This is a genomic window from Rhizobacter koreensis (assembly GCF_013366375.1).
Classification (GTDB): Bacteria; Pseudomonadota; Gammaproteobacteria; order Burkholderiales; family Burkholderiaceae_C; genus Schlegelella_A; species Schlegelella_A koreensis.
The window spans coordinates 681,600-737,025 of record NZ_JABWMJ010000001.1 but is presented as its reverse complement, the minus strand read 5'-3'; the positions used below and the strand labels follow the sequence as shown (position 1 = coordinate 737,025).

Here is a 55,426-nt window from a genome sequence, read left to right as displayed (position 1 = left end):
CGCGCGCTCCCGGCCGTCGAGGGTCGACGTCTGCAGCTCGAACGCCTCCTGCCAGTGGTCGCGCTCGCCGGCCTCGGGGCTCGCCGCGTGCATCTCGAAGCGCTGCCACACCGCCTGCGCGAAGTCGCCGAGGCCGGCGATCTCGTCGAGACGCTTGCCGACGTACGCCGACAGCGGCAGCTGCATGATCCGCGTCGCGCCGGGGTTCACGGTGTCGATGCGGCCGTCGCGGTCGAACACGATCACGCCGGCGGTCAGGTTGTCGAGGATGGTCTGCAGGTTGGCGCGCGCGCCCTCGAGCTGCGAGACGCTGCGCTCGACAAGGTCGCGCGCCTCCGAGAGCTGCGCCGTCATCTCGGCGAACGAGCGCGTCAGGCCGCCGAGCTCGTCGCGCGACGCGAACACGGCCTTCGAGCTGAGGTCACCGCGCGCCACCTGGCGCACGCCCTCGGCGAGCAGCAGCAGCGGCCGCACGATCTGGTTGCTGAGCGCCACCGAGAGCAGCAGCGCGCCGAACACCGCCAGCACCAGCGCGAGCGTCAGGGTGCCGATGTACATCTTCCGGAGGCCCGAGCGCGCGAGAGCCCGCTGCTGGTAGTCGCGGTACGCGCTCTGCACCGCCAGCGCGTTGGCCGCGAGCGCCGGCGCGATGGCCTGCGTCACCACCAGGTAGCGCTCCTGGTCGCCGAGCGCGAAGGTGGTGCTGGGGATGCTCGCGATGGCGCGCACGCGCGCCGCAACGCCGGTCGCCGCCGCGTCCTCGTCGAGCCCTTCCAGCTGGCTCACCACGCGCGCGTTGCGCACCTGGCGCAGCAGGGTCGGCGACGGACGCTCGGGCATCCAGGTGTCGGCGGTGGTGCTGCCGGTGGTGAGCAGCGTCTGCCCGGCGGCGCCGAGGATGGCGACGTCCTGCGCCGAGAGCTGCTCGCGGATGCGTTCGAGCGCGAGCGGTTCCGAGCCGCCCGCTTCACCCAGGCGCTCGGCCGCCAGCCGCGTCTTGGTCGCGAGGTCGGACACCAGCGCGTCGAGGGTGCCCCGGCCGAGCTTGAGGCCCGACTCGAGCGCGCCCTCGACGCGCTCGTCGAACCAGCTCTCGATGGTGCGCGAGACGAACTGGTAGCTCACCGTATAGATCAGCACGCCCGGCACCACGCCCACCAGCGCCAGGATCGCCGCCAGCTTGAGCAGCAGCTTGCTGCCGAACTTGCCGCGCGACACCCGCACCAGCAGGCGCACGCCGGCGATCGTGATGACGATGAGCAGCGCGGTCGCGACCGCGACGTTCACCCAGAACAGCCACACGTAGTGGCGCTCGTAGAGCGCCGGGTTGGTCGCGACCGAAAGCAGGAACGCGAGCACCAGCCCGGCGCCGGTCATCGCGAAGCTCGCGACGATCCAGGTCCAGCGTGCCTGCTTGGTCATGCCGGACCTGCCGGCTCGCGCAGCGTGCCGCCCGCCGCCGGCACGGCGAGTTCGCAGCTCGCGCGCGGGGCGCCCATGGTCGTCAAAAGCGCTGGGTCCGCTTGACCACCAGCGTCCAGTCGGGTTGGCCGCCGATGCCGATCTGCATCGGGCGCGGCATCAGCGAGGTGTCGAGGCGATAGCTGAACTCGACGTAGTGGCCGCCCCCGTCGCCGACCTGGTTGGCATCGGCGATCTTCCAGCGCGCGCTGCGGCTCACGGCGGCCAGCGCCTCGGTGCGCGACGCGTAGGTCTGGCTGAGGCCGCCGTAGGTGACGCGGTAGCTCGACGTGAGCGGCTGGTAGACGATGCGCCAGGTGCGCGTGGCCTGCGAGACGCGGTGATCGCTCCAGTACCAGCGGTCGCGCAGCACGTCGGCCTCGGCCACGAAGAAGAGCGGCACGCCCTTGGCGAGCGCGTCCTCGACGCTCTTCGAGAGTTCGAACTCGACGGCGTAGTGCAGGTAGACGCCGTCCTCCTCGCGCGTCACGCCGAAGCTCGTGAGCTCGGGCTCGGCGGCGCGGGCCGGCACGGCCGCGAGCAGCGCCAGCAAGGTCGCCAGCAACAGCAGCGTGCCGGCGAGCGCGCCCTGCGCACGGCGCAAGGCCCGTGTCGCGTACGACCGCGAAGGCCGATGCACCAGGGCTCGGGTCATGAGATGCGTTCGGGAACCTCAGGTTTTCTCGACCAGCGCGATGAAGAAGCCATCGCCTGCGAAGGCCGCACTGGCTGCCGGACCGACCGCGCGATTGTCGGCCAGCGGCAGAAGGTGACCGGGAGCCGCGGGCTCCGCAACGGTGCGGGCGTCGGCGTGGCGTTGCAAAAAAGCGTCGAGCTGGTGCTCGCCCTCGTCCTTGAACAGCGAGCAGGTGCAGTAGAGCAGACGCCCGCCCGGCCGCAGCAACGGCCACAGCGCGTCGAGCAGGCGGCGCTGCGTCGCCACCAGGGCGGCGACGTCGTCGGGGCGGCGCAGCCAGCGCACGTCGGGGTGGCGCCGCACGATGCCCGACGCGGTGCACGGCGCATCGAGCAGGATCGCGTCGAACGGCCGCCCGTCCCACCAGGCCGCAGGCTCGCCGGCGTCGGCGGCGAGCGTGCGCGCCGCGAGGCCGAGCCGCGCGAGCGTCTCGTCGACGCGCTCCAGGCGCGCCGGGCTGGCGTCGATCGCGAGCAGGTCGAGGTCGGCCAGCTCGAGCAGCTGCGCGGTCTTGCCGCCGGGCGCGGCGCAGGCGTCGAGCACGCGCGAGCCGGGGGCGAGCCAAGCGCGGCTCGGAGCCGGCGGGCGCTCGACGTCGGAGCGCGGCTCGGGCCCCTCGTCGGGCGAAGCGACCGACGGATCGCCGCCGACCAGCAGTCGCGCCGGCCACTGCGCGGCGGCGTCCTGCACCGACACGTCCCCGGCAGCGAAGCCCGGCAGACGCGTCACGGGCAGCGGGCGCTCCAGCGTCACGGCGTGCCCGGCGCCCGCATGGCCGACGATGCCGTGCTGCGCCAGGCGCTCGACGTACGCGGCGGCGCTGGACCGCCGCGCGTTGACGCGCAGCGTCATCGGCGGGTGCTGCTGGTTGGCCTGGAGCAGCGCCTCCCACCGGTCCGGCCAGTCGGCACGCAGGCGCTCGACCCACCACGCCGGGTGATTGGTGCGCGCCAGCGGGTCGGCGAGCGCCGCCGCGACGAGGGCGTCGCGCTCGCGCAGGAAGCGGCGCAGCACCGCGTTGACGAACCCTGCGGCGCGCGCGGCCCGCGTGCGCGTCGCCTCGACCGCCTGGTCGACCAGCGTGTGATCGGGGTACGGCGGCGTGCTCGGCGGCCACAGCAGCGCGAGCGCGGTCAGCAGCAGCGCGTCGACCGCCGTGGGCGGCGCCTTCGGCGCGAGCGTGCGACGCAGCACCTCGGCCGAGCCCAGCCAGCGCATCGCGTGGAAGGCGAGCGCCTGCACTGCCGGCCGCACCGCGCCCGGAACGCCGCCGAGCGCGTCGGTCAGCGAGCGGCCGGCGCGCACCGCCTGCACGAGGTCGGCGGTGTGGTTCAGCAGGCGCGCGAGCGGCGCCGTGTCGGCGCCTGGGGTGGGGGTGCCGCCGGCGGGCGGTTGCTGCTTCGGCCCCGGGCCGGAGCGGGTTCGGCGCTTCGGCGCGGGGGCGGCATTCACGGGGGGAGTCTACGGTCGGCTTCGGCTTCGACCGGCACCGTCACAGTGGCGTGACAGTTCTCGAGGTCCATGCACGTCCATGGCGCGCCAGGAACCTGGGTTAACCCGGAGGCATGCACAGATTGCGTGAACGTTGTAACCAAAGCCGTCGTTCGTTCGCCCCGGCGGCCTTCGGCGGTTAGAAAGGCCGCGGACCCTCCGCACGAGCCTGCCGCGGCTTGCCGGACGGTTCCCGATCCCGCGACGGCAACCGAGGAGACACGTCCATGGCGTTCCTATCGAGAGTTCACGCGGCGCTCGCCGCTCCGCTGCTGCTGCTCGGCGCGTGCGGCGGCGGTGGCGGCGACGACGACGGCCCCGGGGTCAGCGTCCCCGGGGTCAGCCAGTCGGTCGAGATCGTCCGCGACACCACCGGCGTCTCGCACATCTACGCCCAGAACCAGCGCGACCTCTTCTTCGCCCAGGGCTACAGCGCAGCGCGCGACCGCCTCTGGCAGCTCGACCAGTGGCGCCGGCGCGGCGAAGGGAAGATGGCCGAGCAGTTCGGGCCGCGCTTCGTGGCCGCCGACGCCGCCGCGCGCAAGTTCCTGTTCCGCGGCGACCTCGAAGCCGAGTACGCGAGCTATCACCCGGACGGCAAGGCGATCCTGACGGCGTTCGCCGACGGCATCAACGCCTACGTCGACGAGGTGCAGGCCGACCCGACCAAGCTGCCGGTCGAGTTCCAGCTCACCGGCACGTCGCCCGGGCGCTGGTCGGTGACCTCGTCGCTGATCCGCATCTACGGCATCACGCGCAACGTGAGCGACGAAGTGACGATGGCGCGGCGGGTCGCCGGCCTCGGCGTCGCGACCACCGAGCAATGGTCCGACCGCATTCCGGAAAAGCCGATCCAGGTGCCGGCCGGCAGCGACCCGTCGGTGATCACGACGGCGATCCTGGCCGAGTACAACCTGGCGCGCAACGGCATGGCGTTCCAGGCCAGCGACTTCCCGCGCAGCCCGCTCGGCGCGGTCGACCGCGAGCGGCTCGCCGACGCGCTGTCGGCGGCGAACCGGACGATCGAGCGCAGCCCCGAGGAGATCGAGGCGCTGCGCCACGAGAGCAACAACTGGACGATCTCGGGGTCGCGCACCGCGACCGGCAAGCCGATCCTCGCCAACGACCCGCACCGCAACATCGACATGCCGTCGTTGCGCTACATGGTCCACCTGAACGCGCCGGGCTGGAACGTGATCGGCGCCGGCGAGCCGGCGCTGCCCGGCGTCTCGATCGGGCACAACGAACGTGTCGCGTTCGGCCTGACGATCTTCGCGTTCGGCGACGAGGAAGACCTCTACGTCTACGACACCAACCCGGCCGACCCGAACCAGTACCGCTACCAGGGCGGCTGGGAATCGATGCGCGTCGTCAACGAGTCGATCCCGGTGCGCGGCCAGGCCGCGCAGACGGCGCCGCTGAAGTTCACCCGCCACGGCCCGGTGGTGTTCGAGGACACGGCGAATCGCCGTGCCTTCGCGGTGCGCGCCGCGTACCTCGAGTTCCCCGGCACCGCCGCGTACCTCGCCAGCCTGCGCCTCAACCAGGCGCGCAACTGGAGCGAGTTCAGCGAAGGCATGGCGCGCCACCTGACGCCGGGCGAGAACATGGTCTACGCCGACGTCGACGGCAACATCGCGTGGTTCGGCGGCGCGCTCGCGCCGATCCGGCCGAACGCCGACTGGAGCGGGCTGCTGCCGGTGCCGGGCGACGGTCGCTACGAATGGGCCGGCTACCTGAGCGGCAACCTGCTGCCGCGCATCCTCAACCCGGCGCCGGGGTTCTACTCGTCGGCCAACGAGTACAACGTGCCCGACAACTACGCGTACAAAGGTCTGACCAACACGCGCGGCTGGGCCGACCCGTACCGCCAGCAGCGCATCCAGGAGGTGCTCGCGGCGAACAACCGGCAGACCGTCGCGGACTCCGCGAAGCTGCAGTTCGACGAGCTGTCGATCCCGGCGCGCACGCTGGTGCCGATGCTGACCGGCCTCACCTCGACCGATCCCGACGTGACCGACGCGCTGAACCGCCTGCGCGCCTGGAACTACGTCGAGAGCGTCGATTCGGTCGCCGCGACGATCTTCGAGCTGTGGCTGCCGCGCGTGCTGACGCGCGTGTCGCAGACGGTGGTGCCGCAGAGCGCCCGCGCGCTCATCGGCACGCTGTCGCGGCCGGTCGTGTTCCGCTACCTGGCGACGCCGAACTCGACGTTCGGGTCCGATCCGATCGCCGGCCGCAACGCCGCGCTGCTCGAGACGCTGAAAGCGACCATGACCGACCTGCGCACGCGTCAGGGCAACGACCCGGCGAACTGGCAGTGGGGCAAGCTCCATCACATCCAGTTCGAGCACGAATTGAGCAGCTTCCTCGCCCCGGCGACCGCGGCGTCGTTCGCGACCGAGCGCTTCCCGGTCGGCGGCTCGGGCGACACGGTGCACCGCGCGTCGTACCGCACGTCGGACTTCCGCGTCACCAGCGGCGCGTCGTACCGGCAAGTGGTCGACCTCTCCGACTGGGACAAGTCGATCTGGATCAACGTGCCGGGGCAGTCCAGCGACCCCAAGAGCCCGTACTACAAGAACCTGCTAGAGGCCTGGTCGAAGGGCGAGTACTTCCCGATGGTGTTCAGCCGCGCGGCGGTCGAATCGAAGCGCGGCGACACCCTGACGCTGCGCCCGGCGCGTTGATGGCGAGGGCACCAGCACGGCGCCGCGGCCTGCTCGTCGGCGCCGGCGCCCTGCTGCTCGTCATGGTGCTGGCGCTCGTCGCCGCGCGCCGCGTCACGCTGCTGGTGCTCGACGTGCCCGAGAAGCGCGCCACCCTGCTGGTCAAGCGCAGCCCGGCACTCGGCATGCGGTTCGTCGAGAGCGAGGCGTCGCTCTGCGATCGCCAGAAGCCGGGCTCGCCGCTGCATTCGATCGCGCTGCCGGCGTCGTTCTGCCCGCTCGCACTGGCCACCGGGCCGGTGACGAGCGAGCGCAACGTGCTGCTGCGACTGCCGTTCGTCGCGGCGCTGCACCGGCTCGCGGGCTGACGCCTGGCGGGGCGCGCCGGCGGCTTCTCGCCGTCGCGCCAGCGTCGCGGCCGCGGGCTTTGCCGCCTGCGGTACGCTCGCGTTCCCATGCCGACCACGACCTGCGATGGCCGCTGAGCAACCCACGCGAATGTTCCGCACCGCGGCCGACCTGGCCCGGCTGCCGGCGTCCGAGCGCATCCGCTACCGGCTCGTCAACGCCGGCTGCCGCTACCACGCCAACGACAACATCGCCGAGCATATCGAGCCCGGCGAGCTCGACGAGCTGCGCGCCGAGGTCGAGGCGAAGATGCAGGAGGTGCTGCGCTCGCTCGTCATCGACACCGAGAGCGACCACAACACCAACGACACCGCGCGCCGCGTCGCCAAGATGTTCGTCAACGAGGTGTTCAAGGGCCGCTACGTCGGCATGCCGTCGGTCACCGAGTTCCCGAACGCGTCGCGCCTCAACGAGCTGATGATCGTCGGCCCGGTGAAGGTGCGCAGTGCCTGCTCGCACCACCTCTGCCCGATCCTCGGCAAGGTGTGGATCGGCGTGCTGCCGAACGAGCACTCGAACCTGATCGGCCTGTCGAAGTACGCGCGCATCTGCGACTGGATCATGAGCCGGCCGCAGATCCAGGAGGAGGCGGTCACCATGCTCGCCAACGAGCTGCAGGCGCGCGTGAAACCCGACGGTCTCGCGATCGTCATGGAGGCCGACCACTTCTGCATGCACTGGCGCGGCGTCAAGGACGACGAGTCGATGATGACCAACAGCGTGATGCGCGGCTCGTTCCTGAAGGACCCGAACCTGCGCCGCGAATTCCTGTCGCTGCTGTCGAAGAAGATCTGAACGTCTGAACGCCCCGAGGAGCCGAGCATGCTGGTCCGACTGCTGTATGCGAGCCGCGCCGCCGACGAGGTGGGCAACGACGCGGTCGGCGCCATCCTGAACGTCTCGCGCCAGCACAACCAGGCCGCCGGCGTGACCGGCGTGCTCTGCTTCTGCTCGAACGCGCGGGTCTTCCTTCAAGTGCTCGAAGGCGGCCGCCAGCCGGTCAGCACCATCTACAACCGCATCGTCAACGATGCCCGCCATCGCGATGTCGTGCTGCTGAGCTACGAGGAGATCGCCGAGCGGAGCTTCTCGGGCTGGTCGATGGGGCAGGTCAACATGAGCCGCCTCAACCCGTCGCTGCTGCTGAAGTATTCGGACTCGGCGATCCTCGATCCGTACGCAGTGGCGGGCAAGGCATCGCTCGCGCTGCTGAACGAGCTCGTGGCGACGGCGTCCGTCAGCAGCAAGGTCTGACGCGGGTACATCCTCGGGCGCGGCGCGGCGCCGCGTCTCGTATCGTCGGGCCTTTCCCACTCGGAGCAGGCCCATGGCAGACACCCGCAGCAGCACCTCGTATCCCGCCACCGCCAGCGGCTTTCGTCCGGAGCGATGGGCTCCGGAGGCGCAAGCGCTGCTTCGCATCGTGAGTGCCTACCTGTTCCTGCAGCACGGCACCGCCAAGCTGCTGCACGTGCCGCACGTCGCGATGTTCGACAACGTGCAGCTGATGTCGCTGACCGGCATCGCCGGCCTCATCGAGATCGTGTTCGGCGTGCTGCTGCTGATCGGCCTCTTCACGCGCTTTTCGGCGTTCATCCTGTCGGGCGAGATGGCGGTCGCCTACTTCATGGCGCACGCGTCCAAGGGCAGCGTGCTGGTGCCGATGCTGAACGGCGGCGAGCTCGCCGCGCTCTATTGCTTCGTGTTCCTGTTCTTCGCCGCGGCCGGCCCGGGCGCCTGGAGCGTCGACGGGGCGCGTGGACGCACGCTCGCCTGACGACGGCCGGCCGCGCGACGCGCGGTCGGGCGGCCGCGGCAAGCCTTGCGTCTGCACGGGGCAGGCGTCTCGCGGCATCATGCTGGTTTTGCTCCGGAGCCTCGCATGACCGCGTCCCGCTACCCCGATACCCGCCTCCTGATCGACAACGAGTGGTGCGACGCCGCGAGCGGCAAGACGCTCGACGTGCACAACCCGGCCACCGGCGAGCCGATCGGCAAGGTTGCGCACGCCGGCATTCCCGATCTCGACCGGGCGCTGGCCGCCGCGCAGCGGGGCTTCGAGACGTGGCGCAAGGTGCCCGCCAACGAGCGCGCCGCGATCATGCGCAAGGCCGCCGGCCTGGTGCGCGAGCGCGCCGCGGACATCGGCCGCGTGCTGACCCAGGAACAGGGCAAGCCGTACGCCGAGGCCCGCATCGAGGCACTCGCCGCGGCCGACATCATCGAGTGGTTCGCCGACGAGGGCCGCCGCGTCTACGGCCGCATCGTGCCGTCGCGCAACCTCGCCGCGCAGCAGCTCGTGCTGAAGGAGCCGATCGGCCCGGTCGCGGCGTTCACGCCGTGGAACTTCCCGATCAACCAGGTCGTCCGCAAGCTCGCCGCGTCGCTGGCGACCGGCTGCTCGTTTCTCGTGAAGGCGCCGGAAGAGACCCCCGCCTCGCCCGCCGCGCTGCTGCAGGCCTTCGTCGACGCTGGCATTCCGAAGGGCGTGATCGGCCTCGTGTTCGGCAACCCGGCCGAGATCTCGAGCTACCTGATTCCGCACCCGATCATCCGCAAGGTCACGTTCACCGGCTCGACTGCGGTCGGCAAGCAGCTCGCCGCGATGGCCGGCCAGCACATGAAGCGGGCCACGATGGAGCTCGGCGGCCACGCGCCGGTGATCGTCTGCGACGACGCCGACGTCGCGCTGGCGGTCAAGGCGTCGGGCGGCGCCAAGTTCCGCAACGCGGGCCAGGTGTGCATCTCGCCGACCCGTTTCCTGGTCCACAACAGCATCAAGCGCGAGTTCGCCGAGGCGCTGGTCAAGCACGCCGAGGGCCTCAAGCTCGGCGACGGCCTCGCCGAAGGCACCACGCTCGGCCCGCTCGCCAACACGCGCCGCCTGCAGGCCATGAGCAAGGTGCTCGAGAACGCGCGCGCCAAGGGCGCGACCATCGCCACCGGTGGCGACCGCGTCGGCAGCGCCGGCAACTTCTTCGCGCCCACCGTGCTGACCGACGTGCCGCTCGAGGCCGACGTCTTCAACGAGGAGCCGTTCGGCCCGATCGCGGCGATCCGCGGCTTCGACACGCTCGACGAGGCGATCGCGGAATCGAACCGCCTGCCGTATGGCCTTGCCGGCTACGCCTTCACCCGCTCGATCAAGAACGCGCACCAGCTCTCGCAGGAAGTCGAAGTGGGCATGCTCTGGATCAACCAGCCCGCCGCCCCCAGCCCCGAGATGCCGTTCGGCGGCGTCAAGGATTCCGGCTACGGCTCGGAAGGCGGCCCGGAGGCCATGGAGGCCTACGTGGTGACGAAGGCCGTGTCGATCATGGCGGTTTGAGGAACCCTTGGCCGAGCACGTGTCAGGCCGGCCATCGTAGGGGTTAGCGCCGGCGGCGCAGGGTGACCGGCTCCGCTCATGTCCTCCGGGACGCGGTTTACACCGCGTCCCTCCCCCTTTACTTCGCTACGCCGGTCACCCTCCACCACCGGAGCCGTGCCTCATGTGACGCTGGCTGTGCGCTACGCCTCGGGACGGTAGGGCGTGCTGCGCAGCGAAGTTAAGGAGGAGGTCCGGGGCGAAGCCACGGGCCGGGGGACATGAGCGGAGCAGCATGCCCTGCCGGCCCGAGCCCCCGAAGGTCTTGAAAGCGGATCAGGTGGGCGGCTCAAACCCCCAGCACCCGATGCAGCGCATCCTCGTTGCCCGCCAGCTCCGCTGACGATCCCTGCATCACGACCTTGCCCTTTTCCAGCACCACCGCCTTGTCGGTGTGGGCGAGCACGGCGCGGAAGTTGCGGTCGACCACCAGCGAGGCGATGCCGCTCGAGCGGATGAGGCCGATGGTGCGCCAGATCTCGGCGACGACCAGTGGCGCCAGGCCTTCGGTGGCCTCGTCGAGGATGACGAGGTCGGGGTTGGTCATCAGCGCGCGGCCGATCGCGAGCATCTGCTGCTCGCCGCCCGAGAGCTGCGCGCCGCAGTTGCCGATGCGCTCGGCCAGGCGCGGGAACAGCTGCAGCACCCGATCGAGGGTCCAGTCGCGCTGGCCGCGCACGCCGGGGCGCGCGGCCATGACGAGGTTCTCGCGCACCGTCAGCGTGGGGAAAATGCCGCGCCCTTCGGGGACGTAGCCGACGCCCAGGCGGGCGATACGGTCCGGCGCGTCGCGCGTGATCTCGCGGCCGTGCATGCGCACGCTGCCGCCGGTCGCGCGCATGAGGCCGAGCACGGTGCGGATCAGCGTGGTCTTGCCCATGCCGTTGCGGCCGAGAAGACCGACGCCCTCGCCCGGCTTGATGCTGAGCGATGCCCCGTGTAGTACGTGGCTCTGGCCATAGTGCGCGTGCACGCCCTGCACGTCGAGCAGCGGCACGGCACTCATGGGAGAACCCTTCGCGCGGCGCGCCGCGCGACCACGGCTTCCAGGCGGCCGGGTCCGCTCATGCCGCTTCGCCGAGGTAGGCGACCTGGACCTCGCGGTTCGCGCGCACCGCGGCCGGCTCGTCGCTCGCGATCACGCGGCCGTTCACCATCACGGTGATGCGATCGGCCACGCGGAACACCGCGTCCATGTCGTGCTCGACCAGCATCACGGCGTGGCCCGGCTTCAGCTCGGCGAGCAGCGCGAGCATGCGCTCGGTCTCCTCGGCGCCCATGCCGGCCAGCGGCTCGTCGAGCAGCAGCACCTCGGGCGCGGTCGCCAGGCACATCGCGATCTCGAGCTGGCGCTTCTGGCCGTGCGAGAGCGCTCCCGCGGTGCGCTCCGCGAGTGCGGCGAGGCCGGCCTTGTCGAGCGCGGCGAAGGCGGCCTCGCAGCTCGCCTCGCACCGCGCTGCCGACGACCACCAGTCCCATGGCCGCGGCTTGCTCGCCTGGGCGCTGAGGCGGCAGTTCTCGAACACGCTGAACGCCGGGAAGATGGTGTTGCGCTGGTAGCTGCGGCCGAGCCCCCTTCGCGCGCGCAGCGGCTGGCTCATGCGCGTGACGTCGCTGCCCATCAGCTCGACGCGACCCGACGTGACCGGGATCTCGCCCGACAGCACGTTGATCAGCGTCGACTTGCCGGCGCCGTTGGTGCCGATGACCGCGTGCACCGCGCCGCGCGTCAGCGTGAGCGAGACGTCGTCGACCGCCTTGAGGCCGCCGAAGTGGCGCGAGACGTGGCTGGCGACGAGCAGCGCCTTCGGCGCCACGTCGCCCGACGACGCCTCGGGCCGCGGCGCGAGCACCGCGCTCATGCGCCGTCCCCATCAACGCCGCCCGCCGCGCGATCGGCGGCCCGCGGGATGCGCACCAGCCCGATCAGACCGTTCGGCATCAGCGCGACGCACGCGATGATCGCGAGCCCGAGCAGCAACTGCCAGTGCTTGGCGAACGACCCGAACAGCGCCTCCGACTGGAACAGCTCCTGCAGCAGCGTGAGCGCGAGCGCGCCGAGCATGGCGCCGCGCAGATGACCGATGCCGCCGAGGATGATCATCAGGAGCACCGATCCGCTGAAGTGCCACGACAGCAGCTCGGGGTTGACGAGGCCGTCCTTCACCGCGAACAGGAAGCCGGCAATGCCGGCGAGCGCGGCCGACAGCACGAATGCCGCGAGCTTGTAGCCGTAGGTGCGAAACCCCGCCGCGCGCATGCGCTGCTCGTTCGCCTTGATGCCGGCGAGGGCGCGGCCGAAGCGGCTGCGCAGCATCACCGCGAGAAAGCCGAAGGTCGCGACCAGCAGCACGAGCGCCACGTAGTAGAGCGTCGGTCCGTGGCCGAGGTCGAGCAGCGTCGCGCCGCCGACGGCCGCGATCGGCGAACCCATCAGGTAGATGCCGTCGCTGCCGCCGCCGACGGGCGTGTCGTGGAACACGAAGTACGCCATCTGCGCGAACGCGAGCGTGATCATGATGAAGTAGATGCCTCGGGTGCGCAGCGAGAGCGCCCCCACTGCGAGCGCGTACGCCGCGCTCGCGAGCAGTGCCGCCGGCAGCACCAGCCAGAGCGACGTGATCTCGGCCTTGGTCATCAGCACGGTCACGTAGGCGGCGATGCCGAAGAACGCCGCGTGGCCGAAGCTGACGAGACCGGTCTGACCGACCAGCAGCTCGAGGCTGAGCGCGAAGATCGCGAAGATCATGATCTTGAGCACCAGCTGCGTGTAGAACGCCGAGCCCGCGAGCGGGAAGAACGCGAGCGCCGCGAACGCGACGAGCACCGGCACCAGGCGCAGCAGATCGGCCCTGCTCACGAGCCCGCCTTGAAGAGACCTTCGGGCTTCCACAGCAGCATCGCGGCCATCAGCAGGTAGACCAGCATGCCGGCGATCGCCGGGAACAGCACCTTGCCGAAGGTGTCGACGAAGCCGACGAGCAGCGCGGCAATGAAGGCCCCGCGGATCGAGCCGATGCCGCCGATCACGACGACGACGAAGCAGATGATCAGCACCTGCCCGCCCATGCCTGGATATACCGAGCTGATCGGCGCGGCGATCATGCCGGCGAGCGCGGCGAGCGCGACGCCGACCGCGAACACGATGCGGTAGAGCAGCTTGATCGGCACGCCCATCGCCTGGACCATTTCGCGGTTGGTCGCGCCGGCGCGGATGCGCATGCCGAGCCGCGTGCGGGTGATCACCGCCCACATGCCGGCCGCGACGGCGAGGCACACCACCGAGACGAAAAGCCGGTACACCGGATAGGTCATCAGGTCCGAGAGCGGCAGGCTCCCGGCGAGCCAGCCGGGGACCGGAACGCCGTGCACCTCGTCACCGAGCAGGATGCTGCGCAGCTCCTCGAAGACCAGGATCAGCGCGTAGGTCATCAGCACCTGCTGCAGGTGTTCGCGCTCGTACAGATAGCTGAAGAACAGCCACTCGAGCAGGTAGCCGAGCGCGACCGAGAGCGCAATGCCGACGCCCACCACGACGAAGAAGCCGCCCCCGATCCAGCGCTCGACCAGCGGCGCGAGCGCGTACGCCATGTACGCGCCGATCATGTAGAAGCTGCCGTGGGCGAGGTTGATCACGCCCATGATTCCGAAGATCAGCGTCAGACCCGACGCCACCAGGAACAGCAGCAGTCCGTACTGGACGGAGTTGAGGCACTGGATCAGGAAGGTGACGGCGTCCATTCAGGGCAGAAGGTGTGAAGGCATCCGGCCGAATCGGGCGGCCATTCTCGGTTCGTTCACACCCTCTCCGGCTCACATGCGGCAGCCGCGCGCCGGGTCGGCGAGCTGCTTGGCGGCAACGCCGACCAGCTTGTTGGCGTTGCCGTCGACCTTGCGCAGGTAGATGTCCTGCACCGGGTTGTGCGCCTTTGACAGCGTCCAGGTGCCGCGCGGGCTGTTGAGGCGCGCCGACTCCATGCCCTTGACGAGCGCGTCGCGCTTGCTCAGGTCGCCCTTGACGGCATTGAGGCCGGCGGCGAGCAGCTGCGCCGCGTCGTAGCCCTGCACCGCGTACACGTCGGGCTGCAGCTTGAAGGTCTTCGCGTAGGCGAGACGGAACTGGCGGTCGACCGGGTTGTTCAGCTCGTCGGCGTAGTGCAGCGTGGTCAGCATGCCGGCGGCCGAGCTGCCCTGCGCCTCGAGCGTGCCGTCGGTCAGGAAGCCGGGGCCGTAGAGCGGAATGCGCGCCTTCAGGCCCGACGCGTCGTAGTCCTTGACGAACTTGACCGCGCCGCCGCCCGCGAAGAACGCGTAAACCGCGTCCGGCCGGGTCGACGCGATCTCGGTCAGCAGCGCCTGGAACTCGACGCCGGGGAACGGCAGGTTGAGTTCCTTGACGACCTTGCCACCCTTGGCCTCGAAGCCTTCCTTGAAGCCCTTCACCGACTCCTCGCCGGCGGCGTACTTCCAGGTGATGGTGACCGCCGTCTTGTGCTTTTGCTGCTCGGCGGCGACCACGCCCATCGCGTAGGCCGGCTGCCAGTTCGAGAACGAGGTGCGGAAGATGTTCGGGCCGCACATCGGGCCGGTCACGGCATCGGCGCCGGCGTTCGGAACGATGAGCAGCGTGTTGTTGTCCTTGGCCACCTTGGCCATCGCCATCACGACGCCCGAGTGGACCGTGCCGACCAGCACGTCGACGTTGTCGCGCTTGACCAGCTTGTTGGCGTTCTCGACCGCCTTGGCCGGATCGGACTCGTCGTCGACCTTGAAGAACTCGACCGTCTTGCCGCCGAGCTTGCCGCCGTTCTCCTGCATGTAGAGGCGAAAGCCGTTCTCGATGGCGGTGCCGAGCGCCGCGTAGGTGCCGCTGTACGGCAGCATCAGGCCTACCTTGACCTTGTCGGCGGCCGGTTGCGCGAGCGCCGAACCGGCGGCGAGGGCGAGCGTCGCGGCGGCGACGAGGGTGATGCGCTTCATCGTTGTCTCCCAGTGATGGCTTGGTTCAGGAAATCTCGGGTGGCGGCAATCACCGCATCGGGTCGGTCGCGGTGCGGCGAATGGCCGCACTCGGCGAGCTTGACGAGACGCGTCGCGGGCACGGCCTCGGCGATCCGCTCGATCTGCCGCATGGTGCCGTACGGATCGCCTGTGCCCTGGATCGCGAGCACCGGACACGCGATCTGCGCCAGCAGGCTCTCGATGGTCCACGACTCGAAGGCGTGATTAAGCCAGATGTCGTTCCAGCCATAGAACGCGGAGTCGACGTCGGCGTGGTACTTCGCCAGCTTTTCCCGCAGATCGCCGTGCTCGTAGGCCTCGCGCGCGGCACGGATGCTGACGAGGCCGAACGCCTCGACGACCCAGTGCGGCGCCATCACGACGGCGGCACTCACCCGGGGCGCGAAGCGCGCGGCGTGGATCAGCGCGATCGAGCCGCCGTCGCTGTGACCGAAAAGGGCATACGGCGCGTCGACGCCGAGCGCATCGAGCAGCGCCGGCAGCACCTGTTCGGCCTCGCGATGCATGAAGTCGACGCCCCAGCGCTCGCCGGGCGCACGCGGCGTCGACCGGCCGTAGCCCGGACGCGAGTAGACGAGGCCGCGCACGCCGCAGGCGTCGCAGAGCGCGGCCGGGAAGTCCTTCCACATCGCGACCGACCCGAGGCCCTCGTGCAGGAAGACGAGGAGCGGCCGATCGGCATCGCGAGGCCCGACCCAGTCGACCTCGATCTCGAGCCGGCGTCCCGCAAGGTCGAGGGTGACGCGCTCCGGGCCGCTCATGAAGCGGCTTGCGCCTGCTCGCGCAGCCGGAAGCGCTGGATCTTGCCGGTGGCCGTCTTCGGCAACTCGGCCACGAACTCCACCAGGCGCGGGTACTTGTGCGGCGCGAGCCGGCTCTTGACGAACTGGCGCAGCTCGTCGGCGAACGCGTCGTCTGCGAGGCCGGCGTCCTTGAGCACCACGTACGCCTTGGCGCGCGTCAGCCCCTGCTCGTCGGCGACGCCGATCACCGCCGCCTCGAGCACCGACGGGTGCTGCATCAGCGTCGACTCGACCTCGAACGGCGAGACGTACTGGCCGCTCACCTTGAGCATGTCGTCGCCGCGCCCGGCGTAGATGTAGTAGCCGTCGGCGTCGCGCACGTACTTGTCGCCGCTCTTGGTCCAGCAGCCGCGGAAGGTGTCGCGGCTCTTCTCGCGGTTGCCCCAGTACATGAGCGCGGCCGACGGACCGTCGATGAAGAGGTCGCCGATCTGGTCGGCGCCGTCGATCACGCGGCCGGCCTCGTCGCGCAGCTCGACCGTGTAGCCGGGCACCGGCTTGCCGGTGGTGCCGTAGCGCACGTCCCCGGGGCGGTTCGACAGGAAGATGTGCAGCATCTCGGTCGAGCCGATGCCGTCGATGATCTCGGCGCCGAAGCGGGCGGTGAAACGATCGCCGATGTCGCGCGGCAGCGCCTCGCCCGCCGACGAGCAGAGGCGCAGCGCCACCTCGCTGCGCGCCGGCAGGTTGGGCGAGGCCAGCATGCCGGCGTAGCCGGTCGGGGCACCGAAGAACACCGTCGGCCTGAACGCGCCCGCCTGGACCGGCGTCTGCCCGGTCCAGCGCCGGAACACGGCGTCGGGCGTCGGCCGCTCGGCCATCAGGATGGTCGTCGCGCCGACCGCGAGCGGGAACGTCAGCGCGTTGCCGAGGCCGTAGGCGAAGAACAGCTTGGCCGCTGAGAAGCAGACGTCGCTCTCGCGCAGCGCGAGCACCGGCTTGGCGTAGAGCTCGGCGGTCCAGTAGAGATTGGCGTGCGAGTGCACGGTGCCCTTGGGCCGGCCGGTCGAGCCCGACGAGTAGAGCCAGAACGCCGGATCGTCGGCACAGGTCGATGCTGGCGCCACCGCCGGCGCGTGGGCGGCGAGCAGCGCGTCGAAGTCGTGCGCGTTCGCCGGCAGCGCGCCGGCATCGCCGCGCGAGACCACGAGCGCGCCGACCTCGTGCGGCGCGCTCGCCAGCGCGCTCTGCAGCGTCGGCAGCAGCGCCGCGGAGACCAGCGCGGCCTGCGCGCGCGAGTGCTGCAGCATGTAGGCGTAGTCGCTCGCCGGGAGCATGGTGTTGACGGCGACCGGGACGACCCCCGCGTACAGGCAGCCGAGGAAGGCCTGCGGCCAGTGTGCGCAGTCGTGCATCAGCAGCAGCACGCGCTCCTCGCGGCGCAGGCCGAGCGCCTGCAGCGCCGCGGCGACGCGTCGTACGCCGTCGGCGAGCGCGTCGTAGCCCAGCACGCCGACGTCGTCGACGTACGCCGGCTTGGCGCCGCGCGCGGCGTTGGCGTCGAGCAGGTGACGCGCGAAGTTGAACGACTCGGGCGGCGGTGCGACGTCGGCAGCGGAATGGGCCATCGGGTGCTTGGAAAGAAAGGCGATCAGCGGGCGGCCGCCGGCCGCGTCAGGCCGCGACGGCGGCTCGCTCGCGGGTGAAGCGGATGCTGCCTTCGGGCAGCAGGTAGAGCACCAGCGCGCGGCCGCCGGTGACGGTCGGCTGATGCATGCTGCCGGGCGGGTAGACCTTCCAGCCGGCGCCCTGGCCGTCGAAGGTCGGCGCGCCGTCCATCGGCACCACCATGTCGATCTCGCCGTTGGGGTGGACGTGGTTCGGCCCGGCGACGTCGTTCATGTCGACGACGTCGACCGAGAAGCCGCCGGTCGCCGGCGTCGCCGCGATCACGCGGCCGTAGCGGATGCCGCCGGCTTCCTGGCGGCACATCCAGCCCTCGGCGACGCCGGCGCGGCACGCCGCCGCCAGGCGCTCGAACGTGGGCGTGCCCGGGCCGTGCTCGGCGTTCAAGCGCTGCTCGAGCGCCGCATCGAGCGGCACGCCGCGCAGCTGCTGCGTGAGTTCGGCGACGAGGGTCGCGAATTCGGGTTCGAACATGGTTCAGGCGGGACCGGGTACTAAACTGCACGCGATCTTAGCCGCACCGCTCCCAAAATCAGAGCAATATAGTGCATTTCGGGGTAAGTACTGATGAGCAGCGAACTCGATCCGGATCGCGTCGGCGACTCGACGGGAGATGCGGCGGCGGCCGCGGACACGGCAGCCGACGCCGGGAGGGGCACGCCTGACGGCCCGCCGGCGGACCCGTCCGAGACCGCGCAGCCGCGCGATGCCGAGCGCAGCCCCTTCCTCGCCGCGCTCGGCGAACGCGCGCGCGCGCTGCGCCTGCGCAAGGGCATGACGCGGCGCGCGCTCGCCGCGCAGTCCGACGTCTCGGAGCGCCACCTCGCCAACCTCGAGCTCGGCGTCGGCAACGCGTCGGTGCTGGTGCTGCGCCAGATCGCGCAGGCGCTCGACTGCTCGCTCGCCGAGCTGGTGGGCGACGAGACCACCGCGTCGCCCGAGTGGCTGCTGATCCGCGACCTGCTGCGCGGGCGCGACGACGACGAGCTGCGCCGCGCGCGGCTGCTCCTCGCCGGCACGTTCGGCCCGAGCACCGCGCCCGACCAGCGCCTGCGCCGCATTGCGCTCGTGGGGCTGCGCGGGGCCGGCAAGTCGACCCTCGGCCGCGCCCTTGCCGACTCGATGCAGGTGCCGTTCGTCGAGCTCAACCAGGAGATCGAGCGCCTTGCCGGCTGCCGCGTCGACGAGATCCACTCGCTGCTCGGCCAGACCGCGTACCGCCGCTACGAGCGCCGCGCGCTCGAGGAAGCGACGCAGCTGCACCCGGAGGCGGTGATCGCGACGCCGGGCGGCATCGTGTCGGAGCCGGCGACCTTCAACCTGCTGCTGTCGCGCTGCTTCACGGTCTGGCTGCAGGCGTCCCCCGAAGAGCACATGCAGCGCGTGATCGCACAGGGCGACTTCCGCCCGATGGCCGGCAACAGCGAGGCGATGCAGGACCTCAAGCGCATCCTCGACGGTCGCGCGGCGTTCTACGGCAAGGCCGACGCGACCTTCGACACCTCGGGCAAGACGCTGCGGCAGGCGATCGACGGCCTGCGCAGTCTGCTGCCGGCGGCCGCCCAGACGAGAAGCATTAAAGTGCCCGCTTGACACGGCGATCAATTGCAGTAAAGTGCACGCGGTTGGCCAGCCCGTCAGCTCAGGAGACCGCATGAACGCACCGGACCGCACCCGCCTCGACCGCGTCGACTACCGAACGTCGCCCGCCGACTACCGTCACTGGACGCTGACGACCGAGGGCGCGGTGGCGACGCTCGCGATGAAGGTCGACGAGGACGCGGGCCTGAAGCCCGGCTACAAGCTCAAGCTCAACAGCTACGACCTCGGCGTCGACATCGAGCTGCACGACGCGCTGAACCGCGTCCGCTTCGAGCACCCGGAGGTGCGCACGGTCGTCGTGACCAGCCTGCGCGATCGCGTGTTCTGCTCCGGCGCGAACATCTTCATGCTGGGCCTGTCGAGCCACGCCTGGAAGGTGAACTTCTGCAAGTTCACCAACGAGACGCGCAACGGCATCGAGGACTCGTCGACCCACTCGGGGGTCAAGTTCATCGCCGCGGTCAATGGCGCCTGCGCCGGCGGCGGCTACGAGCTCGCCCTCGCCTGCGACGAGATCCTGCTGATCGACGACCGCTCGTCGGCGGTGAGCCTCCCGGAAGTGCCGCTGCTCGGCGTGCTGCCGGGCACCGGCGGCCTGACCCGCGTCACCGACAAGCGCAAGGTCCGCCACGACCTCGCCGACATCTTCTGCACCACCAGCGAAGGCGTGCGCGGCAAGCGCGCGCAGGAATGGCGCCTTGTCGACGAGGTGGTCAAGCCGCAGCAGTTCGCCGCCCGCGTGCAGCAGCGCGCCGAGGAGCTCGCCGCGCAGAGCGACCGCCCGGCCGACGCGCGCGGCGTCGCGCTGACGCCGCTCGAGGCCGAGTACGACGCCGACCGGCTGGTCTACGAGTTCGTGACCGTCGAGATCGACCGCGCGCGCCGTCTCGCCACGTTCACGGTGAAGGCGCCGAGCGCCGCGCAACCGACCACGCCGGCGGAGATCGAGGCCGCCGGCGCCGCCTGGTGGCCGCTCGCGATGGGTCGCCAGCTCGACGACGCCATCCTGCAGATGCGCACCAACGAGCTCGAGATCGGCACCTGGCTGCTCAAGACGGAAGGTGCGGCCGACGCGGTGCTCGCGATCGACGCGGTGCTCGCCGAGCACGCCGGCCACTGGCTGGTGCGCGAGACGATCGGCCTCCTGCGCCGCACCTTCGCGCGCCTCGACGTGTCGTCGCGCAGCCTGTTCGCGCTGGTCGAGCCGGGCTCGTGCTTCGCCGGCACGCTGCTCGAACTGGCGCTCGCCGCCGACCGCATCTACCACCTCGCCTTGCCCGACGAGCCCGAGCGCGCGCCGGCCATCGCGGTCGGCGAGGCCAACTTCGGCCTCTTCCCGATGGTCACCGGCCAGTCGCGCCTCGAGCGCCGCTTCTACGCGGAGGCGCCGGCGCTCGACGCGGTGCGCGCGACCGTCGGCACCAGGCTCGACGCCGACGCCGCGTTCGCGGTCGGCCTGGCCACCGCGGCCCCGGACGACATCGACTGGGACGACGAGATCCGCATCGCGCTCGAGGAGCGCGCCGCGATGTCGCCCGACGCGCTGACGGGCATGGAGGCGAACCTGCGCTTCAACGGCCCGGAGAACATGTTCACGCGCATCTTCGGGCGCCTCACGGCCTGGCAGAACTGGATCTTCCAGCGCCCCAACGCCGTCGGCGAGAAGGGCGCGCTCAAGGTCTACGGCAAGGGCGACAAGGCCCAGTTCGACTTCGACCGCGTCTAGCGCTCCGCCCGCCGCGCCGCCCCCACACCGAAACGGAACATCTCATGTCGACGATCAACTACAGCGAAAAGATCCCCAACAACGTCAACCTCGCCGAGGACCGCACGCTGCAGCGCGCGCTCGAGCAGTGGCAGCCCAACTTCATCAACTGGTGGGACGAGGTCGGCCCCGAGGGCTCGACCGACTTCGACGTCTACCTGCGCACCGCCGTCAGCGTCGACCCGCAGGGCTGGGCCCAGTTCGACTACGTGAAGATGCGCGACTACCGCTGGGGCATCTTCCTCAACCCCGGCAGCGAGCGCACCATCCACTTCGGCGATCACAAGGGCGAGAAGGCGTGGACCGACGTGCCCGGCGAGTACCGCGCCAACCTGCGCCGCATCATCGTCACGCAGGGTGACACCGAGCCGGCGTCGGTCGAGCAGCAGCGCCACCTCGGCCTCACCGCGCCGTCGATGTACGACCTGCGCAACCTGTTCCAGATCAACGTCGAGGAAGGCCGTCACCTCTGGGCGATGGTCTACCTGCTGCAGAAGCACTTCGGCCGCGACGGCCGCGAGGAGGCCGGCGCGCTGCTCGAGCGCCAGTCGGGCGACCAGAACAACCCGCGCATCCTCGGCGCGTTCAACGAGAAGACGCCCGACTGGCTGGCGTTCTTCATGTTCACCTACTTCACCGACCGCGACGGCAAGTTCCAGCTCGCCGCGCTTTCGGAAAGCGCGTTCGACCCGCTGGCCCGCACGACCAAGTTCATGCTGACCGAGGAAGCGCACCACATGTTCGTCGGCGAGAGCGGCGTCTCGCGCGTGCTGCAGCGCACCGCACAGCTGATGAACGAGCTCAGGACCGACGACCCGAAGACGATCCGCGAGGCCGGCGCGATCGACCTTCCGACGATCCAGCGCTACCTCAACTTCCACTACAGCGTCACGATCGACCTGTTCGGCGCCGACCAGTCGAGCAACGCCGCCACCTTCTACAGCTCGGGCCTCAAGGGCCGCTACGAGGAAGGCAAGCGCACCGACGACCACGTGCTCAAGGGTCAGACCTACAAGGTGCTCGAAGTCCAGAACGGCCAGCTGGTCGAGAAGGAAGTGCCGATGCTCAACGCCCTCAACGAGGTGCTGCGCGACGACTTCATCAAGGACTCGGTCGCCGGCGTGGCGCGCTGGAACAAGGTGCTCGAAAAGGCGGGCATCCCGACCCGTCTGACCGTGCCGCACAAGGCGTTCAACCGGCAGATCGGCGCCCTCGCGGGCATCAAGATGTCGCCTGACGGCCGGGTGGTCAGCGAGGCCGAATGGGCCGCCCGGCGCGACGAGTGGCTGCCGTCGGCCGAGGACTTCGCGTTCGTCGGCTCGCTGATGGGGCGCGTCGTCGAGCCCGGCCGGTTCGCCAACTGGATCGCGCCGCCGGCGATGGGCATCAACCGCCAGCCGATCGACTTCGAGTACGTCCGCTTTAACTGATATCGCGCGGGCCGGGCGCCCTTCGCCCGGCTCCACGACACCCACACGCATGGACATCGCCGCGACGCCGGCCGGGTTGCTCAAGCAGCACCTGATCGACCCCGAGATCTGCATCCGCTGCAACACCTGCGAGGCGACCTGCCCGGTCGGCGCGGTGACCCACGACGACCGCAACTATGTGGTCGACGCGACCAAGTGCAACTTCTGCATGGACTGCATCTCGCCGTGCCCGACCGGGTCGATCGACAACTGGCGCCTCGTGCCGCAGGTGCGCGCGTACTCGGTCGAGGAGCAGCTGGTCTGGGACGAGCTGCCCGCCGAGCTCTCGCCCGAGCAGCTCGAAGTTGAAGGCGTGCCGCACGACACCGCGCTGGCCGTCGAGCCCGAGCCGGTGCTCGCGGTCGACCCCGACGCGGCCGCGGGCGAAGCGCCGTTCAACTCGGCCGCCTGGGGCTCGACGCTGCCGCCGTGGTCGGCGGCGCGCGCGTACGTGAACGTGTGGGGCCCGAAGAACCCGATCACCGCCACCGTCACCGGCAACTTCAACTGCACCGAGGCCGGCTTCGCGAGCGAGACGCATCACGTCGTGCTCGACTTCGGCAACATGCCGTTCCCGGTGCTCGAAGGCCAGTCGATCGGCATCGTGCCGCCCGGCGTCGACGCGCGCGGCAAGCCGCACGTGGCACGCCAGTACTCGATCGCGAGCCCGCGCAACGGCGAGCGCCCCGGCTACAACAACGTCTCGCTCACGGTCAAGCGCGTGACCGAGGACCACCAGGGCCGGCCGACCGCCGGCGTGTGCTCGAACTACGTGTGCGACCTCAAGGTCGGCGACACCGTGCAGGTGATCGGCCCGTTCGGCAGCAGCTTCCTGATGCCGAACCACCCGCACTCGAACATCGTGATGATCTGCACCGGCACCGGCAGCGCGCCGATGCGCGCGATGACCGAGTGGCGCCGGCGCCTGCGCAAGTCGGGCAAGTTCGCGAGCGGCAAGCTGATGCTGTTCTTCGGCGCGCGCTCGCCGCAGGAGCTGCCCTACTTCGGGCCGCTGCAGAACCTGCCGAAGGACTTCATCGACATCAACCTCGCGTTCTCGCGCGTGCCGGGGCAGCCCAGGCGCTATGTGCAGGACCTGATGCGAGAGCGCGCGGTCGATCTCGCCGCGCTGCTGAAGGACGCCAACACGTACATCTACGTGTGCGGGCTCAAGAGCATGGAAGAAGGCGTCGTGCTCGCGTTGCGCGACGTCGCCGAGGAAGCCGGCATCGGCTGGGACGGGCTCGGCCCGGCGCTCAAGGCCGAAGGCCGGCTGCACCTCGAGACGTACTGACGCCGGCATGCGGCGCGACACCGAAAGCGGCACTGAACCGGGCGCTGACGTGACCGCGTCGGGCGATCGCCTGCCGGCGCTCGCCGCGCTGCTCGCCGAGCGCGGCAGCTGCCGCGGCTTTCGGCCCGACCCGGTGCCGCACGCGACGATCGAGCGCATCCTCGCCGCGGCCCAGCGCACGGCGTCGTGGTGCAACGCGCAGCCCTGGCGCGTGCACCTCCTGAGCGGCGCCGCTATCGAGGCCGCACGCGAGGCGTTGCCACGCCACGCCGAGGCGCACGCGCCCGACCCCGACTTCGCGTGGCCGGCCGAGTACCAGGGCATCTACCTCGAGCGGCGCCGGCGCTGCGGCTTCCAGCTCTACGAAGCGGTCGGCGTGGCGCGCGGCGACCGCGCCGGCGGCGCGCGCCAGGCGGCGGAGAACTTCCGCTTGTTCGGCGCCCCGCACGTCGCCTTGGTCACCACCGATCGCGAGCTCGGCGTCTACGGCGCGGTCGATTGCGGCGCCTGGGTCTCGACCTTCATGCTGGCCGCGCGGGCGGCCGGCGTGGCGTCGATCGCGCAGGCGGCCCTCGCGGCGTATCCCGGCTTCTGGCGCGGGCGCCTCGGCATCCGCAGCGACCGGCTCGTGGTCTGCGGTGTCTCGTTCGGGTACGCCGACCCCGCACACCCTGCGAACGCGTTCCGCACCGAGCGTGCGGCGCTCGGCGAGGTGGTCGAGTGGGTGTCGGACGCGCCGGCGGCACCGCCCGCGCCCGCGGCTTAGGCCGGAGCTTTCGACGCGGTCGCGACGTCGGCTGCCGCGGCTTTCGCGTGCAGGCGGCGGGCGCCCGCCGGCTCCGACACCCAGCAGGCGCCCGCTGCGTTCGCTACTCCGCGCGGATGTTGCTCTCGCGGATGACCGGCGCCCAGCGCGCGATCTCGGCCGCGGTGCGGTCGGCGAGCTGGCGCGGCGTGGACGACTTCGCGAGCACGCCGAAACCGGTGAAGCGCTGCTGCACGTCGGGGATCTGCAGCGCCCGGGCGATTGCGTCGTTGAGCTTGTCGACCACGTCGGCGGGCATGCCGGCCGGGCCGATGATCGCGAACCAGCTCTCGGCGGCATAGCCCGGCAGCACCGACGCCATCGTCGGCGCACCGGGCACGATCGGCGACGGCTCGGGCGAGGTCACCGCGAGCAGCTTGAGGCGCTTGTTGGCGATGAACTCGTTCATCGCCGCCGACGCCGTGGTGATGAGGAGCTGCACCTCGCCGGCGATCACCGCGTTCGTCGTCGGGCCCTGGCCCTTGTACGGCACGTGCGTCATCTTGATGCCGGCGCGCCGTGCGAACAGCTCGGTCGCGAGATGGCCGAACGAGCCGATGCCTGCCGTGGCGTAGGCGACCGGCTGCTTCTTCGCGTACTCGATGAAGCCGCGCAGGTCGTCGACCGGCAGCGCGGCCGGCACCACGGCCATCAGCGGCGCGGTCGCCACCAGCGTGACCGGGGTGAAGTCCTTGAGGCCGTCGTAGTTCGCATCCTTCACCACCGCCGGCGCGACCGCGACGTTGCCGTTGTTGACGAAGAAGAGGGTGTGGCCGTCGGGCCTGGCGCGGATCACCTCGCGCGCGGCGAGCACGCCCGAGGCGCCCGGCTTGTTGTCGACGATCAGCGTCTGCCCGAGCGACTTCTGCAGCGGCTCCTGCAGCACGCGCGCCATGATGTCGGTCGTGCCGCCGGCGGCGAACGGGATGACGAGCCGGATCGGCTTGTCGGGGAATGCCGGCTGCGCCGCGGCGGCGCCGCTCAGCACGGCGAGCAGGGCGAGCAGGTAGCCACGGATGGTGCGCATCGTCGACGTCTCCCTGCGTCAGGCGAGCAGCTGCTTGGCGATCACGACGCGCTGGATCTGGTTGGTACCCTCGAAGATCTGCGCGAGCTTGGCGTCGCGCATCATCCGCTCGACCGGGTAGTCCATCGTGTAGCCGTAGCCGCCGAAGATCTGCACCGCGTCGGTGGTGACCTTCATCGCCATGTCGCTGCCGAAGCACTTGGCCACGCTCGCGAGGTAGTTGAGGCGCTCCCAGTCGCCGGTGTCGCCGGCGCGCGCGCACTCGTAGACCAGCGCACGCGCCGCCTCGATGCCGATCGCCATGTCGGCCAGCATGAACTGCACGCCCTGGAACTCGGCGATGCTGCGCTTGAACTGCTTGCGCTCCTTCGCGTAGGCGATCGACGCGTCGAGGGCGCCCTGCGCGAGGCCGACGCACTGCGCGCCGATGGTCGGCCGGTTGAGGTCGAGCGCGCGCATCGACGCCTTGAAGCCCTTGCCTTCCTCGCCGATCAGGTTCTCGACCGGCACCCGGACGTTGTCGAAGAAGATCGGCGTGTTGGGCGCGCCGCGCCAGCCCATCTTGCGCTCGTGACGGCCGAAGGTGACGCCCTTCATCTTCTTCGGCTCGACGACGAACGCGCTGATGCCCTCGGCGCCCGACTGCCCGGACGTGCGCGCCATCACCACGATGTAGTCGGCGACCACGCCGTAGCTGCACCACTGCTTGCGACCGTTGATGACGTACGAATCGCCGTCGCGCACCGCGCGCGTCGTCATCGCGCCGACGTCCGAACCCGCCTGCGGCTCGGAGATCGCGATCGCGGTGACCACGCCGCCCTCGGCGACCGGTCGCAGGAACCGCTCGCGCTGCTCCTCGGTGCCGAAGTGGAGCAGCGGCATGATGAACATCGTGTTGAGGCCGGCGATCGAGCCGCAGGCCGGCGAGACGCGCGAGATCTCCTCGCGCGCGATGCACATCATCGTGAGGTTGCCTTCGGGCCCGCCGTAGCGCTCCGGGATCCACAGCTGCATCAGCCCCATCTCGCCGTACAGCTTGACGAGTTCCTCGGGAAAGCGGTCGGTCTCGTCGACCTCGGCGGCGATCGGCGCGACGTGCCGGTCGACCATGCGCCGGATGCTGTCGCGAAAGGCGATCTGTTCCTCGGTGAAGTTCATGCGTGGATCCTGGTCTGGAGGGGAGGATTCGAGGCTACGGGCGCGGGCGCCGCGTTCCAAGAGAGCCGTCGGCACACCAATGATGCCGATCGATCAATGGTTCTACCATACTACAGCGCGCGCGCCGCGTCACCCCACGGCGACCCGCATGCGGCGGCGCGCGGCATCACTGCTTCTCGATGCCGGCTTCCTGCACGATGCGCTGGTACTTCGCGGTCTCGCGGGCGAGCAGTGCCCGGTACTCGGTCGGCGTCATCGATACCGGATCCATGCCGGCGGCGACGTAGCTCTGCCGCACGTCGTCGGCGGCGACCGCCCGGGCGATCTCGCGGTGCAGGCGCTCCACGATCGGCTCGGGCGTGCCGGCCGGCGCGAGGATCCCGATCCAGCTGTTGAAGTCGAAGTCCTTGTAGCCGAGCTCCTGCATCGTTGGGACCTGCGGGAACGCCGACGTGCGCTTGCCGCTCAGCACCGCCAGCGGCTTGGTGCGGCCGGCCTGGATCAGCCGGGTCGCCGAGCCGAGCGAATCGGGCTGCACCGACAGGCGCCCGCCGACCAGGTCGTTGGCGGCATCGCCGGGCCCCTTGTAGGCGATCGCGCGGAAGTCGGTGCGCGACTGGATCTTCAGCGATTCCATCGCGAGCAGGAACAGGCCCGCCGAGTTGCCGTAGGTCATGCTGCCGGGTGCCTTGCGGGCGGCGGCCAGCAGGTCGGCGACGCTGTCGTAGGGCGCTTCCTTCGCGGCCATCAGCACGAGCGTGGTGCCGGCGATCACCGCCACCGGCTGGAACTCGCGCAGCAGGTCGAACGGCGGCGTCTTCATGATGGCCGCCGGCACCGCGGTCGACGACACCGAGCCGACGACCAGCGTGTAGCCGTCGGGCCTGGCGCGCGCCACCGCCTGCATGCCGAGTGCCCCGTTCGCGCCCGGGCGATTCTCGACCAGCACCGGCTGGCCGAGCGGGCCGGCGATCTTCTGTGCCACCGCGCGTGCCGCGATGTCGGAGGTGCTGCCGGGCGGGAACGGTACGACCAGATGGATCGCCTGGTTCGGATAGTCGGACTGCGCGTGCGCGGTGGCGCAGAGCGCGAGCGCCACGGCAGCGAGGATCGTCTTCATCGGTGGTCTCCGTTCGTCGATGTCCGATCGGCCCTCGGCCTGCCGGCCCGGCCGATCCGTGAGCGGCACGCTCGCACGCTGCGCGCGGCGGCGTTCATTCGGCGCGGATGTCGCGCTCCCTGATGATCGCGCTCCAGCGCGTCACGTCCTGACGGATGTAGGCGGTGACGGCGGCCGGCCGGCCGGTGTCGACCGCGACGCCGAGGCCTTCGAAGCGGCGCCGCACGTCGTCGGTCGCGAGCGCACTCGCGAGCGCCTTCTGCACCGGCGCGAGCGCCGGCTCGGGCGTGCCCGCCTTCGCCATCAGCGCGAACCACGAGTAGAGGACGAAGCCCGGCACCGCGCGCTGCACGAGATCGGCCTTCGGGTCGAGCGGCGACGGCTCCTCGGAGGTCACCGCGATCAGCTTGATGCGCCCCGAGGCGATGTGCGCCCGCATCGCGTCGGTCGGCGTCGTGAGCAGCACCTGCACTTCGTTGCCGAGCAGCGCGTTGAGCGTCGGCGCCTGGCCCTTGTACGGCACGTGCGTCATCTGCAGCCCGGCCTGCTTGGCGAGCAGCTCGGACCCGAGGTGGCCGAGCGAGCCGATGCCGGCGCTCGCGTAGTTGAGCTTGCCGGGGTTGGCGCGCGCATAGGCGATGAACGACGCCATGTCGTTGGCCGGCACCGCCGAGCTGACGACGAGCTGCATGGTCGCCTTGGCGATCATCGACACCGGCACGAAGTCCTTCAGCGGGTCGAAGCTCGCGGCCTTCTGCAGCAGCGGCGTGACCGCGCTCGGCCCGTTGTTGCCGAGGAAGAAGGTGTTGCCGTCGGCCGGCGCGCGCAGGACCTGCTGCGCACCGAGCGCACCGCCGGCGCCCGGCACGTTCTCGATCAGCACCGTGGCGCCGAGCGCCTGCTGCAGCGGGCCCTGGAGGATGCGCGCCATCGCGTCCGTCGGACCCCCCGGCGCGTAGGGAACGACGATGCGGATGGTGCGGTCGGCGGCGAGCGCCGGCGTGGACACGCAGGCGGCGATCAGCGAGGCGGCGATGAACGAGCGTCTTTGCATGGCGGGTCTCCTCGGCGGATGTTCGGCGCCGCTGCCGCGCCCCGCAAGCGGGCGTCGCGCACAGAACATGTGATCGCGCTTCAAGGATCGCACCGTGCCGCGCCGGCACAGCTGGTGTGCGGGCGCGTGGATTGTTCGGGGCGTCCGAGTGGCTACGCTTGCACGCCCGAAGTTCCCGAACCCAGCCACGCGAGGAAAGACGCATGTCCAACTACGAGAAGTACCGTGACCTCAAGATCGAGGTCGCCGACAAGGTCGCGACCGTCACGCTGAACCGGCCCCAGGCGCGCAACGCGATCGACCAGCGCCTCATCCGCGAGCTGCGCACGATCTGGGACGACCTCGCCGACGACATGGCCGTGAACGCGGTGGTCGTGACCGGGTCGGGCGATTTCTTCAGCGTCGGCGGCGACGTCAAGGCGATGTCCGAGCGGCCCGGCGGCGACGTCCTCGAGGAAGGCGAGGTGCACGATCCGATGATCAGCCGGCGCCTCGTCAACCGCCTGCTCGAGCTCGACAAGCCGATCGTCTGCGCGATCAACGGCGACTGCATCGGCCTCGCGGCGACGATCGCGCTGCTCTGCGACGTGACGGTGATGAGCGACGCCGCGCGCATCGGCGACACCCACGTCAGCCGCGTCGGGCTCGTCGCCGGCGACGGCGGCACCGTCATCTGGCCGCTGCTCGTCGGCGTCTCGAAGGCCAAGGAGTTCCTGATGCGCGGCACCCTGCTCAAGGGGCCGGAGGCCGAGCGCATCGGCCTCGTCAACCACTGCGTCGCCAAGGGCGAGGTGCTCGCCAAGGCACGCGAGATCGCGACCGAGCTCGCGAATGGTCCGACCTGGGCGATCCGCTGGACCAAGCTCTCGATCAACCAGATCGTCAAGGAGCGCGTCAACCACCTGCTCGAGGCGTCGATGGCGCTCGAGCAGGTGACCTTCGAGACCGCCGATCACAAGGAGGCGACGCTCTCGTTTAAAGAAAAGCGCAAGCCGAGGTTCGGGCAGGCGGGCTGACGCGAGCCGGGCTGCGCGGCGGCCCTTTGCGCCCGACGGCTGCAGGGCCGCCGGGCGCTTTCGTCCGGGCCGGCGATCGGCCGGCGACCCGCGGCGCCTGCCTTGGTGCCGCGCGGTGCCTCGCTCAGCGCGGCAAGCCCAGCCCGCGCTGTGCGATCAGGCTGCGCTGGATCTCGTTGGTGCCGATGCTGATCACCCACATCAGCGAGTGGCGCAGCTGCTGCTCGAAGCGGCCGTTCGCCAGCGCGCCCGGCGCGTCCTGCGAGAGCGCGGCGCGCGGGCCGAGCAGGTCGAGCGCGGCCTCGCCGTAGCGCTCCATCAGCTCGCCCGAGAACACCTTGCTGATCGCGCCCATCTCGGGCGGCGTGGTGCCGCCGGTCGCGAGCTCGGCGCAGTGGATCATCAGCCGGCGGCCGACCTCGATCTCGGCGGCGAGCTGACCGATGCGGTCGCGCACCAGCGGGTCGTCGCGCAGCGCGGGGTTGGCGCGGAGCGCGCTGCAGAGGCCCTCGAAGCCGTGCGCGACCTTCAGCACGATGCCGCCGCCGATGAGCCCGCGCTCGTTGGCGAGCGCGTCGGTCAGCACCTTCCAGCCGCCGTTCACCGGGCCGACGATCGCGTCGAGCGGGATCCGCACGCCGTCGTAGAAGATGTTGGCGAAGCTGCCGTCGTACATGGTGGCTGCCGGCTTCACGGTGATGCCGGGCGTGTCCATCGGCACGATGAACATGCTGATGCCGGCGTGCGGCGGCTTGGCGTCGCGGTCGGTGCGCGCCGCGAGGAACATGTATTTGCCCCAGTAGGTGGTGGTCCAGATCTTCTGGCCGTTGATCACCCACTGGTCGCCGTCGCGAACCGCGCTGGTCCGCAGCGACGCCAGGTCGGAGCCGCTGTCGGGCTCGCTGTAGCCCATGCCGTGCATCGCTTCGCCGCGCAGGATCTCCGGGAGGTAGCGGCGCTTCTGCTCGGCGCTGCCGTGCATGATCAGCGCGTTGGCCTGCACCGACGCGCCGATGCGCGGTGCCTCGGCGCGCTCCATCACCTCGATGAACGCGAGCTGCTCGAGCGGCGAGCGCGCCTGCCCGCCGAACTCGCGCGGCCAGGCGAGGCCAAGCCAGCCGGTGGTGCCGAGGTCGCGCGCGAACGACGGGTCGAACTCGCGGTCGTGGAACGGCTTGGCGTCGAACGCCGCCTTGCGCGCGCCCGACCAGTGCTCGGCGAGCCAGGCGCGCACCTCGTCGCGGAACGCGTTGCCGGCGGGGCCGAGGTCGTACTCCGGGATGCTGCGCGCGTCGTCGCGCGCCAGCAGGCGCGCCGCCAGCGCCTCGCGCGCCACGCGTGCGCCGCCGAGCACGACGGTGTCGAGGTGCACCCGGCGAAAGTGGCGCGGCGCCTCGTGCTCCTCGGCGTAGCCGATCGCGCCGAACGCGTGCTGCGTCTCGAGCGCGACCTTGCGCAGCGCCGTGCCGGCGAACGCGATCGCCGCCTCGGCGAAGTAGCCGAAGTCGGCCAAGCCGAAGTCGAACGCCTCGGCCGCGTGCTCGATCGTGAGGCGCACGCCCTCGAGCGCGATCAAGTTGTCGGCGAGCTTGTGCTGGATCGCCTGGAAGCGGCCGATCGGCTGGCCGAACTGGCGCCGCTCCTTGGCGTAATCGACCACCATCTCGAACGCGCGTCGGGCCGCGCCATGGGCCCGCGCGATCAGCAGCACGCCGACCGCGAGACGAAGCGCCGCGAGGCGCTCGTCGCCGATCGCGATCGATTCGGCGGGCACCTGGTCGAGCGTGATCTCGGACCAGCCCGCGGTGCCGAGTGCACGCGTCGGCGTCACCCGTGCGCCGGCGTGGCGCAGGTCGACGACCGCCAGGCCGTCGGGCGTCGCGACCACGAGGTCGGTCGCCGCGCCGGCGGCGTCGACGAAGCGGAGCGAGCCGCAGAGCGCCTCGCCGCGCCAGTCGAGGCTCGCGGTCTGCGGGTCGGGGTCGAGCTCGCCGAGCGACATCGCGACGCGGGCGTCACCCGTCTGCACGCGCTCGAGCAGCCTTGTCGCGATCGGCGAAGCGGTCGGCTCCGCACGCAACGCAAGGTTGACGAGCGCCGCACCGAGCGCCGGCACCGGCGCGGCAGCGCGGCCGAGTTCCTCCATCACGATCGCGAGCTCGCGCAGACCGCCGGTCTCGGGGTCGGCGCCGAGCCCGGCGAGGCCCTGGCCCACCAGGCCGTCCCAGAGCGATGCCGCCGCGTCGTCCGAGTTGCGCCCGGCGCTGCCGCGGCTCTCGAGGAAGCCGCGCAGCGACTCGCGCAGCAGGGCGCGCTCCTCGGCGCCCGGCAGGCTGCTGCGGTCGACGCCGCTCATCATCGCCCGACCACGCCGTCGGCCTGCAGCTCGGCGATCTGGCGGTCCGACAGGCCGAGCACCTCGTGCAGGACCTCGGCGCCGTGCTCGCCGAGACCGGCCACGCACGGGCGCGCCGCAGTCGGCGTCGCCGACAGCCGGAACGGCGCGTTGGCGACCAAGAAGCTGTCGTCGCCGCTGCCGAGCCGCGCCAGGCCGCCGCGCTCGGCGACCTGCGGGTCGGCCATCGCCTCGGCGACGCTGCGGTAGCGCGAACACGGGACGCCCGCCTTCATCAGCACCGCCTCGCACTCGGCGCCGCTGCGCTGGCGGGTCCAGCCCTCGATCAGCGCAAGCAGCGCCGACCAGTTGGCCTCCTTGTCGGCGACCGTCGCGAAGCGTGGGTCGGTCTTCGCCTCGGGATGGCCGATCACGTCGAACAGTACGTCCAGGTTCTTCTGCGTGACCGCCGCGACCATCACGAAGCCGTCGTTCGCCTGCACCGGCTCGTAGACCTGACGCGGCCGCTCGGGCGGAAACTGCGCCGCCTGCATCTCGTAGATCAGCATCGAGAGCACCGAGTCCATCAGCGAGACGTCGATGTACTGGCCCGAGCCGCTCTTCTCGCGCTCGTAGAGCGCGAGCTGGATCGCGCCGAACGCGTGCGACGCGCCCAGCACGTCGGCGATGAAGATGCCGTTGTTCGAAGGGCGCGAGCTGCCGCGCTGGTATTCGGTGTACGCGAGCTCGTAACCCGACGCCGCGTGGATGACCGGCGCGTAGGCGGGCGCCTGCGCCCTCGGGCCGGTCTGACCGAAACCCGAAATCGACGCATAGACGAGGCGCGGGTTGCCGCGCGCGAGCGTCTCGTAGTCGAGGCCGAGCCGCTTCATGACGCCCGGGCGGAAGTTCTCGACCACCACGTCGGCGGCGAGCGCGAGCTCGCGCGCGAGGCGCTTGCCGGCGTCGCTCTGCAGGTCCAGCACGATGCTGCGCTTGCCGCAGTTCATCGACGCGTAGTAGGTGCTGACGCCGCCGCGCAGCGGCGGGCGCTGGCGCACCACGTCGCCGTCGGGCGGCTCGATCTTGATCACGTCGGCGCCGGCATCGGCGAGCAGCCGGGTGCACATCGGCCCCGACATCACGATCGTGAAGTCGACGACCCGCAGGCCGGCGAGCGCGTCGGGCCTCGAAGCTTGTTTCATGACGCCACGGTCCGGTTGAGTGGAGGCGCCAGCTTCGGGTGATTCGGCGGGAGCGGCAATGCCTCGGGCGGAACAGCATCTGTGCGCCGGCGGCAAGGCCGGAGGCCGTTCGACGGCGCGAAGCCCGGCTACGGGGCACGCGACCGCGCGGCAAGGCGGCGCTGCTACGGTGCCGGCGGCCTTGCGGGTGGCGCCGCGTCGGGCGCCCGCTCGCCGCCGAAGTGCGCCTCGACGTGATCGAGGAACGCGCGCACGCGCGGGCTGAGGTGGCGCCGGCTCGGGTAGACCGCGAAGATCGGCTCGCTCTCGTTGGCGTAGTCGTCGAGCACCGTCACGAGCCGCCCGGCGGCCAGGTCGTCGGCGACGTGGTAGTCGGCAAGGCGCGCGAGGCCGTTCCCCGCGACCGCCAGCGCGCACAGCATGTCGCCGTTGTTGGCGACCAGGTTGGACTTGGGCACCACCGTGTGCACCTCGTCGCCGCGGCGCAGCGGCCATTGGCTGCGGAAGGCGCCCTGCAGGAAGTTGAGGCACTGGTGGTGCGCGAGGTCGTCGGGCGTGGTCGGCACGCCGGCGCGCGCCAGATACGCCGGGGCGGCGCAGATGCGCCAGCGCGTGCTGGCAACGCGCCGTGCCACCAGCGTCGAGTCGGGGATGCTGCCGCTCTGGAACGAGACGTCGATCTGCTGCTCGAAGAGGTCGGGCGGCGTCGCCGCGAGCACGAATTCGACGCGCAAGCCCGGGTACTGCTCGACGAACGACGCCATCAGCGGCGCGAGACGCCCGCGCGCGAACGCCGGCGTGCTGCTGACGCGCAGGGTGCCGCTGACTTCGCCGCTCGCCGGCCCGAGCGACTCCTCGGCCTCCTCGAGCGCCTGCATCACCTTCTGCGCCGCCGACAGGAACCGCTCGCCTTCCTGCGTGAGCTTGAGCACCCGCGAGGTGCGATGGAACAGACGCACGCCGAGCCGGTTCTCGAGCCGCTGCACGACCTTGCTGATCGTCGACGGGTCGAGGTCGAGGCTGCGCGCGGCAGCCGAGAAGCTGGTCTCCTCGGACACCCGCAGGAAGAAGACGAGTTCGCGAATGTTTTCGTACATGGCCAGTGGTGCGCTTGCCTGGCGCGCGGATGCAACTCGCACCCTTCGACACGCGCGGGCTGCGCCAACAAGTTGGCGAACGGCGGCAGTCCGGGCGAACGAAGGCGCGACGCGGCCGAACGGCCACCTAGACTGCCCGGCGCATTTTCAACCTGTCGCACGCACCCTTCTATCGACGGCTCGCCGAGCCTTGTTAGCCACGACGTGCTGCATTCCCCAGCCACCGCCGACCGCAAGCCTGCGGCCGGCCCCGGAGACACCATGCCCCCGATCCTGAACCGCCGAACCGTGGGCCTGATGCTCGCGGCTCTCGTGCTCGCCGGCTGCGCGAGCCGGCCCGCCGCGCCCGAATTGCCCAAGCCCGTGGTCAAGACGGTCGGCCTGCTGCCGGTCGCCGAGCCGGCCGAGATCACGCTCGAGAACCTGAACGCGATCTCGCTGTTCTCGCCGATCACGTCGGTCGGCTTCGCGCAGGACAGCCGGGTCAAGAACCGCCAGCTGGTCGAGAAGCTCACCGCGCAGAAGCTCGCCCTCGGCGGCGAGCTCACTGCGCACCTGACCCAGGCGCTCGAGAAGAGCGGCTACCGCGTCGTGCTGCTGACCGACGTGCCGCGCAAGCCCGACGATCCCGACTACATCGAGTACGAGAAGGTGAAGACCGACGCCGACGCGGTGCTGCACGTGTACTACCACCGGGTCGGGCTCTACTCGGGACGCTTCTCGATCGACTACCTGCCGCGCGTGAACATCGGCGCCACGCTCTATTCGACCCAACGCAAGGAAGAGCTGTACGGCGAGTACCTGTACTACGGGGTCGACGCGCGCGAAGGCAAGGACTGGGCCGTGGTGGCCGATCCGCGCTATGCCTGGCCGTCGTTCGACGTCGTGATGGAGAAGTCCGAGGAGATCGGCAACGTGTTCAAGACCGGCGGCCGCCTGCTCGTCGATCGGCTGATTCCGCAGCTGCGCGCCAGCCACAACTGAGGCGGCGCGTCGCGGGCGCCTACCGTGCGGGCCGCGCCGGCTCGCGCGGCACCTCGCACGCTGCATCGCGCGGCAGCGGGAGCGCCGGCGCGAGGTCGCGCCAGAGCGCTTCCCAGACCGGCCAGTCGTGGCCGCCCGGCGCGGTGAACGCCCGGCCCGCCGGCAGTGCCGCGTCGAGCAGGCGGTCGCTCGTCGCGAAGCGGTCGCTGCGCCCGTACGCGAGGTAGAGCCGCGTCGACGTCGCGCCGGCCGCTGCGCGCTGCAGCCAGCGCCAGAGCGCCACGTCGGCGGCGTCGGCATCGAGCCAGCCGGGCGGCGACCAGCGCACGAGCCCGCCTGCGTTGCCGATCGACTGCGTGATGCGGTACTCGCCGAGGTACGGCGCGATCGCGACGATGCCCGCGACGGACGGCTCGGCGCCGCGCGCGGTCGCCGCGTGCAGCAGCGCGCCGTAGGCGCCGATCGAGATGCCGACCAGCCAGACCTCGCGGTAGCCGCGCGCGCCGGCCGGCGCGAGCACGTCGGCGCGCAGCCGCTCGAGCACGCTGCGTTCGCTGTAGTAGCCGAGGTGGGCATCGACCAGCAGCAGGTCGGCGGCGACGCGCTGGCGGCGCAGGGCATCGACGAAGCCGTGCGCCACGAAGTCCTCCGGCGTCGAGTACGAGCCCGGGAGGAAGACGACCAGCGTCGACGCCGGTGTCGCGCAAGGCGCGGCGAGCGCGATCGTGCGCAGCGGAACGCGCGTCGGCTGCAGCGCGCCGCAGCCCGCGAGCAGCATGAGCGCCGCGACGAGCGCGGCGCGCCCGGCCCGCGAGGGGCCGACGAGCACGGGTGCGAGCGAGACGTTCGACGGGCGCATGGCGAAGTCGACGCATCGTAGCGGCCTGCGCTGCGGCAGTGCGCCGCCGCTGCCATGCATGGGGTCGCGCGGGCTCGTCGACAGCGCGAGCGACGGCGGCGTGCCCTGCCGCCATGCAGCGCCGGTCGGTCGTACCAATCCGGCGACCGAGAGCGACGGCACCCCCCGCCGCGCCGCCACACCCTGCTGCCGACTGCGACGTTGCGCAAACACGCGCACCGCTTGTGTATCGTTCCGCGCGTGAGCACGCTCATGCCCCGCCTCGGCATCCTCGCGGTGTTGATCGCGCTGGCGAACTGTGGTGGTCTCGACGGCGGAACCGTCAGCGGCCGGCTCGGACGCCAGATCCGCAACCCGGCGGTGACGCACGTCGACCTCGCGTCGGTGACGTCGTTCGGCTGGGACGAGGTGTTCCTTTTCCCGCCGCAGACGCCGCGCGCCAGCGTCTGCGCCACGCTGGCCGTGCGCGAGCGTTTCTGCCGCCTCATCGTGCGCACCGAGTCGCTCGATGACGAGACGATGACGATCGCGTTCCGCAAGCAGGGCCGGGTGACCCACGCCGAGCTGCATCGGCGCATCAACGGCGACTTCCTGCCGCTCGACAACGAGCAGCGGCTCAGGCGCGAGGACGCGCGCTTTCGGGTGGTCGCCGACGGCCTCGGCGACACCGGCGACGCGCTGCTGCGGCTGGTGCGCGAGTAGCCCCCGCCTCCCCCTCCTGACGCCGCCCGACGACGGCGCAAGAACGCACGTCGGCGCGCCTCGGTTGGCGGCACGCCGGCCGCTCAGGCCTTGAGGTCGAACTCGACGTGGACGAAATCGCCGCGGTAGGTGACCTCGCCGAGGTAGATCACGCGTCGCCCGGCGCTGGTGAACACGCGCCGCACGTCGGCGACCGGCGCGTTGACGCTGATCGCGAGCAGGCGCGCGATCTCGAGGTCGGCGGTCGAGATCGTCAGCACCTGGCGCGCGGTCGCGATCCTCACGTCCGGCAGTGCGGTGAGCAGCGGAATCACCGTCTCCTTGCGAAAGCGCGCCGGGGCGCGCCGGAAGATCTCCGCGTCGAGGTAGATGTCGATCACGCAGTACGGCCGCCCCTCGTGCGCGTGGACGCGCCGCATGTAGACGTACTGCGGCGCGGCGACGCCGTCGGCGTCGGTCAGCAGCGGGCTGCGCGTCGACTCGTCGATGCTGAGGATGGTCGGCTGGGTGTCGCGGTAGACGTCGGCGAGGTTGCGCAGCGACGTCTCGACGCGCAGCCACCGGTCGCTGCGCGGCGCGCCGGTGACGAAGGTGCCGCGCCCGCGCTGCGGCGACACGAGGCCGTCGCGCGCGAGTCGCTCGATCGCCTGCCGCACCGTAACGCGCGCGACGTGGAACTCGCCGACCAGCTGGTCGAGCGACGGCAGGCGATCGCCCTCCTTCCACACGCCCTTGGCGATGCGCTGCCGGAACAGCTCGGCGAGCTGGACGTAGAGCGGAACCTCGGCGTTGTCGAGGATCATGCCGGCGCAGCTTCGGCCGCCTCGCGCGTGCCGTCGCGGCGCAGCGTGCCGGCGTCCTCGAGCACTAGCGCGGCGCCCTTCTCGCCGATCATGATCGCCGCCGCGTTGGTGTTGGTCGAGACGACGCGCGGCATCACCGACGCGTCGATCACGCGCAGGCGCTCGACGCCGCGCACGCGCAGGCGCGCGTCGACCACCGAGCGTGCGTCGCCGCCCATGCGGCAGGTGCCGGCCGGGTGGAACACGGTGCCGCCCTTGGCACGCGCGAAGGCCTCGAGCGCGTCGGCGCTGGCGACGTCGTTGCCCGGCAGGTATTCGACGCCGGTGACGAGGCCGCGGAACGCCGGCTGCGCGTAGATCTCGCGCAGGATGCGAAGCCCCGCGACCAGCACCTTGGCATCGTGCGGATGCGTCAGGTAGCCGGCGCGGATGCGCGGCAGCGCGAGCGGGTCGGCGCTCGCGAGCTCGACGCTGCCGGTCGACTCGGGCCGGCACTGCGCAGCCGACGCCGAAAAGCCCGAGAAGCGGTGCAGCGGGTCGCCGGGCTTGTCGACCGAGAGCGGCATCACGTTGAACAGCACGTCGGCGCGGCCGCCGCTCGCGTGCTCGGTGGCGACGAGGCCGCCGACCTGGCCGGCGCCGACCGTGAGCGGGCCGCGCCTGCCGAACAGCCACTGCGCGCCCATCTGCGCGAGGCGCAGCGGGTTGCGCACGTCGTCGTTGAGCGAGCGGCGCTCCTTGAGCTTGACGATCACGCGCGCCTGGTAGTGGTCCTGCAGGTTGGCGCCGACGTCGGGCGCGTCGACGACCACCGGGACGCCGTGGCGCTGCAGCAGCGCCGCGAGGCCGATGCCCGACAGCTGCAGCAGGTGCGGCGATTGCAGCGCGCCGGCGGCGACGATGACCTCGGCGTCGGCGCGCGCGTCGCCGTGCGCAGCGGTGGCCGTGACGCCGTTCGCTGCAGCGGTCGCGGCGTTGGAATCAGCGCGCACCCACTCGATGCCGGTCGCGCGGCCGTGCTCGACGACCACGCGCGTGACCTGCACGCCGGTCAGCACCGTGAGATTCGCGCGCTGGCGCACCGGGGCGAGGAAGGCGGTCGCGGCGTCGCAGCGCCAGTGGCCGCGCAGCGTGAGCTGGTAGCGGCCGAGGCCGTCGGACTGCGCGCCGTTGAAGTCGGCGGTGAGCGGGTAGCCGGCTTCGGCGCCGGCGGCGAGCCACGCCTCGCAGTACGGGTGGTCGTTGCGCAGGTCCGAGACGCCGAGCTCGCCGTCGGCGCCGTGCCACTCGCTCGCGCCACCCTCGTACGCCTCGGAACGCTTGAAGTACGGCAGGACGTCGCGGTAGCGCCAGCCGGCGGCGCCGTATCGGTCGGCCCAATCGTCGAAGTCGGCGTGCTGGCCGCGGATGTAGAGCAGGCCGTTGATCACGCTCGACCCGCCGAGCGCCTTACCGCGCGGCCACGCGATCGGCCGGTTCGCCGTCGACGCCTCCGGCTCGAGCGGAAACTGCCACGAGAAGCGCGGGTCGTAGATCGAGCGGAAGTAGCCGACCGGCAGGCGCAGCCAGAAGTGGCGCGCGTCGCGCCCCGCCTCGACGAGCAGCACCCGGCACGCCGGGTCGGCGCTCAGCCGGTTGGCGAGCACGCAGCCGGCCGAGCCGGCGCCGACCACGATGTAGTCGTAGCCGGCCGCGGTCACGGCGTGGATCGCGTCATCGGTCGGACGTTTCCGCGGTGCGCACGCACCCCGGCGCTGCGCACGCTCAGCCCTTGACCGTCTGCAGGTAGAGCTGCGGGTCGAAGTACTTCGCGGCCGGCACCGGGCTCGCGATGTTGCCGGCGGTCGCGAAGAAGTCGGTCACCTGCTGCAGCCACTTCGTCGCGGTGCCGTCGGCGTAGAGCTTTCGCCACTCGGCCGACGTGTAGTACTTCGAGAACTTCATCGAGTCCTTGAAGTCGGCGAGCGGCACGTCCTTGTACTGCGTCTTCTGCAGCGTCTCGGCGGCGGCGTCGAAGTTGGCGAGCATCTGGTCGTTGACCTCGGCCCAGCCGGCGACGAGCTGGCCGAGCGCCGCCTTGTTGCCGTCGTAGAAGTCGTTGCGCGCGGCCCAGCCGCCCATGATCGCCGCCTCCGGAAAGAACGCCGACGCGTCGACGATCTTGCGGGCGCTCGGCACCTTCTGCTTCACGGTCTGGTCGAACGGGACCCACAGCGCGACCGCGGGCACCGCGCCCGAGACGAACGAGGTCACCGCCTCGGCCATGCGCTGGTTGACGATCTGCACGTCCTTGCCCGGGTCGAGCTTGGCCGCGCGCAGGGCGCGGTCGAGGAACACGTGCGCCGTGGTGCCGGTCGTGGTCGAGATCTGCCTGCCCTTGAGATCGGCGACCGACTTGATCGCGTCGTCGCGCACCCAGAGCTGCGCGGTCGCGTACTCGATGTTGTTGAGCAGGAACACGCGGCCCTGCCCGCGCGCCGGGAAGTTGGACACCACGGCGCCGGTGGACAGCACGTCGAGGCTGCCGCCGATCATGGCCTGGAACAGCTCGAGGCCGGTCGTGAACTGGATCAGCTCCAGGTCGAGGCCGCGCCTGGCCCACGCGCCCGACTGCTGCCCGAGCCAGATCTGCCCGTCGACCGCCGGCGTGTGCAGGTAGCCGACGCGCAGCTTGGTGCGCGGCTGCGCGAACGCGTGCGGCGCGAAGCCGGCGACCGCGCCGGCGGCGCCGGCCTGGAGGAGGGTTCTGCGGCGAAGGGTCATGGTCGTCTCCTGGTGGTGGCGGGCAGCGCGCTCGCCGGGGTCGATGGCGGATGTTCCGCGGTATGCCCGCCTATTCCGACACGCGGGCGGCGAGCCGCGCCTGCGCCTCGTATTCCTGCATCACGAGGGCGCGGATCTGCGCGCGCAGCGCGGCGAAGCGCGGGTCCTCGTGCACCGACTCGTCGCGCGGGTAGCCGAACGGCACGTCAATCACCTCGCGCACGCGCGCCGGCCGCGCGGTGACGACGACGATGCGCGACGACAGGTAGATCGCCTCGTCGACCGAGTGCGTGATCAGCAGCACCGTCTTGCCCTCGGCCTTGAGCACGTCGAGCAGCAGGTCCTGCATGGCGCTGCGCGTCTGCGCGTCGAGCGCGCCGAACGGCTCGTCCATCAGCAGGAACTCGGGCTGAACCGCGTAGGCGCGGGCGAGCGCGAGGCGCTGGCGCATGCCGCCCGACAGGTGCTTCGGGAAGTGGTCGGCGAAGTCCGTGAGGCCCATCAGCCGCAGGTAGCGCTCGACGATCTCGGCGCGCTGTCCGGCGCGCGCGCGGTTCGCCGCCAAGCGCAGGCCGAACTCGATGTTGCCGCGCACCGTCAGCCACGGAAAGACGCCGTATTCCTGAAAGATCACGCCGCGATCGGGGCCCGGCGCGGCGACCGGCTTGTCGTCGAGCCGCACCTCGCCGCGCGTCGGCTTGACGAAGCCGCCGACGATGTTCATCAGCGTCGTCTTGCCGCAACCCGACGGGCCGATGATCGAGACGAACTCGCCCTGCGCGATGTCGAGGCTGACGCCGTCGACGACGCGCATCGGCCCGCTCGCCGTCGGGAAGTCGACGCCGACGTCGACGAAGCGGATGCGTGGATCGGCGCTCATGCAAGGCCCTCCGGTCGCGGCGCGACCACCTCCCCGCGGGAGGGCGCGCCACTCTCGGGCGGGCGTGCGGTGGCGCTCATGCGATCCGGTCCTGCCACGCCACGAGCCGGCGCGTCGCGGCACGCAGGGCGAGGTCCATGGCGAGCGCGATGAAGCCGATGCAGACGATGCCGACGTAGATGATGTCGAGCTGGAAGAACGACGACGCGTTCTGGATCAGCGCGCCGAGCCCCTGCTGCGCGGCGATCAGCTCCGACGCGACCAGCGTGGCCCACGCGACGCCGAGCGCGACACGCACCGCGGTCAGGATGTGCGGCACCGTCAGCGGCACGATCACCTTCGTGAAGATCTCGGCGTCGCTCGCGCCGAGGGTGCGCGCGACGCGCACGTAGATCGGGCTGATCTGGCCGATGCCCTCGACCATGACGATCACGCCGGCGAAGAACGACGCGTAGAACAGGATCACCATCTTGGCGACCTCGCCGATCCCGAAGTAGACGATCACGAGCGGGATCAGCGCGATCGGCGGCAGGGCGCGAAAGAAGTTGATCAGCGGGTCGACGAAGCTGCGCACGCCCCGATACCAGCCGATCGCGAAGCCGACCGGCACCGCGAGCAGCACGCCGAGGAACACGCCGACGAAGACGCGCTGGGTCGACATCCAGACGTCCATCGCGAGTCGGCCTTGCGCGAGCTCGGCGAACTTGGCGAGCACCGCATGCGGCGCCGGCACCAGTGCGGGGTTGACGAGTCCGCTCGCACGCACCGCGTACCAGAGCAGCAGGATGGCGAGCCACGGCGCCAGCAGCAGGGCGAGGGTGACCAGCCGGTTCCGACGTGCTTGCGGCTTCAAAGGACCATACGTACCATAGACCAGCACTTTATACCGCCGCCGATGAACCACGTCCACCGGGAAGATCCCGCCGCACCGCCGAGCGGCCCTGCCGCTCGGGGCTCCGGCGGCGCTGCAGCGCACGGCGGCCGCAGTGCCGTCGGCGACGCGGGACTCGCTCGCGTCGGCGGCGGCAGCGCGTCGATCGCGATCGCCCGCGTCGACGCGTTCGTGCTGCGCTGGCCGGTCGCGGTGCCGGTGCGCACCTCGTTCGGCACCATGCACGACCGCCCCGCGGTGCTGGTGCGGGTCGAGGACGCCGACGGTGCCGTCGGCTGGGGCGAGGCCTGGTGCAACTTCCCGTCGTGCGGCGCCGAGCACCGCGTCCGACTTGTCGAGACCGTGCTCGCGCCGCTGCTGGTCGGCCAGGCATTCGCGTCGCCCCTGCACGCGTGGGACGAGCTGACCCGGCGCACGGCGGTGCTGGCCATCCAGTCGGGCGAACCGGGCCCCATCGCACAGGCGATCGCCGGCATCGACACCGCGCTGCACGACCTCGCCGCACGCCGCGCCGGGCTGCCGCTGTGGCGCCACCTCGCGGCCGGTCGTGACGGCGCGGCGGGCCCGCGGGTGCCGGTCTACGCGAGCGGCATCAACCCGGACGGCCCCGGCGACGCCGTGCGCGCGCTGCGCGAAGCGGGCTACACGTCGTTCAAGCTCAAGGTCGGGTTCGGCGTCGACCGCGACGTCGACAACCTGGCGGCCGTGCGCGCCGCCGCCGGGCCCGAGGCCGCGGTGATGGTCGACGCGAACCAGGCGTGGGACTTCGACACGGCCACGGTGATGGCGGCGCGCCTCGCGCCGTTCGGCCCGGTGTGGCTCGAGGAGCCGCTGCGCGCCGACCGGACCTGGGACGAATGGCGGCGCCTGCGCGACTCGATCCCGGTCGCTCTCGCGGCCGGCGAGAACGCCATCGGCGACGGCGCCTTCGCCGCGCTGATCGCCTCGAACGCGATCTCGGTCGTGCAGCCCGACCTCGCCAAGTGGGGCGGCGTCTCGGGCGTGCTCGGCGTCGTCGAGCGCATCGACGCCGCAGGCCTGCGCTACTGCCCGCACTACCTCGGCGCCGGCATCGGCCTCCTCGCGTCGGCGCACCTGGTCGCGGCGCGCGGCGGCGCCGACAGCGTGCTCGAGGTCGACTCGAACGAGAACCCGCTGCGCACCCTGCTCTGCCCGCCGCTCGCGACGCTGCAGGACGGCTCGATCGCGCTGAGCGATGCCCCGGGTCTCGGGGTCGAGCCGGACCTCGCGGCGCTGCGCGAGCTCTGCCGCTAGCGCTGCGGCAGGCTGGCGCGGGCTGCCGGTCCGGCCTTCAGTCCGCGCCTTCGGGCGGCCGCTTCGCGGCACCCCGGAGCAGCTCGCGCAGGACCGCCGCGGTGTCGGCACCGAGTTCAGGCGGCGCGTGCCGCACCGGCAGGCGCGCGCCGTCGATGCGGTACGGCGGCGCGAGCACGTGCGTCGTGCCGGCGACCGGATGCGGCTGTTCGGTCACGAGGCCGCTGCGCCGGGCGCGCGGCGACGTCAGCGCCTCGTGCAGCCCGAGCACCTCGCCGCACGGGATGCCGGCCCGTCCGAGCCGTTCGAGCAGGTCTTGCCGGGTGCGCCGAGCGATTTCGCGATGCAGCTCCGGCAACAGCAGCGCGCGATTCGCGGACCGACCGAGGTTGCCGGCAAAGCGCTCGTCGTCGGCAAGGTCGGGGCGCTCGATCACCTCGTCGCAGAAGCGCCGGAACTGGGCGTTGTTGCCGACGGTGATGACGAGCGGCCCGTCGGCGGCGTCGAAGACGCCGTAGGGGACGATCGACGGGTGCGAGTTGCCGTAGCGCGGCGGGTCGGACCCGAGCAGCAGCGCCTCGAGCCCGTAGTACGCGGTGACCATGACGCCGCAGTCGAACAGCGCCATCTCGATGTGGCGGCCACGCCCGGTCCGCTCGCGCTCGTACAACGCCGCGAGCACCGCCTGCGCCGCGTACATGCCCGTCATCAGGTCGACCACCGCGACGCCGAACTTGAGCGGCGGCTGGTCGGCCTCGCCGTTCATCGCCATGAGCCCGGCCTCGCCCTGCACGAGCAGGTCGTAGCCGGGGCGCGCGGCTTCCGGACCGCTCGAGTCGTAGCCGGAGATCGAGCAGTAGATGAGGCGTGGGTTCGCCGCCATCAGCTGCTCGGCGCCGAGCCCGAGGCGCGCCATGCCGCCGAACTTGAAGTTCTGGACCACGACGTCGCATTGACCGGCCAGCGCGCGCGCGGCGTCCTGGTCCTTCGGGTCCTGCAGGTCGAGCGCGACCGAGCGCTTGTTGCGGTTGACGCTGTTGAAGTAGGCCGTCTCGGTGCGCCCGATGCGCAGTCCCCAGTCGCGGGTGTCGTCGCCACGCCCCGGGTGCTCGACCTTGATCACGTCGGCGCCGAAGTCGCCGAGCACCATGCCGCAGAGCGGTCCCGCGAGCACGCGCGAGAAGTCGAGCACGCGGATGCCCGACAGCGGGAGCGTGGCGACCGGGTCGCTCATCGCACGCTCCCGCACGCGCCGGCGCGTCGTGCAGCACGGGCGGCACCGCAGGACCTCGTACGGTTGCGGCCGCCGCACGCCGGGCCATGCCCGGTCGTGCGGCGCGGCACGCCCGATCGTCGCTGGTCACCATGCACGCCGGAGCGGCAACGCTGAATCGTGCGCGAGGTCATGCGTTCTCCTTGGGTCGAACCGTGGGCGGCTGCGGCTCTGCACGGGGCGTCGACGACGCCGCCATGCGATCGCCGCGCCCGCCCGGCCGATGGTGCCAGACGCGCCGTCGGAACGCGGCGACCCTGCGCGCCCGCGGCCGGCCGCACCGGCTTAAGCTGCGCCGCCGGAGGCCCCGCCATGAGCAAAGTCCTGAAGTCCGCCGTCACCGCGCTCGCGGTCCTGGTTTTGTTCTACGCGGTGGCGTCGGTCCTCGGCACGCTGTCGCTGCTCGCCGACGCGGCGGATCGCGCCGCGCCGGGTGCCGGCACAGTCGTGTTCTGGAGCCTGCTCGCGGTGTTCGCCCTGCTCGCGGCGACGCCGGTCTGGCTGTATCTGCGCCTCCCGAAGCCGCTCGCGCCGCCGGCGAGCACCGACGAGCCGGCGTATTCGGCGTATCTCGCGGCCCTCGCGCAGCGGCTCGGTGCGAACCGCGAGCTCGCGGGCACGCCGGTCACCGAGCCGGCGCACATCGAGGCCGCGCTGCAGGTGCTCGACCGCGCCGCCGACCGCGCGACGCTGCAGGCGGCGAGCGCCACCTTCGTGTCGACCGCGCTGATGCAGAACGGCCGTCTCGACGGCCTCATCGTGCTGGCGACGCAGTTCCGCCTGGTCTGGCGCATCGCGGGGCTCTACTACGTGCGGCCGTCGCCGCGTCAGGCGCTCTACGTCTACTCGAACGTGGGCGCAGCGGTGCTGCTCTCGACCAGCATCGACGACGTCGACTTCTCCGAACTGGCGTCGCCGATCGTCGCCGGCGTCGCGCCGGCGCTGGCCGCCAGCGTGCCGGGGCTCGGCGGCGTCTCGCGCCTCCTGGTCAACAGCCTCGCCAACGGCGCCGCCAACGCCTTCCTCACGCTGCGCGTCGGCATGCTGACCAAGCATTACTGCGCGGCGCTGGTGCGGCCCGAGCCGGTCGCGGTGCGCCGCACGGCATCGATCGCGGCGCTGGCGCTGCTCGGCAACGTCACCCGCGACGGCGGGGCGCGCGTGTCGAAGGCGATCCTGCAGGCCGCCGGCAGCTCGCTCGGCGGCGCCGCCAACGCCGCGGCGCAAGGCGCCCGCAACGTCGGCGCACGGGCGGGACAGGCAGCACGCGCCGCCGCCGACGCGGTGTCCAACGTCACCGACCAGGTGGTCGGCGCGGCCGGATCGATGGTGTCGGCGACCGCGCGCGCCGGCCAGCGCCTGGTGGGGCGCGGCGAAGCCGCTGCCGAGTTCCCCGCGGTCGCCGCCGAGAACGCGGTCGTGCCTCCGGATCGCGCGCGCCGCTGATCGAACGTCGCGCGAGGTCGAACGCGTCGTCGGCAGCCGCGTCGTCCGGCGTTGCCGTCGAACGCAACGGCGCCCTCGCGGCAGCGCCGCGCGGCCGGCCATTCGGTTCAGCCAGCGCGGTGCTCAGCGGAACCGGTCGCGCCGGCGTCGATCACACGGCGCGCCCGCCGCCGGCCCGAGCCTTTCTTACTGGCAGACGAAGCTCGCCGCGTCGTCGATGCTGCCGCTGCCGCGGTAGACCGCCTTCTTCGGGTACGCGCAGAGCGGATGGGTGCGCGTGACGCTGCCGCTGACCACGCGCGAAGCGACGATGCGCTCCGGCGGCTGACCCTTGTCGACCCAGGCGTCGAGCGCCTGCAGCACGTCGTGCTCGGGGTCGACGGTCGGCGAAGTGCCGCTCTGCCCGCCGAACACCGTCGCGCCCGACCCGCCGCCGCAGTGACCCATGCCGGGCACCATGAAGAGCCGGAAGAACTCGTCGGTGCGTGCCTGCGAGCCCTGCGCGCTGCGCACGCGCTCGTAGTAGCCGATGGTGTCGATCGGGTTGACGACCGGATCCTGCCAGCCCTGGTAGACGATGGCCTTGCCGCCGCTCGCCCGGAACGCCGAAAGGTCGGTGCTGGTCTGGTCGACCAGCGGGCTCACCTTGGCGTCGGCGAACGTCAGGTCGCGGTCGTAGTCGAAGCTCCACCAGTTCCACTGCGGGTTGTCGAACACCCAGAGGCGCCAGTAATCGGCGCGGACCGGCTCGGTGCTGCCCCAGTACTGCGACCAGCCGGCCTCGGTGCCGACCGCGAGCCCCGGGTAGATCTGGGCGCCGGTGCGCGGGTTCTTCGGGCCCGCGTAGATCTTCTTGGCGACCGCGACCTGCGCCGCGGTCAGGCAGGTCGCGTTGTCGGCGCCGGTGCAGAGCAGCGAGTCCACGTTGAACTTGTCCGACGTGCAGAGGCGCGGATCCTCGATCACCCCGTCGGTCACGCCGTCGAGCGCGTCGCAGGCGGCGACCGCACGCTGCGTGATCAGCGACGCCTTCGCCGCGGTCAGGATCACCGGTCCGTTGGTGTTCGGCGCGCGGTTCGACAGGAACCGGTGCAGGAACTCGACGTTGAGGCGCGTGCGGTTGTTGCCGGGCGCGCCGGCGATGACGCCGTCAAAATCGTCCGGGTAGCGCTGGATCTCGGCGTAGCCCTGGTGGCCGCCGGTCGAGCAGCCGTAGTAGTAGGCGCGGCTCGCGGGCTTGCCTTGCAGACCCTCGACGAGGCGCTTGGCCGGAACCGTGATCGCGTGGACCGAGCGGCTGCCCCAGTCGGTGATCTTCTCGGGGTGCCCGACGCCCCAGAACATCTCGTTCGGATCGGTTGACTGATGGCCCGTGTCGCCGCCGACCACTGCGTAGCCTTGGCGCATGGCGTAGGCCATGTCGCTGTAGTTGAGGGCCGGGCTGTAGCCGCCGTTGCCGGTGGTCACGAGCTTGCCGTTCCAGGCGGTGCCGCTCGGTACCCAGACCTCGAAGTTGATCAGCGAGTCGCTGGTCGGCGTTGCCGATGCGCGCAGCCGGCAGAACGCCGGCAGGTTGGTGAGCGCGGTGTTCGAGCCGGTCGGCGTGTAGCTGCCCGCCGGCTGCGCCGCCGCCGACGCAAGCGTCGCCGCGTCGAGCTTGAGCGTCGCGAGCGCAGTCGCGTCGCAGGCGAGCGGGGTCGGCGCCGCGGCCTCGTCGTCGTCGTCGCCGCCGCCGCCGCAGGCGGCCAGCGCCGCGACAGCGACGAGCGCGCCGAGCGCGCGGGCGTGGCGCCGCATGCGGCGCGCCATATCGCGCGAAGGTTCGCGATGAATCATGTCGGGTCTCCTCTCGTGCCGGATCGCGCGGCGACCGGCGGGTTCGTGATCTGCGTGACGGCCTTTGCGCGACGCGACGGGCGCGGCGCTGCGGGCCGGCGAAGCGGCAGCGACGATCGGCGTCGATCGGCGCCGCCGGGCAAGCTCACTCGGGCTCGATGCCGGCCGCCTTGATGACGCGGCCCCACTTCTGCGCGTCGCCGACCTGGAACTTCGCGAGCTCCTCGGAGGTCGTGGTCCACGGGTCCGAGCCGGTGCCTTCGAAGAAGGTCTTCGCGCCGGCGCTCTTGGTGCCGGCGATCAGCAGCTCGCGCAGGCGCGCAACCACCGGTGCCGGCGTGCCGGCGGGCACATAGGCGGCGAACCAGTAGCCCATGTCGTAGCCCTTCACGCCCGCCTCGGCAATCGTCGGCACGTCGGGCAGCAGCGGGTTGCGCTTGGTGGTCGAGACGCCGAGCGCCTTCAGCTTGCCGCCCTTGACCTGCGGGACGCCGGTGGCGGTGTCGGTGATCATGAAGTCGATCTGGCCACCGAGCAGGTCGGTCACCGCGTTCGGGTTGCTCTTGTACGGAACGTGCAGGATGTCCGTGTCGGTCAGCTGCTTGAACATCTCGCCGGCGACCCGGCTCGAGGAGCTGCCACTGCCGAACGAGAGCTTGCCCGGGCGCTTCTTCGCGTCGGCGATCAGGTCGGCGACCGTCTTGTACGGTGCCTCGGTCCGCACCACCAGCACCTGGCCGCCCTTGCCGAGGCCGGTGACCGGCACGAAGTCCTTGTTCGGGTCGTACGGCAGCTTCTTGTAGAGGTGCTCGTTGGCGGCATGCGTGGTGTTGGTCGTGATCAGCACCGTGTAGCCGTCGGGCGCCGCGCGCGCCACCTGCTGGGCCGCGATCATGCCGCTCGCGCCGGCCTTGTTGTCGACCACCACCGGCTGCTTGCTCTGCTCGGTGAGCGACTGGCCGAGCGCGCGGGCGAGCTGGTCCGTCGCGCTGCCGGCGGCGAACGGCACCACGAAGGTGACGGGCTTCTCCGGATAGCGGCCCTGCTGGGCGAGCGTGGGTTGCGCCAGCGCGGCGGCGGCGACGAACGCGGCCGCGAACAGGCCTCGCCGCGAGAAGTGGAACGGGTGAGTCATCTTCGGGTCTCCTCTTTCAAGTGGATTCGTGGGCCGGTTCGTCGCCGACCAGCAGCGGGCGCAGTGCCTCGGGAACCGCGACCCGCATGTCGAGCAGCAGGAAGGCGAGCGCCTTGCCGTGGCTGTCGAGATTGAGGGCGTCGTTGACGCCGCCGTCGAGCACCTCGTCGAGGACGAAGTTCATCGCCTGCAGCTGCGGCAGCAGGTAGCGGGTGACGCGGGCCGGGTTGCGGTGCGCGAACTGGCGGGCGACGCGCTCCTCGGTGACCTGCTCGACCAGCAGCGGCCAGAGTTCGGGGTGCCAGGCGATCACGCTGATGTTCGATCGGTTGCCCTTGTCGCCGGTGCGGCCGTGCGCCAGGCGGTAGAGCGGCGTGGTGAAGGTCGCCATGGTCATTCGACGAACGAGAAGCCGGTCGGCACCGCCTCGCGCGGCACGAAGCACGAGTGGGTCGAGAGGCGCTGACGCAGCGCGGTTCGGATGCCGCCGCCACCGGCCGGGCCGCAGGTGTAGAGCGCGGTCATCTCGCGCGGCAGGCGCTCGGCCTCGGTGCGGTCGACGTGGTTGGCGGCGATGCGCAGACGCACGTCGCGGCCTTCTCCCGCGGGCTGCGCCGCCAGCCAGCTGCCGGCGTCGTCGCCGAGCACGCTCGCGATGCCGATGAGGTCGACGCGCAGCCGGCCGATCGAGCGCAGGCGCTCGCGCAGGATGTCGGCGGCGAGGCGTGCCCGCGCCTCCGCGCGCGGACCCGCGTAGGAGATCTCGGCCTCGGCGAGCCAGCCCTGCTCGCAGAACGCGTTGACCTTGAGCTGGTCCGGCCGCGGATGGCCGCGCACGCCCGAGAGGCGCACGCGGTCGGGCCCGACCTCGTCGACGCGCGCCGCGCCGATGTCGGCGACCACGTCGGGCGTGAGGTAGGCCGCGGGATCGTGCACCTCGTAGAGCAACTGCTCCTTCACCGTATGCGCGTCGATGCGGCCGCCGGTGCGCGGCGGCTTGGTGACGGTGCAGGTCCCGTCGGCATCGATCTCGGCGATCGGGTAGCCGACGTGCGCGAGGTCGGGGATGTCCTTGAAGCCCGGGTCGGCGTAGTAGCCGCCGCTCACCTGCGCGCCGCATTCGAGCAGGTGGCCGGCCATGGTGCCGCGCGCGATGCGGTCCCAGTCGTCGGCGGCCCAACCGAAGTGCGCGAGCGCGGGCCCGAGCGTCAGCGACGGGTCGGCCACGCGCCCGGTGACGACCACGTCGGCGCCCGCCCGCAAGGCGTCGGCGATCGCGTCGGCGCCGATGTAGGCATTGGCGCTGACCAGTGAATCGAGCACCGCCGGCGCATGTTCGCCCGCGCCGAGCGCGCGCTCGAGCACCGTGCGATGCGCCGGGCCGCTGACGTCGTCGCCGTGCACCACCGCGACGCGCGGCGCCCGCAGGCCGAGCTCGCGGGCGAGTTGCACGATGCGGCGTGCGGCGCCTTCGGGATTGGCCGCGCCGAAGTTGCTGACGATGCGGATGCCGCTCGCGAGGCAGTCGCCGAGCACCGGCCGCAGCAGGTCGGCGAGCAGGGGTTCGAAGCCGCCGCGCGGGTCCGACCGGCGGGCGAGCTGGGCCAGCGCGAGCGTGCGCTCGGCCAGCGTCTCGAACAGCAGGAACGCGGGCCCGCCGGCCGCGATCAGCGCGTCAACCACCGGCCGTGCGGCATCGGTGCGATCGCCGGAGAAGCCGGCGGCGCAGCCGACGCGGAGCAGGGTATCGGTCATGGGGAAGTGGTGCGTGGCACCAGGCTTGTCGAAGCCGAAGTCTGACGCGTGAGCTCCGTGACCCGCCGAAGCAGGTCAGGAGCCGGCGCGAACCGGCCCGCTTCCACTCACTGCGCGCGCGAGGTCGGCGCGGTGCCGAGCGGCTTGCCGCCGGGGCCTGCCGTGAAGGTCAGCCACTGCTGCGGAACGACCTGACCCACGCCCGGCTTCGAGTAGTCGCACACACCGTTCGGAAACACCGCCTGCAGGCGGCTCCACTGCGCCTGCGTGAAGCTGACAAAGTAATCGGCGATCGTGAGCGGCTTGAGCTGGCACTTCATGATGTCGCTCGTCAGGTCCTCGCCGGCAGCGACCCGCGTGTCGCGGAACACCGGCCACTCGTCGAGGCCAGGGTTGTAGAGGGCATCGGCTCCGGCGCCCGTGATGGTCGATGCCATGCTCGGGTTGGCGCTGGTGTTGCAGTACGCGGCGTCGGTGCTCCAGACCCCGCGGTCGGCGCGATAGCACGAGTCGACCGCCGCACCGGGCTTGTTGGCGACGATCTTCTCGCGCAGCGTGCGGTTCGTCGTGTCGGCCTCGACCCGCGTCAGCCACAGGTCCATGGTCGCGAAGCGGCGTTCGTCGAGATCCGCCGGCGCGGTCTTGTAGCGCCACAGCACCTGGTTCGCGTGATCGCCCCACTGCTCGAGGATGCGGTTGCGGATCACGTAGTTGCGGAAGTCGTAGTGCTCCTCCGTGATGTTGTAGTTGACGCCGGCAATGATCGCGACCTCGCCGAGTCCCTTGCCGTGTGCCACCCGGCCCGAGCCGTGCGCGATCTCCGGTGCGCCCGGATCGGCCACCATGCGTCGCGACTGCCACTGGCCGTTGATGTCGTAACCGCCGATCTGCTCGTTCAGCCGCACGAACTGCTCGGGCGTGATCTGCCCCGTGTTGACCGCGACCAGACCATACTGGATGCCGACGTTGTCGTGCGGCGTCTTCGCGTAGCCGGTGGCGTCGCGCGCTCCGAAGATCGCGATGTTGAAGTCCTGCAGCGTGCAGCGGATGCCGCCGAGGTTCGACAGCGACCACCGGTTCGGGTGGGTGCCGCAGTCGGCGCCACCGACCTGCGGGTCCATGTAGAACGGGGTGCGGCTGGCCATGTTGATCTGCGCGGGCCCTTCGCAGACCTGATTCCAGCGATGACCGGCGATGTTGGCGCGCTGCATCTGCGTGTAGGTGAGCCCGCCGGCGCCGCCGTCGTAGAAGCGCTTGAGAAGGCCGCAGTCGGCGAACTCGCGGCCGGTGGTCCAGGTGTCCTGCCAGCCGTTCCAGGGCAGCATGCCCTGCAGCAGACCGGGATACGCGGTGGCGAGCAGGTGCTGCTGATGCGCACCACCCGAGTTGCCCTCGCTCATGGTGAAGCGGATCTCGCCGTACCGCTCGGTGATGTGCTCCTTGATCATCATCACCGTCTCGGCCGACGTCACGTCGTTGCAGTGCGAGCCGTAGTTGGTCATCTCGGAGCTCGCGACCATGTAGCCGCGGCTCAGCGCCACGTGATCGAGCACGCTCTGCGGGCTGGCCTGGGTGCGGCCGAACTCGCAGCCCGAGCCGAACTTCCAGTAGAGCTTGCGGTTCCAAGCCGGCGAGACTGCCCATGGCGTCCAGCTCGCGGTGGGATTGGTCGGGTCGGCGAGTGTGGCGAGGTCGTACTTGCCCCGGTTGATCACGCCGCGCTCGATGCGCACGATGTAGGGAATGGTCCGACCGCTTTCGGTCGTCACGGTGGCGATCTGGTTTGCGGCGGGCGGACTGGCCGGGTCGTACACCGCGAACGTGTTGTTCAGCGTGCGGTACTGATAGCGGTACACCGGCGCAGCGATGTTGCATTGCGCGTCGAGCGGATCGCCGAGGTCTGGATTCGTCGCGTTCGGCGTGGTCACCTTCGTCGTGCACACCCACGGGCCGACCTGCGCGCCGGAGATCACCGGGCCGCCGCGGGGATGGTTCGTGATCTCGAGCGTCGCACCGCTGCGCCCGCTCTGCGCCACACGCAGGACGTTCTTGCCGTTCTTGAGACCGCTGACCAGACCCACTGTGCGGCCATCGGCGCGCTTGGCGAACGCGCTGGTGACATCGGTGCCGTCGACATCGACCTTCAGCGTCGTGACGTCGACGCCTGCAGGCGCAACGATCTCGACCAGCGCGTCGCCGCTGGTGACGAGATCCGCGCGCGTGCCCAGTACGCGGATGGTCGCCGCCGGACCAGCGTCCGAATCCGAACCGCCGCCGCCGCCGCAGCCGACCAGCACCGCAGCCGCGCAGCCGGTGAGTGCCCAACGCAGGAATGTCGTGTGTTTCATGTCGCCTTCTTCGAGCTCGAACCGTACCGACGCGGTACCCGCGACGGCCTGCGAAGCGATGCCGGCCGCGGGCGGCGCCTCCACCCGGATGACGCCGCGCGGCGGACTCTAGGTGCCGCCGCTCGAGACAGGAAACTCAAAGTTCCGATCATCCGATCGGAAAAACGAATGATTGAGCGTCGAATCTAGGGTTTCCCCGATGGCTCACTTGCGGCTTGCCCACGCGTCCGGCGGGCCGCGCGGGGCGCTCTGCGAGGCTGCTTGGACGCCGTCCCCGGCCGCATTTCCAGCGCCAGGTCGTGAAGGCGCTGAGCGGCCGCCGACAGGCTTCGGTCGCGACGGCGCACCACGTAGATCCGCCGCTGCAGCCCCGGCATCGAGAGCGGCCGGGTGACGATCTCGGGGTGATCGAAGTGGAACAGCGCGAGCGCGGGCACCACGCTGATGCCGAGTCCGGCTCGAACCATTCCGGTCACCGTGGAGAGCTGGTCGACCTCCATGACGGTCCGCATCGACTGTGGATGGAACGCCGCATCCAGGTACTGGCGCACGCTGCTCGTGCGCGACATGTGGATGAAGGGATATGGCACCAGATCGCGCAGCCGCAGCGCCTCGATGCTCGCGAGCGGATGGTCGGCCCGGCACACGAGGTGCGAGTCGTCGGCGCAGAACAGCTCGGCCTGCAGGTCCGGTGTCTCGGCGCGCGTCGCGGCGAGCGCGAAGTCGGCGCGGCCGCTCAGCACGTGGTCGATGCAGCCTTCCGAGAGCACGTCGAACACGTCGACGCTGATGCCCGGATGCGCGTTGCGGTAGCGCATCAGAAGGTCGGGCAGCCAGTTCGCAGCGAGCGACGGCAGCAGCGCGATCGAGACCCGGCCGCGGCGCAGCGACGCGCGGTCGTGCACGCTCGCGACCGCGCTGTCGAACTCGAGCAGCGCGCGCCGCGCCGGGCCTTCGAGCTCGGCACCCTCGGGCGTCAGCTCCACGTGCCGCTTGCTGCGATCGAACAGGCGCACCCCGAGGTCGGCCTCGAGCGCGCCGATGAGCGCGCTGTACGCCGGCTGCGACAGGTGCATCGCGCTCGCCGCGCGCGTGAAGTTGCGCTCGTCGATCAGCAGCACGAAGGCGCGGAACTGGCGGATCGATGCGGGCATGAGCCGTGCGAGCGAGGTGGCGAAACGCGCTGACGCGGGAGCGCGGCCGGCGCGCGCCGTGACCCGCGGCGGGTGCGAATCTAGCGCGCCGCCGTCACCCGCGGGCCGCGCGCTGCGCGGCCGACGCGCTGGTTAGGGGCAGTCGACGGTCGTTCCCGACCGTACCGATGCGCCGGCGAGCGGTGCCGGCGTGCCGCGCCCGATCGTGCTCGTGGTGCCGGCCCGCGGCGCCCGCGCGGCGACGCTGCTCGCGGCCCCTGGGTTGACCACCGTCGGGCAACCGGCGCCGGGGGCGCTCGCGACGTCGGCCGGCCGGCGGTTGCGCGCCGCCGCGCGCGCCGCCGCCGACTGCGAGCGGATCGCCGCACGCTCGGCGGGGTTGGTCGGCAGCACCGGGGTGCCCAGATCGGCGCCCTCGCGGGTGGCCGGGGTTCCCAGATCGGGACCCGCCGGAATGGCGGCATTGCCAGTCGGCATCGGTGTCAGGCGTGGCGTGTCGCGCTTGACGCCGGGCTGCTGGGCCAGCGCACCCGTTGCCACGCCCAGGAGCGCGACGGCAAGCGCGAGGGCGCGACGGGCGGATGGGCGGGGCGTGGGCATGGCGGTCTCCGAAGTGGGCAGGGATTCCGCCATTCTCGGCTCAGCCCTTCTTCTTTGCCGCCGCGCGCCTGGCCGCCTTCGCCGGCACCTTGGCCGCGGCCTTGGCGCTGGCGCCGACCGCCTGGCGCGCCGGCGCGCTGGTTGCAGCGCCGGCGTCGCCACCGCCGTCGGCTGCGCCGAGCGCGTCGTCGGCCGCGGCGGCCGCCCCGGCGCGCCCGCCCCGCGCCGCC

At 71.3% G+C, this 55,426-nt stretch carries 49 protein-coding genes (2 of these 49 only partly in view); 16 read left to right on the top strand and 33 right to left on the bottom strand.

The genetic code is table 11. From position 1 onward, the window contains the following. The 3 genes from HQN59_RS03175 to rsmB form a co-directional block, all read right to left on the bottom strand. Positions 1 to 1,422, bottom strand: the 5' portion of a protein-coding gene (locus tag HQN59_RS03175; protein WP_176065943.1) for a sensor histidine kinase. 891 nt of this gene lie to the left of the window's left edge; 1,422 of the gene's 2,313 nt are visible here — the first part of the coding sequence; it begins with the start codon at positions 1,420 to 1,422; its stop codon lies beyond the left edge, outside the window. A gap of 82 nt (positions 1,423 to 1,504) precedes the next feature. Continuing rightward, the gene (locus HQN59_RS03170) at positions 1,505 to 2,116 is read right to left on the bottom strand and encodes a DUF4390 domain-containing protein (protein WP_176065941.1); all 612 of its coding nucleotides are present in this window, start codon (positions 2,114 to 2,116) and stop codon (positions 1,505 to 1,507) included. Positions 2,117 to 2,134: 18 nt separating this feature from the next. Then, positions 2,135 to 3,610, bottom strand: coding sequence for a 16S rRNA (cytosine(967)-C(5))-methyltransferase RsmB (gene rsmB / locus HQN59_RS03165; protein WP_176065939.1), 1,476 nt, complete (start codon positions 3,608 to 3,610; stop codon positions 2,135 to 2,137). Between the two features lie 266 nt (positions 3,611 to 3,876). Here rsmB and HQN59_RS03160 point away from each other — a divergent pair, with 266 nt between their 5' ends. The 6 genes from HQN59_RS03160 (at position 3,877) to HQN59_RS03135 (ending at position 10,054) form a co-directional block, all read left to right on the top strand. Further along, positions 3,877 to 6,339, top strand: a complete 2,463-nt coding sequence (locus HQN59_RS03160) for a penicillin acylase family protein (RefSeq protein ID WP_176065937.1) — start codon at positions 3,877 to 3,879, stop codon at positions 6,337 to 6,339. Next, a complete protein-coding gene (locus HQN59_RS03155; protein ID WP_176065935.1) occupies positions 6,339 to 6,686 on the top strand; it encodes a hypothetical protein in 348 nt (115 codons plus the stop codon). The genes HQN59_RS03160 and HQN59_RS03155 overlap by 1 nt, the downstream gene beginning before the upstream one ends. A 130-nt stretch (positions 6,687 to 6,816) precedes the next feature. After that, positions 6,817 to 7,521: a GTP cyclohydrolase I gene (folE, locus tag HQN59_RS03150; protein WP_246294639.1), complete on the top strand. Its 705-nt coding sequence runs from the start codon at positions 6,817 to 6,819 to the stop codon at positions 7,519 to 7,521. 27 nt (positions 7,522 to 7,548) lie between these two features. Further along, positions 7,549 to 7,980, top strand: coding sequence for a BLUF domain-containing protein (locus HQN59_RS03145; RefSeq protein ID WP_176065932.1), 432 nt, complete (start codon positions 7,549 to 7,551; stop codon positions 7,978 to 7,980). A gap of 73 nt (positions 7,981 to 8,053) precedes the next feature. Then, positions 8,054 to 8,503 carry a DoxX family protein gene (locus HQN59_RS03140; protein WP_176065930.1) on the top strand — a complete coding sequence of 150 codons (450 nt, stop codon included), beginning with the start codon at positions 8,054 to 8,056 and terminating at the stop codon, positions 8,501 to 8,503. Between the two features lie 105 nt (positions 8,504 to 8,608). Then, positions 8,609 to 10,054: an NAD-dependent succinate-semialdehyde dehydrogenase gene (locus tag HQN59_RS03135; RefSeq protein WP_176065928.1), complete on the top strand. Its 1,446-nt coding sequence runs from the start codon at positions 8,609 to 8,611 to the stop codon at positions 10,052 to 10,054. Between the two features lie 328 nt (positions 10,055 to 10,382). Here HQN59_RS03135 and HQN59_RS03130 read toward each other — a convergent pair whose 3' ends face one another. From HQN59_RS03130 to HQN59_RS03095, 8 genes are all read right to left on the bottom strand, one after another. Next, the gene (locus HQN59_RS03130; protein ID WP_176065926.1) at positions 10,383 to 11,099 is read right to left on the bottom strand and encodes an ABC transporter ATP-binding protein; all 717 of its coding nucleotides are present in this window, start codon (positions 11,097 to 11,099) and stop codon (positions 10,383 to 10,385) included. Positions 11,100 to 11,157: 58 nt separating this feature from the next. Beyond that, complete coding sequence (locus HQN59_RS03125; RefSeq protein WP_176065925.1) at positions 11,158 to 11,955, bottom strand: ABC transporter ATP-binding protein; 798 nt, start codon at positions 11,953 to 11,955, stop codon at positions 11,158 to 11,160. After that, a complete protein-coding gene (locus HQN59_RS03120; RefSeq protein ID WP_176065922.1) occupies positions 11,952 to 12,953 on the bottom strand; it encodes an ABC transporter permease subunit in 1,002 nt (333 codons plus the stop codon). Before HQN59_RS03120 ends, HQN59_RS03125 begins: the two co-directional genes overlap by 4 nt. Beyond that, the gene (locus HQN59_RS03115; protein ID WP_176065920.1) at positions 12,950 to 13,834 is read right to left on the bottom strand and encodes a branched-chain amino acid ABC transporter permease; all 885 of its coding nucleotides are present in this window, start codon (positions 13,832 to 13,834) and stop codon (positions 12,950 to 12,952) included. The genes HQN59_RS03120 and HQN59_RS03115 overlap by 4 nt, the downstream gene beginning before the upstream one ends. Positions 13,835 to 13,906: 72 nt before the next feature. Beyond that, positions 13,907 to 15,073: an ABC transporter substrate-binding protein gene (locus HQN59_RS03110; protein WP_176065918.1), complete on the bottom strand. Its 1,167-nt coding sequence runs from the start codon at positions 15,071 to 15,073 to the stop codon at positions 13,907 to 13,909. Next, positions 15,070 to 15,876: an alpha/beta fold hydrolase gene (locus tag HQN59_RS03105; protein WP_176065916.1), complete on the bottom strand. Its 807-nt coding sequence runs from the start codon at positions 15,874 to 15,876 to the stop codon at positions 15,070 to 15,072. Before HQN59_RS03105 ends, HQN59_RS03110 begins: the two co-directional genes overlap by 4 nt. Next, entirely contained in the window at positions 15,873 to 17,486 is a 1,614-nt protein-coding gene (locus tag HQN59_RS03100; protein ID WP_176065914.1) for a benzoate-CoA ligase family protein, read from the bottom strand. The genes HQN59_RS03105 and HQN59_RS03100 overlap by 4 nt, the downstream gene beginning before the upstream one ends. A gap of 46 nt (positions 17,487 to 17,532) precedes the next feature. Beyond that, positions 17,533 to 18,018, bottom strand: coding sequence for a 4-hydroxylaminobenzoate lyase (locus tag HQN59_RS03095; RefSeq protein ID WP_176065912.1), 486 nt, complete (start codon positions 18,016 to 18,018; stop codon positions 17,533 to 17,535). Positions 18,019 to 18,111: 93 nt separating this feature from the next. On the opposite strand from HQN59_RS03095, the gene HQN59_RS03090 reads away from it, so the two are divergent. The 5 genes from HQN59_RS03090 (at position 18,112) to HQN59_RS03070 (ending at position 24,440) form a co-directional block, all read left to right on the top strand. Continuing rightward, complete coding sequence (locus HQN59_RS03090; protein ID WP_176065910.1) at positions 18,112 to 19,137, top strand: helix-turn-helix transcriptional regulator; 1,026 nt, start codon at positions 18,112 to 18,114, stop codon at positions 19,135 to 19,137. A gap of 61 nt (positions 19,138 to 19,198) precedes the next feature. After that, on the top strand, positions 19,199 to 20,872 hold the full coding sequence (gene boxC / locus HQN59_RS03085) for a 2,3-epoxybenzoyl-CoA dihydrolase (protein ID WP_176065908.1): 1,674 nt from the start codon (positions 19,199 to 19,201) through the stop codon (positions 20,870 to 20,872). Between the two features lie 44 nt (positions 20,873 to 20,916). Further along, positions 20,917 to 22,341 (top strand): benzoyl-CoA 2,3-epoxidase subunit BoxB, encoded by a 1,425-nt coding sequence (gene boxB, locus HQN59_RS03080; protein WP_176065907.1) that lies wholly within the window; start codon positions 20,917 to 20,919, stop codon positions 22,339 to 22,341. A 49-nt stretch (positions 22,342 to 22,390) separates the two neighbouring features. Continuing rightward, positions 22,391 to 23,674, top strand: a complete 1,284-nt coding sequence (gene boxA, locus HQN59_RS03075) for a benzoyl-CoA 2,3-epoxidase subunit BoxA (protein ID WP_176065905.1) — start codon at positions 22,391 to 22,393, stop codon at positions 23,672 to 23,674. A gap of 7 nt (positions 23,675 to 23,681) precedes the next feature. Beyond that, positions 23,682 to 24,440 (top strand): nitroreductase, encoded by a 759-nt coding sequence (locus HQN59_RS03070; RefSeq protein WP_176065903.1) that lies wholly within the window; start codon positions 23,682 to 23,684, stop codon positions 24,438 to 24,440. Positions 24,441 to 24,543: 103 nt separating this feature from the next. Here HQN59_RS03070 and HQN59_RS03065 read toward each other — a convergent pair whose 3' ends face one another. The 4 genes from HQN59_RS03065 to HQN59_RS03050 all read right to left on the bottom strand — a co-directional run bounded on the left by HQN59_RS03065 (position 24,544) and on the right by HQN59_RS03050 (position 28,838). Further along, complete coding sequence (locus HQN59_RS03065) at positions 24,544 to 25,506, bottom strand: Bug family tripartite tricarboxylate transporter substrate binding protein (protein ID WP_176065901.1); 963 nt, start codon at positions 25,504 to 25,506, stop codon at positions 24,544 to 24,546. 18 nt (positions 25,507 to 25,524) lie between these two features. After that, on the bottom strand, positions 25,525 to 26,664 hold the full coding sequence (locus HQN59_RS03060; protein ID WP_176065899.1) for an acyl-CoA dehydrogenase family protein: 1,140 nt from the start codon (positions 26,662 to 26,664) through the stop codon (positions 25,525 to 25,527). Positions 26,665 to 26,830: 166 nt separating this feature from the next. Beyond that, the gene (locus HQN59_RS03055) at positions 26,831 to 27,784 is read right to left on the bottom strand and encodes a Bug family tripartite tricarboxylate transporter substrate binding protein (RefSeq protein ID WP_217703808.1); all 954 of its coding nucleotides are present in this window, start codon (positions 27,782 to 27,784) and stop codon (positions 26,831 to 26,833) included. 94 nt (positions 27,785 to 27,878) lie between these two features. After that, positions 27,879 to 28,838: a Bug family tripartite tricarboxylate transporter substrate binding protein gene (locus HQN59_RS03050; RefSeq protein ID WP_176065897.1), complete on the bottom strand. Its 960-nt coding sequence runs from the start codon at positions 28,836 to 28,838 to the stop codon at positions 27,879 to 27,881. A gap of 203 nt (positions 28,839 to 29,041) precedes the next feature. Here HQN59_RS03050 and HQN59_RS03045 point away from each other — a divergent pair, with 203 nt between their 5' ends. Further along, a complete protein-coding gene (locus tag HQN59_RS03045; RefSeq protein ID WP_176065895.1) occupies positions 29,042 to 29,854 on the top strand; it encodes an enoyl-CoA hydratase/isomerase family protein in 813 nt (270 codons plus the stop codon). 124 nt (positions 29,855 to 29,978) lie between these two features. Here the strand turns inward: HQN59_RS03045 and HQN59_RS03040 are convergent, their stop codons facing one another. From HQN59_RS03040 to HQN59_RS03030, 3 genes are all read right to left on the bottom strand, one after another. Then, complete coding sequence (locus HQN59_RS03040; protein WP_176065887.1) at positions 29,979 to 32,210, bottom strand: acyl-CoA dehydrogenase family protein; 2,232 nt, start codon at positions 32,208 to 32,210, stop codon at positions 29,979 to 29,981. Continuing rightward, a complete protein-coding gene (locus tag HQN59_RS03035) occupies positions 32,210 to 33,394 on the bottom strand; it encodes a CaiB/BaiF CoA transferase family protein (RefSeq protein WP_176065886.1) in 1,185 nt (394 codons plus the stop codon). Before HQN59_RS03035 ends, HQN59_RS03040 begins: the two co-directional genes overlap by 1 nt. Positions 33,395 to 33,558: 164 nt before the next feature. Further along, complete coding sequence (locus HQN59_RS03030) at positions 33,559 to 34,491, bottom strand: LysR family transcriptional regulator (RefSeq protein WP_176065884.1); 933 nt, start codon at positions 34,489 to 34,491, stop codon at positions 33,559 to 33,561. Between the two features lie 261 nt (positions 34,492 to 34,752). Between HQN59_RS03030 and HQN59_RS03025 the strand changes: the two genes are divergently transcribed. Beyond that, positions 34,753 to 35,475, top strand: coding sequence for a flagellar basal body L-ring protein FlgH (locus tag HQN59_RS03025; RefSeq protein WP_176065882.1), 723 nt, complete (start codon positions 34,753 to 34,755; stop codon positions 35,473 to 35,475). Positions 35,476 to 35,494: 19 nt separating this feature from the next. Here HQN59_RS03025 and HQN59_RS03020 read toward each other — a convergent pair whose 3' ends face one another. Further along, on the bottom strand, positions 35,495 to 36,334 hold the full coding sequence (locus tag HQN59_RS03020) for an alpha/beta hydrolase (protein ID WP_246294638.1): 840 nt from the start codon (positions 36,332 to 36,334) through the stop codon (positions 35,495 to 35,497). A gap of 240 nt (positions 36,335 to 36,574) precedes the next feature. Here HQN59_RS03020 and HQN59_RS03015 point away from each other — a divergent pair, with 240 nt between their 5' ends. Then, entirely contained in the window at positions 36,575 to 37,036 is a 462-nt protein-coding gene (locus HQN59_RS03015) for a hypothetical protein (protein ID WP_176065880.1), read from the top strand. Positions 37,037 to 37,119: 83 nt separating this feature from the next. On the opposite strand, the gene HQN59_RS03010 is transcribed toward HQN59_RS03015, so the two are convergent. From HQN59_RS03010 to HQN59_RS02990, 5 genes are all read right to left on the bottom strand, one after another. Next, on the bottom strand, positions 37,120 to 37,839 hold the full coding sequence (locus HQN59_RS03010; RefSeq protein WP_176065877.1) for a GntR family transcriptional regulator: 720 nt from the start codon (positions 37,837 to 37,839) through the stop codon (positions 37,120 to 37,122). After that, complete coding sequence (locus tag HQN59_RS03005) at positions 37,836 to 39,539, bottom strand: GMC family oxidoreductase N-terminal domain-containing protein (protein WP_176065875.1); 1,704 nt, start codon at positions 39,537 to 39,539, stop codon at positions 37,836 to 37,838. Before HQN59_RS03005 ends, HQN59_RS03010 begins: the two co-directional genes overlap by 4 nt. 64 nt (positions 39,540 to 39,603) lie before the next feature. Then, positions 39,604 to 40,602, bottom strand: coding sequence for an ABC transporter substrate-binding protein (locus tag HQN59_RS03000; RefSeq protein WP_176065873.1), 999 nt, complete (start codon positions 40,600 to 40,602; stop codon positions 39,604 to 39,606). A gap of 70 nt (positions 40,603 to 40,672) precedes the next feature. Further along, positions 40,673 to 41,482: an ABC transporter ATP-binding protein gene (locus tag HQN59_RS02995; protein ID WP_176065872.1), complete on the bottom strand. Its 810-nt coding sequence runs from the start codon at positions 41,480 to 41,482 to the stop codon at positions 40,673 to 40,675. Positions 41,483 to 41,558: 76 nt separating this feature from the next. Further along, a complete protein-coding gene (locus HQN59_RS02990; protein ID WP_246294637.1) occupies positions 41,559 to 42,335 on the bottom strand; it encodes an ABC transporter permease in 777 nt (258 codons plus the stop codon). Between the two features lie 42 nt (positions 42,336 to 42,377). On the opposite strand from HQN59_RS02990, the gene HQN59_RS02985 reads away from it, so the two are divergent. Then, entirely contained in the window at positions 42,378 to 43,649 is a 1,272-nt protein-coding gene (locus tag HQN59_RS02985) for a mandelate racemase/muconate lactonizing enzyme family protein (protein WP_176065870.1), read from the top strand. Positions 43,650 to 43,686: 37 nt separating this feature from the next. Here the strand turns inward: HQN59_RS02985 and HQN59_RS02980 are convergent, their stop codons facing one another. Continuing rightward, positions 43,687 to 44,883, bottom strand: coding sequence for a CaiB/BaiF CoA transferase family protein (locus HQN59_RS02980; RefSeq protein ID WP_176065868.1), 1,197 nt, complete (start codon positions 44,881 to 44,883; stop codon positions 43,687 to 43,689). Positions 44,884 to 45,234: 351 nt separating this feature from the next. On the opposite strand from HQN59_RS02980, the gene HQN59_RS02975 reads away from it, so the two are divergent. Further along, positions 45,235 to 46,368, top strand: coding sequence for a DUF697 domain-containing protein (locus HQN59_RS02975; RefSeq protein WP_176065866.1), 1,134 nt, complete (start codon positions 45,235 to 45,237; stop codon positions 46,366 to 46,368). A gap of 186 nt (positions 46,369 to 46,554) precedes the next feature. Here HQN59_RS02975 and HQN59_RS02970 read toward each other — a convergent pair whose 3' ends face one another. From HQN59_RS02970 to HQN59_RS02935, 8 genes are all read right to left on the bottom strand, one after another. Next, positions 46,555 to 48,204: a tannase/feruloyl esterase family alpha/beta hydrolase gene (locus HQN59_RS02970; RefSeq protein WP_176065864.1), complete on the bottom strand. Its 1,650-nt coding sequence runs from the start codon at positions 48,202 to 48,204 to the stop codon at positions 46,555 to 46,557. A gap of 145 nt (positions 48,205 to 48,349) precedes the next feature. After that, positions 48,350 to 49,339, bottom strand: coding sequence for a Bug family tripartite tricarboxylate transporter substrate binding protein (locus tag HQN59_RS02965; RefSeq protein ID WP_176065862.1), 990 nt, complete (start codon positions 49,337 to 49,339; stop codon positions 48,350 to 48,352). Between the two features lie 16 nt (positions 49,340 to 49,355). Further along, on the bottom strand, positions 49,356 to 49,736 hold the full coding sequence (locus tag HQN59_RS02960) for an AtuA-related protein (protein ID WP_176065860.1): 381 nt from the start codon (positions 49,734 to 49,736) through the stop codon (positions 49,356 to 49,358). Beyond that, positions 49,733 to 51,094: an acyclic terpene utilization AtuA family protein gene (locus tag HQN59_RS02955; RefSeq protein WP_176065858.1), complete on the bottom strand. Its 1,362-nt coding sequence runs from the start codon at positions 51,092 to 51,094 to the stop codon at positions 49,733 to 49,735. Before HQN59_RS02955 ends, HQN59_RS02960 begins: the two co-directional genes overlap by 4 nt. A 107-nt stretch (positions 51,095 to 51,201) precedes the next feature. Then, a complete protein-coding gene (locus tag HQN59_RS02950; protein ID WP_176065856.1) occupies positions 51,202 to 53,442 on the bottom strand; it encodes a DUF6351 family protein in 2,241 nt (746 codons plus the stop codon). Between the two features lie 185 nt (positions 53,443 to 53,627). Then, entirely contained in the window at positions 53,628 to 54,596 is a 969-nt protein-coding gene (locus tag HQN59_RS02945; RefSeq protein WP_176065854.1) for a LysR family transcriptional regulator, read from the bottom strand. Positions 54,597 to 54,728: 132 nt separating this feature from the next. Next, positions 54,729 to 55,196, bottom strand: a complete 468-nt coding sequence (locus HQN59_RS02940) for a hypothetical protein (protein ID WP_176065852.1) — start codon at positions 55,194 to 55,196, stop codon at positions 54,729 to 54,731. 40 nt (positions 55,197 to 55,236) lie between these two features. Beyond that, positions 55,237 to 55,426 carry the end of a DNA topoisomerase III gene (locus tag HQN59_RS02935; RefSeq protein WP_176065850.1) on the bottom strand. Its footprint extends 2,675 nt past the window's final position, so the window shows 190 of its 2,865 coding nt (coding positions 2,676-2,865); its start codon lies off the right edge, out of view; the stop codon is at positions 55,237 to 55,239.

What these genes read in the sequence shown, in the direction of transcription:
- HQN59_RS03065 (WP_176065901.1), bottom strand. Translation starts at nt 25,506, where the DNA reads ATGCGCACCATCCGTGGCTACCTGCTCGCCCTGCTCGCCGTGCTGAGC.
- HQN59_RS03040 (WP_176065887.1), bottom strand. Translation starts at nt 32,210, where the DNA reads ATGAGCGGCGTCGACCGCAGCAGCCTGCCGGGCGCCGAGGAGCGCGCC.
- HQN59_RS02950 (WP_176065856.1), bottom strand. Translation starts at nt 53,442, where the DNA reads ATGAAACACACGACATTCCTGCGTTGGGCACTCACCGGCTGCGCGGCT.
- HQN59_RS02995 (WP_176065872.1), bottom strand. Translation starts at nt 41,482, where the DNA reads ATGAGCGCCGATCCACGCATCCGCTTCGTCGACGTCGGCGTCGACTTC.
- HQN59_RS03135 (WP_176065928.1), top strand. Translation starts at nt 8,609, where the DNA reads ATGACCGCGTCCCGCTACCCCGATACCCGCCTCCTGATCGACAACGAG.
- HQN59_RS02980 (WP_176065868.1), bottom strand. Translation starts at nt 44,883, where the DNA reads ATGAGCGACCCGGTCGCCACGCTCCCGCTGTCGGGCATCCGCGTGCTC.
- HQN59_RS03010 (WP_176065877.1), bottom strand. Translation starts at nt 37,839, where the DNA reads ATGATCCTCGACAACGCCGAGGTTCCGCTCTACGTCCAGCTCGCCGAG.
- HQN59_RS02955 (WP_176065858.1), bottom strand. Translation starts at nt 51,094, where the DNA reads ATGACCGATACCCTGCTCCGCGTCGGCTGCGCCGCCGGCTTCTCCGGC.
- HQN59_RS02985 (WP_176065870.1), top strand. Translation starts at nt 42,378, where the DNA reads ATGAACCACGTCCACCGGGAAGATCCCGCCGCACCGCCGAGCGGCCCT.
- HQN59_RS03095 (WP_176065912.1), bottom strand. Translation starts at nt 18,018, where the DNA reads ATGTTCGAACCCGAATTCGCGACCCTCGTCGCCGAACTCACGCAGCAG.
- HQN59_RS03130 (WP_176065926.1), bottom strand. Translation starts at nt 11,099, where the DNA reads ATGAGTGCCGTGCCGCTGCTCGACGTGCAGGGCGTGCACGCGCACTAT.
- boxB (WP_176065907.1), top strand. Translation starts at nt 20,917, where the DNA reads ATGTCGACGATCAACTACAGCGAAAAGATCCCCAACAACGTCAACCTC.
- HQN59_RS03045 (WP_176065895.1), top strand. Translation starts at nt 29,042, where the DNA reads ATGTCCAACTACGAGAAGTACCGTGACCTCAAGATCGAGGTCGCCGAC.
- HQN59_RS03105 (WP_176065916.1), bottom strand. Translation starts at nt 15,876, where the DNA reads ATGAGCGGCCCGGAGCGCGTCACCCTCGACCTTGCGGGACGCCGGCTC.
- HQN59_RS02945 (WP_176065854.1), bottom strand. Translation starts at nt 54,596, where the DNA reads ATGCCCGCATCGATCCGCCAGTTCCGCGCCTTCGTGCTGCTGATCGAC.
- HQN59_RS02960 (WP_176065860.1), bottom strand. Translation starts at nt 49,736, where the DNA reads ATGACCATGGCGACCTTCACCACGCCGCTCTACCGCCTGGCGCACGGC.
- HQN59_RS02970 (WP_176065864.1), bottom strand. Translation starts at nt 48,204, where the DNA reads ATGATTCATCGCGAACCTTCGCGCGATATGGCGCGCCGCATGCGGCGC.
- boxA (WP_176065905.1), top strand. Translation starts at nt 22,391, where the DNA reads ATGGACATCGCCGCGACGCCGGCCGGGTTGCTCAAGCAGCACCTGATC.
- folE (WP_246294639.1), top strand. Translation starts at nt 6,817, where the DNA reads ATGTTCCGCACCGCGGCCGACCTGGCCCGGCTGCCGGCGTCCGAGCGC.
- HQN59_RS03125 (WP_176065925.1), bottom strand. Translation starts at nt 11,955, where the DNA reads ATGAGCGCGGTGCTCGCGCCGCGGCCCGAGGCGTCGTCGGGCGACGTG.
- HQN59_RS03170 (WP_176065941.1), bottom strand. Translation starts at nt 2,116, where the DNA reads ATGACCCGAGCCCTGGTGCATCGGCCTTCGCGGTCGTACGCGACACGG.
- HQN59_RS03145 (WP_176065932.1), top strand. Translation starts at nt 7,549, where the DNA reads ATGCTGGTCCGACTGCTGTATGCGAGCCGCGCCGCCGACGAGGTGGGC.
- HQN59_RS02965 (WP_176065862.1), bottom strand. Translation starts at nt 49,339, where the DNA reads ATGACTCACCCGTTCCACTTCTCGCGGCGAGGCCTGTTCGCGGCCGCG.
- HQN59_RS03035 (WP_176065886.1), bottom strand. Translation starts at nt 33,394, where the DNA reads ATGAAACAAGCTTCGAGGCCCGACGCGCTCGCCGGCCTGCGGGTCGTC.
- HQN59_RS03020 (WP_246294638.1), bottom strand. Translation starts at nt 36,334, where the DNA reads ATGCGCCCGTCGAACGTCTCGCTCGCACCCGTGCTCGTCGGCCCCTCG.
- HQN59_RS03160 (WP_176065937.1), top strand. Translation starts at nt 3,877, where the DNA reads ATGGCGTTCCTATCGAGAGTTCACGCGGCGCTCGCCGCTCCGCTGCTG.
- HQN59_RS03055 (WP_217703808.1), bottom strand. Translation starts at nt 27,784, where the DNA reads ATGAAGACGATCCTCGCTGCCGTGGCGCTCGCGCTCTGCGCCACCGCG.
- HQN59_RS02975 (WP_176065866.1), top strand. Translation starts at nt 45,235, where the DNA reads ATGAGCAAAGTCCTGAAGTCCGCCGTCACCGCGCTCGCGGTCCTGGTT.
- HQN59_RS03060 (WP_176065899.1), bottom strand. Translation starts at nt 26,664, where the DNA reads ATGAACTTCACCGAGGAACAGATCGCCTTTCGCGACAGCATCCGGCGC.
- HQN59_RS03025 (WP_176065882.1), top strand. Translation starts at nt 34,753, where the DNA reads ATGCCCCCGATCCTGAACCGCCGAACCGTGGGCCTGATGCTCGCGGCT.
- HQN59_RS03000 (WP_176065873.1), bottom strand. Translation starts at nt 40,602, where the DNA reads ATGACCCTTCGCCGCAGAACCCTCCTCCAGGCCGGCGCCGCCGGCGCG.
- boxC (WP_176065908.1), top strand. Translation starts at nt 19,199, where the DNA reads ATGAACGCACCGGACCGCACCCGCCTCGACCGCGTCGACTACCGAACG.
- HQN59_RS03115 (WP_176065920.1), bottom strand. Translation starts at nt 13,834, where the DNA reads ATGGACGCCGTCACCTTCCTGATCCAGTGCCTCAACTCCGTCCAGTAC.
- HQN59_RS03155 (WP_176065935.1), top strand. Translation starts at nt 6,339, where the DNA reads ATGGCGAGGGCACCAGCACGGCGCCGCGGCCTGCTCGTCGGCGCCGGC.
- HQN59_RS03140 (WP_176065930.1), top strand. Translation starts at nt 8,054, where the DNA reads ATGGCAGACACCCGCAGCAGCACCTCGTATCCCGCCACCGCCAGCGGC.
- HQN59_RS03070 (WP_176065903.1), top strand. Translation starts at nt 23,682, where the DNA reads ATGCGGCGCGACACCGAAAGCGGCACTGAACCGGGCGCTGACGTGACC.
- HQN59_RS03100 (WP_176065914.1), bottom strand. Translation starts at nt 17,486, where the DNA reads ATGGCCCATTCCGCTGCCGACGTCGCACCGCCGCCCGAGTCGTTCAAC.
- HQN59_RS03050 (WP_176065897.1), bottom strand. Translation starts at nt 28,838, where the DNA reads ATGCAAAGACGCTCGTTCATCGCCGCCTCGCTGATCGCCGCCTGCGTG.
- HQN59_RS03030 (WP_176065884.1), bottom strand. Translation starts at nt 34,491, where the DNA reads ATGTACGAAAACATTCGCGAACTCGTCTTCTTCCTGCGGGTGTCCGAG.
- HQN59_RS02940 (WP_176065852.1), bottom strand. Translation starts at nt 55,196, where the DNA reads ATGCCCACGCCCCGCCCATCCGCCCGTCGCGCCCTCGCGCTTGCCGTC.
- HQN59_RS03110 (WP_176065918.1), bottom strand. Translation starts at nt 15,073, where the DNA reads ATGAAGCGCATCACCCTCGTCGCCGCCGCGACGCTCGCCCTCGCCGCC.
- HQN59_RS03090 (WP_176065910.1), top strand. Translation starts at nt 18,112, where the DNA reads ATGAGCAGCGAACTCGATCCGGATCGCGTCGGCGACTCGACGGGAGAT.